At 41.2% G+C, this 44,626-nt stretch carries 39 protein-coding genes (1 of these 39 running past the window's edge); 22 read left to right on the forward strand and 17 right to left on the reverse strand.

Annotated elements, in window-relative coordinates; all coding sequences use genetic code 11:
* Nucleotides 1–594: the start of a DEAD/DEAH box helicase gene (locus CWC16_RS13380; RefSeq protein WP_138541876.1), read on the reverse strand. It extends 732 nt beyond the left edge of the window; 594 of the gene's 1,326 nt are visible here — the first part of the coding sequence; it begins with the start codon at nt 592–594; its stop codon lies beyond the left edge, outside the window.
* Nucleotides 595–792: 198 nt separating this feature from the next.
* On the opposite strand from CWC16_RS13380, the gene trhO reads away from it, so the two are divergent.
* From trhO to CWC16_RS13405, 5 genes are all read left to right on the forward strand, one after another.
* Nucleotides 793–1,800: an oxygen-dependent tRNA uridine(34) hydroxylase TrhO gene (gene trhO, locus CWC16_RS13385; protein WP_138541877.1), complete on the forward strand. Its 1,008-nt coding sequence runs from the start codon at nt 793–795 to the stop codon at nt 1,798–1,800.
* A gap of 252 nt (nt 1,801–2,052) precedes the next feature.
* Nucleotides 2,053–3,069, forward strand: a complete 1,017-nt coding sequence (locus CWC16_RS13390; protein WP_171037661.1) for an efflux RND transporter periplasmic adaptor subunit — start codon at nt 2,053–2,055, stop codon at nt 3,067–3,069.
* 2 nt (nt 3,070–3,071) lie between these two features.
* Nucleotides 3,072–6,146, forward strand: coding sequence for an efflux RND transporter permease subunit (locus tag CWC16_RS13395; protein WP_138541878.1), 3,075 nt, complete (start codon nt 3,072–3,074; stop codon nt 6,144–6,146).
* A 140-nt stretch (nt 6,147–6,286) separates the two neighbouring features.
* Nucleotides 6,287–8,182 (forward strand): DUF294 nucleotidyltransferase-like domain-containing protein, encoded by a 1,896-nt coding sequence (locus CWC16_RS13400; protein WP_138541879.1) that lies wholly within the window; start codon nt 6,287–6,289, stop codon nt 8,180–8,182.
* 3 nt (nt 8,183–8,185) lie between these two features.
* Nucleotides 8,186–8,890: a 3'-5' exonuclease gene (locus CWC16_RS13405; RefSeq protein ID WP_138541880.1), complete on the forward strand. Its 705-nt coding sequence runs from the start codon at nt 8,186–8,188 to the stop codon at nt 8,888–8,890.
* 94 nt (nt 8,891–8,984) lie between these two features.
* Here CWC16_RS13405 and CWC16_RS13410 read toward each other — a convergent pair whose 3' ends face one another.
* Nucleotides 8,985–10,565: a BCCT family transporter gene (locus tag CWC16_RS13410; RefSeq protein WP_138541881.1), complete on the reverse strand. Its 1,581-nt coding sequence runs from the start codon at nt 10,563–10,565 to the stop codon at nt 8,985–8,987.
* 436 nt (nt 10,566–11,001) lie between these two features.
* Between CWC16_RS13410 and egtB the strand changes: the two genes are divergently transcribed.
* Complete coding sequence (egtB, locus tag CWC16_RS13415) at nt 11,002–12,276, forward strand: ergothioneine biosynthesis protein EgtB (protein WP_138541882.1); 1,275 nt, start codon at nt 11,002–11,004, stop codon at nt 12,274–12,276.
* Complete coding sequence (gene egtD / locus CWC16_RS13420; protein ID WP_138541883.1) at nt 12,273–13,247, forward strand: L-histidine N(alpha)-methyltransferase; 975 nt, start codon at nt 12,273–12,275, stop codon at nt 13,245–13,247. Before egtB ends, egtD begins: the two co-directional genes overlap by 4 nt.
* Before the next feature lie 4 nt (nt 13,248–13,251).
* Here the strand turns inward: egtD and CWC16_RS13425 are convergent, their stop codons facing one another.
* The 4 genes from CWC16_RS13425 to pxpB all read right to left on the reverse strand — a co-directional run bounded on the left by CWC16_RS13425 (nt 13,252) and on the right by pxpB (nt 17,767).
* Nucleotides 13,252–14,091: a PhzF family phenazine biosynthesis protein gene (locus CWC16_RS13425; protein WP_138541884.1), complete on the reverse strand. Its 840-nt coding sequence runs from the start codon at nt 14,089–14,091 to the stop codon at nt 13,252–13,254.
* Entirely contained in the window at nt 14,075–15,748 is a 1,674-nt protein-coding gene (gene asnB, locus CWC16_RS13430) for an asparagine synthase B (RefSeq protein ID WP_138541885.1), read from the reverse strand. The genes CWC16_RS13425 and asnB overlap by 17 nt, the downstream gene beginning before the upstream one ends.
* A 425-nt stretch (nt 15,749–16,173) precedes the next feature.
* Nucleotides 16,174–17,106, reverse strand: a complete 933-nt coding sequence (locus tag CWC16_RS13435) for a 5-oxoprolinase subunit C family protein (RefSeq protein WP_138541886.1) — start codon at nt 17,104–17,106, stop codon at nt 16,174–16,176.
* A gap of 1 nt (nt 17,107) precedes the next feature.
* Nucleotides 17,108–17,767 (reverse strand): 5-oxoprolinase subunit PxpB, encoded by a 660-nt coding sequence (pxpB, locus tag CWC16_RS13440; protein WP_138541887.1) that lies wholly within the window; start codon nt 17,765–17,767, stop codon nt 17,108–17,110.
* 195 nt (nt 17,768–17,962) lie between these two features.
* Here pxpB and msrA point away from each other — a divergent pair, with 195 nt between their 5' ends.
* Both msrA and CWC16_RS13450 read left to right on the forward strand, forming a co-directional pair.
* Nucleotides 17,963–19,252: a peptide-methionine (S)-S-oxide reductase MsrA gene (gene msrA, locus CWC16_RS13445; protein ID WP_138541888.1), complete on the forward strand. Its 1,290-nt coding sequence runs from the start codon at nt 17,963–17,965 to the stop codon at nt 19,250–19,252.
* Between the two features lie 134 nt (nt 19,253–19,386).
* Complete coding sequence (locus tag CWC16_RS13450; protein ID WP_249929249.1) at nt 19,387–20,121, forward strand: substrate-binding periplasmic protein; 735 nt, start codon at nt 19,387–19,389, stop codon at nt 20,119–20,121.
* A 995-nt stretch (nt 20,122–21,116) separates the two neighbouring features.
* On the opposite strand, the gene CWC16_RS13455 is transcribed toward CWC16_RS13450, so the two are convergent.
* From CWC16_RS13455 to CWC16_RS13495, 9 genes are all read right to left on the reverse strand, one after another.
* On the reverse strand, nt 21,117–21,998 hold the full coding sequence (locus CWC16_RS13455) for a LysR family transcriptional regulator (RefSeq protein ID WP_055016037.1): 882 nt from the start codon (nt 21,996–21,998) through the stop codon (nt 21,117–21,119).
* Between the two features lie 315 nt (nt 21,999–22,313).
* Complete coding sequence (locus CWC16_RS13460; protein WP_055016036.1) at nt 22,314–22,970, reverse strand: CoA transferase subunit B; 657 nt, start codon at nt 22,968–22,970, stop codon at nt 22,314–22,316.
* A gap of 15 nt (nt 22,971–22,985) precedes the next feature.
* Nucleotides 22,986–23,684, reverse strand: a complete 699-nt coding sequence (locus tag CWC16_RS13465; protein ID WP_055016035.1) for a CoA transferase subunit A — start codon at nt 23,682–23,684, stop codon at nt 22,986–22,988.
* A 45-nt stretch (nt 23,685–23,729) separates the two neighbouring features.
* On the reverse strand, nt 23,730–24,632 hold the full coding sequence (locus CWC16_RS13470; RefSeq protein ID WP_138541890.1) for a hydroxymethylglutaryl-CoA lyase: 903 nt from the start codon (nt 24,630–24,632) through the stop codon (nt 23,730–23,732).
* Nucleotides 24,632–26,623, reverse strand: coding sequence for an acetyl/propionyl/methylcrotonyl-CoA carboxylase subunit alpha (locus CWC16_RS13475; protein ID WP_138541891.1), 1,992 nt, complete (start codon nt 26,621–26,623; stop codon nt 24,632–24,634). Before CWC16_RS13475 ends, CWC16_RS13470 begins: the two co-directional genes overlap by 1 nt.
* A gap of 8 nt (nt 26,624–26,631) precedes the next feature.
* Nucleotides 26,632–27,402, reverse strand: a complete 771-nt coding sequence (locus CWC16_RS13480; protein ID WP_138541892.1) for an enoyl-CoA hydratase/isomerase family protein — start codon at nt 27,400–27,402, stop codon at nt 26,632–26,634.
* 12 nt (nt 27,403–27,414) lie between these two features.
* The gene (locus tag CWC16_RS13485; protein ID WP_138541893.1) at nt 27,415–29,034 is read right to left on the reverse strand and encodes a carboxyl transferase domain-containing protein; all 1,620 of its coding nucleotides are present in this window, start codon (nt 29,032–29,034) and stop codon (nt 27,415–27,417) included.
* 10 nt (nt 29,035–29,044) lie between these two features.
* Complete coding sequence (locus CWC16_RS13490) at nt 29,045–30,220, reverse strand: isovaleryl-CoA dehydrogenase (RefSeq protein WP_055016030.1); 1,176 nt, start codon at nt 30,218–30,220, stop codon at nt 29,045–29,047.
* Nucleotides 30,221–30,270: 50 nt separating this feature from the next.
* Nucleotides 30,271–30,705 carry a MerR family transcriptional regulator gene (locus tag CWC16_RS13495; protein WP_055016029.1) on the reverse strand — a complete coding sequence of 145 codons (435 nt, stop codon included), beginning with the start codon at nt 30,703–30,705 and terminating at the stop codon, nt 30,271–30,273.
* Nucleotides 30,706–31,035: 330 nt separating this feature from the next.
* On the opposite strand from CWC16_RS13495, the gene CWC16_RS13500 reads away from it, so the two are divergent.
* The 7 genes from CWC16_RS13500 (at nt 31,036) to CWC16_RS13530 (ending at nt 38,750) form a co-directional block, all read left to right on the forward strand.
* On the forward strand, nt 31,036–32,217 hold the full coding sequence (locus CWC16_RS13500) for a thiolase family protein (protein ID WP_138541894.1): 1,182 nt from the start codon (nt 31,036–31,038) through the stop codon (nt 32,215–32,217).
* Between the two features lie 103 nt (nt 32,218–32,320).
* On the forward strand, nt 32,321–33,811 hold the full coding sequence (locus tag CWC16_RS13505; RefSeq protein WP_138541895.1) for a CoA-acylating methylmalonate-semialdehyde dehydrogenase: 1,491 nt from the start codon (nt 32,321–32,323) through the stop codon (nt 33,809–33,811).
* A gap of 138 nt (nt 33,812–33,949) precedes the next feature.
* Nucleotides 33,950–35,107: an acyl-CoA dehydrogenase family protein gene (locus CWC16_RS13510; RefSeq protein WP_138541896.1), complete on the forward strand. Its 1,158-nt coding sequence runs from the start codon at nt 33,950–33,952 to the stop codon at nt 35,105–35,107.
* Nucleotides 35,108–35,117: 10 nt separating this feature from the next.
* Complete coding sequence (locus tag CWC16_RS13515; protein WP_138541897.1) at nt 35,118–35,909, forward strand: enoyl-CoA hydratase; 792 nt, start codon at nt 35,118–35,120, stop codon at nt 35,907–35,909.
* Complete coding sequence (locus CWC16_RS13520; RefSeq protein WP_138541898.1) at nt 35,909–37,060, forward strand: enoyl-CoA hydratase/isomerase family protein; 1,152 nt, start codon at nt 35,909–35,911, stop codon at nt 37,058–37,060. The genes CWC16_RS13515 and CWC16_RS13520 overlap by 1 nt, the downstream gene beginning before the upstream one ends.
* Before the next feature lie 10 nt (nt 37,061–37,070).
* Nucleotides 37,071–37,970 carry a 3-hydroxyisobutyrate dehydrogenase gene (gene mmsB / locus CWC16_RS13525; RefSeq protein ID WP_171037662.1) on the forward strand — a complete coding sequence of 300 codons (900 nt, stop codon included), beginning with the start codon at nt 37,071–37,073 and terminating at the stop codon, nt 37,968–37,970.
* Between the two features lie 9 nt (nt 37,971–37,979).
* Nucleotides 37,980–38,750, forward strand: a complete 771-nt coding sequence (locus tag CWC16_RS13530) for an SDR family oxidoreductase (RefSeq protein ID WP_138541900.1) — start codon at nt 37,980–37,982, stop codon at nt 38,748–38,750.
* A gap of 275 nt (nt 38,751–39,025) precedes the next feature.
* On the opposite strand, the gene CWC16_RS13535 is transcribed toward CWC16_RS13530, so the two are convergent.
* Nucleotides 39,026–39,955: an integron integrase gene (locus tag CWC16_RS13535; protein ID WP_138541901.1), complete on the reverse strand. Its 930-nt coding sequence runs from the start codon at nt 39,953–39,955 to the stop codon at nt 39,026–39,028.
* Nucleotides 39,956–40,196: 241 nt separating this feature from the next.
* Here CWC16_RS13535 and CWC16_RS13540 point away from each other — a divergent pair, with 241 nt between their 5' ends.
* The 4 genes from CWC16_RS13540 to CWC16_RS13555 all read left to right on the forward strand — a co-directional run bounded on the left by CWC16_RS13540 (nt 40,197) and on the right by CWC16_RS13555 (nt 41,965).
* Nucleotides 40,197–40,547: an Imm8 family immunity protein gene (locus tag CWC16_RS13540; RefSeq protein ID WP_138541902.1), complete on the forward strand. Its 351-nt coding sequence runs from the start codon at nt 40,197–40,199 to the stop codon at nt 40,545–40,547.
* A gap of 150 nt (nt 40,548–40,697) precedes the next feature.
* Nucleotides 40,698–40,901 (forward strand): hypothetical protein, encoded by a 204-nt coding sequence (locus tag CWC16_RS13545; RefSeq protein WP_138541903.1) that lies wholly within the window; start codon nt 40,698–40,700, stop codon nt 40,899–40,901.
* Complete coding sequence (locus CWC16_RS13550) at nt 40,898–41,425, forward strand: hypothetical protein (RefSeq protein WP_138541904.1); 528 nt, start codon at nt 40,898–40,900, stop codon at nt 41,423–41,425. The genes CWC16_RS13545 and CWC16_RS13550 overlap by 4 nt, the downstream gene beginning before the upstream one ends.
* Nucleotides 41,426–41,575: 150 nt before the next feature.
* Nucleotides 41,576–41,965: a ribose-5-phosphate isomerase gene (locus CWC16_RS13555; RefSeq protein ID WP_138541905.1), complete on the forward strand. Its 390-nt coding sequence runs from the start codon at nt 41,576–41,578 to the stop codon at nt 41,963–41,965.
* A gap of 516 nt (nt 41,966–42,481) precedes the next feature.
* On the opposite strand, the gene CWC16_RS13560 is transcribed toward CWC16_RS13555, so the two are convergent.
* The gene (locus CWC16_RS13560; protein ID WP_138541906.1) at nt 42,482–43,525 is read right to left on the reverse strand and encodes an IS110 family RNA-guided transposase; all 1,044 of its coding nucleotides are present in this window, start codon (nt 43,523–43,525) and stop codon (nt 42,482–42,484) included.
* Between the two features lie 107 nt (nt 43,526–43,632).
* Here CWC16_RS13560 and CWC16_RS13565 point away from each other — a divergent pair, with 107 nt between their 5' ends.
* Together CWC16_RS13565 and CWC16_RS13570 are read left to right on the forward strand one after the other, a co-directional pair.
* Nucleotides 43,633–44,109 (forward strand): hypothetical protein, encoded by a 477-nt coding sequence (locus tag CWC16_RS13565; protein WP_138541907.1) that lies wholly within the window; start codon nt 43,633–43,635, stop codon nt 44,107–44,109.
* 127 nt (nt 44,110–44,236) lie between these two features.
* Nucleotides 44,237–44,626 (forward strand): hypothetical protein (locus CWC16_RS13570; protein ID WP_138541908.1); only part of this gene is annotated, 390 nt, incomplete at its 3' end.

The raw sequence follows: 44,626 nt of genomic DNA on the forward strand, positions 1-44,626 counted from the left end.
CGATAAGGCATCGACTTGAGCGTGATCTAGTGTTGCTGAAAAAAGTAATGTTTGGCGCAAGCGGTGATTCGCTTGCTCGTTAATCATCTTAAGTTGTTCAGTAAAACCTAAGTCTAAAATACGGTCAGCTTCATCAAAAATTAATAGCTCTAACCCGCTTAATTGTAATGAGCGTTTTGTAATGTGATCGGCCAAACGCCCTGGGGTTGCCACAACAAAGTGCGGGTCGTTACGAAGCGCTTTAATTTGATCGTTAAAGTTCTCGCCACCGAGTATTTTTACAGCTTTAATGCTTGTGCCCGCAATTAATAAACGCAATTGCGTAAATACTTGCGTTGCAAGCTCACGGGTTGGTGCAACGATGAGGACACGTGGATCGCGTTTACTGAGCGCTTTTTGTTTCATAACTCGCTGAACAGCAGGTAATAAAAACGCTAATGTTTTGCCCGACCCAGTTTTAGACTGGGCAAAAATGTCATGCCCTGCAAGTGCGGTAGGCACTGCATGTGCTTGAATATCTGTGGGCTGGGTGATCCCTTGATGTGCTAATTGTTTTTCAAGGCGAGTATCAATCCCAAGATCAGTAAAGTGCAAAGTCGTGTTCTCCAATGTGCAACTTAAAATTATGGCCGCATTATAGCTTACACAAGGGTTATGCCGACAGTAAAAACCATTCTAACGCGCTATTTTTTGCAATTAATTATAAAAAGCGTAAAATACGCGCCCCATATGCGCCGGATTTACGATTCGGTAAATGCCACTAAAGGCTATCAAAGCAAAATAGGAAGTAAAATGACTGCTGTTCATAAAGATGATGTAACAAACGAGCACTTTGTAGTGTGTGCAATGTACAAATTTGTAGGTTTGCCAAATTTTGAAGCACTACGTAAACCCCTTTTAGAAGTAATGGAAGCAAACGAAGTACGCGGTACTTTATTGCTTGCTGCTGAAGGTATTAACGGTACTGTATCGGCTAAGCGCGAAGGAATAGATAACTTACTTGCGTGGTTAGACACACAAGAAAACCTAAAAGACATAGTAACTAAAGAATCATACGATGACGAATGCCCGTTTTACCGTACTAAAGTAAAACTAAAAAACGAAATTGTTACTATGGGCGTTGAAGGGATTGATCCACTTAAAGTAGTGGGTAGCTATGTTAAACCTAAAGAGTGGAATGCATTAATATCTGACCCTGATGTAATTTTGATTGATACACGTAACGATTACGAAATTGAAATTGGTACTTTTCAAAATGCAGTCGATCCTAATACCAAAACTTTCCGTGAGTTCCCTCAGTGGGCTAAAGAAAATTTAGACCCAGAAAAACACAAAAAAGTAGCCATGTTTTGTACCGGCGGTATTCGCTGCGAAAAATCAACGGCTTACATGAAAGAGCAAGGGTTTGATGAAGTTTACCACCTTGAAGGCGGTATTTTAAAATACCTAGAAGAAGTGCCAAAAGAAGAAACAATGTGGGAAGGTGAGTGCTTTGTTTTTGATAATCGTGTAGCAGTAAATCATGATTTACAAAAAGGCTCTTACGATCAGTGCCATGCCTGTCGTATGCCGATTACAGAAGAAGAAAAGCAAAAGCCAGAATACATGGAAGGTGTTTCGTGCCATCACTGTATTGACAATGTAACCGATGAGCAGCGTGCTCGTTTTGCTGAGCGTCAAAAGCAAATAGAATTAGCACAAGCTCGTGGTGAAGGGCATATTGGTAATGAAGCGCAAGCGGTTTTACAACAACGTAAAGAAGCTAAAAAAGCTCAAAAAGATGCGCAGCGCGGTAAATAATCTCTAACTCCTTATTATTTGCATAGCCCAGTTTATACTGGGCTTTTTTATTTAAATAGCCACTTTTTAGTTTAATCCTGCCTGTATTTGTATAAATGATCAGCCTTTAGGGGCCTTTTAAAATCAAATTGGTATTACCAACTTTAATTTCATCTTATAGTTTTGCTAATTTATCTCTCTATTCTACTTATTGATCAATGAGGTGTTAGACTTCGTAAGGTAATGGGAATAATAATTAATTAAGGTGCTGTGTTGAAATCACATAATTTTATAATCGGTGTGCTCAGTACATTGATATTTATCTGTACCCCTGCAATGAGCGCAAACGTTGTAGTGCAAAAAATTACATTAGAAAACGCCAAACAACAGGTTCAAGCAGTTGGAAATACAGAGGCAATACATTCGGTTGTCATGTATCCGGCAGTAGGCGATAGAGTAACAGGCGTTTTTTTTAAGCCAGGTGATAAAGTAAATAAAGGTGATATTTTACTAGAACTTGATTCTCGTAGGCAAAAAGCTGCGCTTGATGAGGCTAAAATTAGACTTGCCGACACCCGGCGAATATTAAAACGATTAGAAAAAAGTCAGGCCAAAGGGGCTGTACCCAAAAGCGATGTTGATGATGCTAAAACCGTTGTAGAGCTTGCCAAAGTAACGTTAGTACAGGCGCAAACTGAGCTTGAAGACAGAAAAGTAATTGCGCCGATAGATGGCATAATGGGGCTTACAGATGTAGAGGAAGGCGATAGAATAACCGAGCAAACCGCTATTGCTACAATCGATGATACAACAAGCCTGTATATAAATTTTAATGCGCCTGAGTCGGCCATTACTATGTTGCGTAATAAAAGCAGCTTAACGGTATTTCCTTGGCAATCAGGGACTGCCATCAACGCTGATATTGCCTATTTAGATTCACGCGTAGACCCACAAACCCGCACTTTACGCGTTAAAGCAAAGCTAAATAATGAAAAACAACGATTTTTACCCGGCATGAGCTTTAGGGTACATATTGAAGTGCTAGGCGAGCGTTTTGCTGCAATCCCTGAGGCTGCATTACTGTGGGGGGCAACTGGTCCATACGTATGGACTAGTGTAGATAAAAAAGCAACCCGTGTTGATATAAAAATAGAGCAGCGTTTGGCGGGGCGATTATTGGTTTCTGGGCCGTTAACTAAAGGCGATATTTTAGTCATTGAAGGGGTACAACGCTTACGTGCAGGCCAAAAACTAAGCTTTAATTTATCTGCACAAGATACGCAGGAGTAGGTATGAAACAGCAACCTATGATGCACGATTTACCCTCGATGGCGATTCGCCGCCCAGTCCTTATTGTGGTGCTTAACTTATTAATTATTATTGCAGGTATTGCGGCTATAGCGGGAGTTGAAGTAAGAGAGCTTCCTGATGTGGATAGACCACGTATTACGGTTTCGGCCCCGTTTCCTGGTGGCTCGCCTGAGACCGTTGATACCGAAGTAACCAGTAAATTAGAAGGCGCAGTGGCACGTGTAAGTGGCGTTAAATCAATACGCGCACAAAGTGAAGAGGGAAATGCACGTATTGTGGTCGAATTTAGACCAGGAATAAACTTAGATGACGCTGCAAATGAGACGCGTGAGTCTGTTGCACGTGTAGAGCGAGACCTTCCAGAGGAAGTGGAACGTGTGTCTATTATTAAAGCCGACAACGACGCCGAAGCGGTTGTATCGCTAACTGTATCCAGTGAAAGTTTATCGCTTGAAGCACTTACCGAGCGCGTAAATGTTGACTTAGCGCCACAATTTTTAACCATTCAGGGTGTCGCAGATGTACGCTTAAACGGTGATAGAGAACGAGTATTAAGAGTACGCATAGACCCATTAAAACTAAGTAGCTTTAATTTAACTGTGCCCGATGTAGCACAAGTGCTTAGCCAAGCCCCATTTGACGTACCTGCAGGGAGTTTAAAGGCAAACGATCAGCAAATTATTGTCCGTGCTGATGCTACATCAATCACCCCTGAGCAAGTGGGCGATATAATAATTCAAGGCGACACCCGTATTAGCGATATTGCAGCCGTTTATTTTGGGCCTGCCGATCCGCGCTCTATGGTAAGGCTAAACGGTAAACCTGTTATTGGTATGGAAATTATTCGCCAAGCACAATCAAATACAATTGAAATATCAGATGAAGTCCTCAAGCTTATAAAAAATATGCAAACGCGCTTTCCAGAAATGGAATTTACGCTTACCTCTGATGATGCACAATTTATAAGAAGCTCAGTCGATGAAGTAATTTACTCTTTGTTACTCACTGTACTGTTAGTGGTAATCACTTTATGGGTATTTATTGGTTCTTGGCGTGCTACTTTAGTACCTGCTTTTGCTATTCCTGTTGCTTTAATTGGTTCTTTAGCGCTTATATGGGCATTGGGTTTTTCAATAAATATTTTAACCTTGTTGGCGCTTGTATTAGCCACTGGCCTAATTGTTGATGATGCCATAGTAGTAAGTGAAAATATTCAGCGCCAGCGAGGGCTTGGTTTAGGACGCCGAGCAGCTGCTGTAATAGGCACGCGAGAGGTGTTTTTTGCTGTTGTGGCAACCACCGCAGTACTGGCTGCTGTATTTATACCCATTGCATTTTTGCCCTCTACGGCGGGTCGCTTATTTAGAGAGTTTGGCGGTGTTCTTGCAGGCGCCGTGATTATATCAAGCTTTGTTGCACTTTCATTAGTGCCTGCGCTTACCTCTAAATTAAAGTTAAAGCAGGGGGGCTTTCACCCGTTTGCAAAGCTAGGCCACTGGCTTGGCGCAATTTATACAAAATCAATTCATAAGGTGCTTAACCACGCGTGGCTTACGTTTTCGGCGTGTTTATTGGTTGCCGCTGGCTCAGGGGCATTGTACGCCAGTTTAGATAGTGAGCTTTTGCCCACAGAAGACCGAGGTAAAATTCGTATATTTGCACGAGGCCCAGATGGTGTAGGGCTTAACTTTATGGATAGGCAAGCGATAAAAATGGAAGATATTTTACTTCCGTTTGTCGATAGTGGCGAAATCGAGTCTATTTATACTGTTGTAGGCCAATGGGACCCTAATATTGTGTTTATCACTGTGCCATTAAAGCATTGGGATGAGCGCCATTTTAGTCAACAAGAAATTATTAACAAAATACGACAACCGCTTGGCGATATTCCAGGAGCACCGGCATACCCAGGTGGTGCAAATAGTTTAAATTTACGCGGCCAAGGGGGAGGCGTTGAAATAGCGTTACTTGGTCAAGATTATTTGCAAATATTTAAAGCGGCACAGCAGTTTTCTGCGGCCTTAGAAAAAGCCGTTCCTGAGGTGGCACCTGTGCGTATTTCGTATCAACCATCGCAACCACAACTTCGTGTAAATATAGACAGACGACGTGCACAAGAGCTAGGAGTAGCACTAAACGACATTGCCATTACCTTGCGCGCAGCAATAAATGGCGACGACGTAGAAGATTTAAACATTGGCGATCAGTCTGTGCCAATTATGCTACAAGCGCAAAACCAAACCATAAACAGTCCAAGTGACTTGGCAAATTTATACATCAGAGCGGGTAATGGCAGTTTAGTGCCGTTAAGTAGTGTGGCGAATATTTCTGAAGAAGGCGTGGCTGCAGAGCTTGAGCGACATGCTCAGCGTCGTTCAATAGAGCTCAGCATGGAACTGCCAGAGTCGTTAACCATAGCTGCTTTAGTAGAGCAAATAAAAACCGTGTCTGAACAATCGTTAGAACCAGGTATTGCTCTTGCGTTTAAAGGTGAAGCGCTAACGTATGAAGAAACATCCAGCGAAGTACTCATAACCTATGTACTTGCTTTTTTAATCGTATTTTTAGTGTTGGCCGCGCAATTTGAAAATGTAAATAGTGCCATTGTGGTAATGATAACTGTTCCCTTTGGTATTACCTCGGCCATATTAGCGCTTTATTTAACCGGTACGTCGTTAAATATTTACTCTCAAATAGGTTTAGTGATGCTGATAGGCTTAATCGCTAAAAATGCGATTTTGCTTGTTGAATTTGCAGATCAGTTACGCGATCAAGGCTTAACGGTCAGAAAAGCTGTCGAGCAAGCTGCAATGGTGCGTTTGCGTCCAATTACAATGACCCTTATATCGACACTGCTTGGTGCGTTGCCGCTAATCCTCTCTACAGGCGCAGGGGCTGAGGCCCGAAATGCCATAGGCTGGGTGGTGTTTGGCGGCTTAGCATTGGCGGTATTGTTTACGCTTTATCTTACTCCAGTAATTTACTTAGGCTTAGCACGTTTTACTACACCAAGAGGGGATGAATCTAAGCAACTCGCACAAGAGCTTGAAAAATAGACTAACCTTAATGCCATGCCCAGCCATGTTATTAAATTAAAATGTGCTGGGCATGCTTATGGGTTGATTGGCAGACCTTGTTTGTTAAGATAGCTTCTTAAGCATATTCATGCCTTTTGTCTGGCCACAAGGAATCCTCAATGCAAGCCGAACAAGTTGAAATTGCGCAATTTTTAGCGCAGCACCCGCCATTTGATGACTTACCCACAAACGCGTTAAACGAGCTTGCGCAACAAGTTGAGGTTGCTTACTACCGCTCGCAAACTGATATATTAACGCTGGGCCAAGATATCGCTGATTTATTTATTATTCGCAGTGGCTCTGTGGAAATATATCGTCGTAATAACGAGCTCTATAATCGTTTAGATGTAGGGGGAATTTTTGGCCAAATGGGCCTATTGATGAACCGTAAAGTACGTTTTCCTGCTAAAGCATTGGAAGATACGCTGGTTTATTGTATTAACTTTGAATTGTTTAATCGTTATTGCGATGAGTTTGATAGTTTTGCTGATTATTTTGAAGCTGATGGCAATGTACGTCTTCGCCAAGCGTTAGTTGAACAAGCCGACAGTAACGACTTAACAACCGCCAAAGTTAAATCACTCATTCACCGGGATGTAGTAACGCTAAGTACTCAAACAACCATTCAAGATGTTGCTAAAGTAATGACAGAAGAAGCGGTATCTTCTGTTTTAGTTACCGATTTAGACAAACCCATTAGTGACGATCCTGAAGAGGACGATGGGCAAATTGTCGGTATTATCACCGACCGCGATATACGCACAAAAGTGGTAGCACAAGGGCTAGGCCTTGACGTTACCGCAGATAAAATTATGTCGACGAACCTTGTACTACTTGATTCAAATGCGTATGTATTTGAAGCGGTGCTTGCGATGCTGCGTGATAACTTGCACCACTTACCTGTTGTACAAAAGCGCCGTCCCATTGGGGTTATTTCATTATCCGATATTTTAAGGTACGAGTCGCAAAGTAGCTTACTTTTAGTACGCGGTATTTTAGCGCAGCAAACGATTGAAGATTTGGCACATTATGCTCGCCAATTACCGAGTGTATTTGTGCGTATGGTAAATGAAGACGCTAATTCACATATGATAGGTACGGCAATGGCCGTAATAGGGCGTACTTTTAAACAGCGCTTATTGGTATTAGCTGAAGAAAAGTATGGTCCGCCGCCAGTACCTTACTGTTTTATAGCGTTAGGCTCTATGGCGCGAGATGAGCAGCTTATTGTAACAGATCAAGATAACGCGCTTATTTTAGATGACAATTATGATGATGCAAAACATAACGAGTACTTTCAAAATATTTCTGATTTTGTGTGCGATGGCTTAGCGCAATGTGGTTATACCTATTGCAGTGGCGAGATTATGGCCTCGTTTAAAAAGTGGCGCAAAACACGCTCGCAATGGTTTGATCAATTCTCACAATGGATAGCCTTACCCAAACCACAAGCACTGCTTAACAGCTCTATATTTTTTGATTTAGATGGGGTGTGGGGTAAAACAAAGTGGGCCGATGAGCTAAAAATTTTTATTGCCAAACAAAGTAAACAAAACCGCGTATTTTTAGCGAATATGGCTGCTAATGCCCGAAACCGCACACCGCCACTTGGGTTTTTTAAAGGCTTTGTGCTGGAGCATAACGGCCAGCATAAGCGCTCAATGAACTTAAAACGACGAGGCACCGCGCCGCTTTCTGATGTGATAAGAGTGCATGCACTGGCAATAGGCTCTCGTAAGCAAAATTCGTTTGAACGCCTTGAAGATATTATAGAGTCACGCCTGTTACCTGAGGGCAAAGCGCAAGATTTACGTGACGCGTTAGAATACATTGCCATGATGCGAATACGCCATCAAGCATGGCAAATAGAGCAAGAAGAAGAGCCCGATAACGACATAGACCCGCATTTACTTTCGCCGTTTGAGCAACGTAATTTAAAAGAAGCATTTGCCATACTCGAAAAAGCACAAAGCTACTTAAAGTTTAGCTACTCAGCCAATGCGGGTGTTAAGTAACGAATGGCTAAACAATCGTATTTTGACTGGCAGGCCCATTATAAAACGTTGGCTAAAAACGCTAAAAATGAGCATTTAAAAGCGTTTTATCAGCACGCTTATGGTGATACGCACACGCCAATAAAAGACATTTCGTTTGTAGCTCTTGATTTTGAGACAACCGGTCTAAATAGTGAGGTAGACGATATAGTTAGTATTGGCTTAGTCCCTTTTACATTGCAAAGAGTGTATTGCACAGATGCTAAACATTGGGTGGTACAACCGCGTAAAAGCTTAAGTGAGGAGTCGATTGTTATTCATGGTATTACTCACTCAGAAGTAGATGATGCCCCTGATTTAACCTCTCGGCTAAGACCGCTACTTAATGCACTTAGTGGTAAAGTCGTGGTGGTACATTATGCAGCGATAGAGCGGCACTTTTTGAATAATGCATTACTTGCGCGAATTAACGAAGGGATCCAGTTTGCGTTAGTCGACACTATGGAACTTGAGCAACGAGCATTGCGCGCCCGACAAGGGTTAATAGGGCGGTTGTTTAATCAAAAAGTAGGTTCACTGAGGCTAACTGACTGTCGAAGTCGCTACTCTTTGCCTGCGTACCAAAACCATAATGCACTAACTGATGCATTAGCTACAGCAGAGTTGCTGATTGCACAGGTGCAATATCATTACCGTGATGATACACCATTGGGTGGGTTACTAAGCTAAATCTATTTTTAAATTTATTAAACAACGTTTATTTTAGTCAATAAAAACGCCGCAAATAATGCGGCGTTTTTTATAGTTATTTTATTAAAGCTAACTACTTAGCAGCACGAGGCTCAGTACGTAGCCCTAACAATAGGCTTACACACATAAGTAGTAACACTAAAGTAAACGGAAGGCCCGTTGAAACAGCCCCCGCTTGCAGCGCTTGAATTGCTTCTGTACCGCCAATCCATAAAAGTGCAGCGGCAATAGAGCCCTCAACCGTAGCCCAAAAAATACGTTGTGGTACAGGTGCATCTACTTTACCGCCTGCTGTAATAGAGTCGATAACTAATGAACCCGAGTCAGAAGAGGTAATGAAAAACACTAATACTAAAACCACAGCAAGGAACGAAAGCACGCTCGACATTGGCAATTCGTCTAGCATTTGGAACATTGCCATAGGTACATCGGTTAAACCGTTTACGCCTAAGCTGCCTACACCTTGCACAACTTGGTCGATGGCTATACCGCCGTAAATAGACATCCATAAAATAGTAACCGCAGTAGGAATTAATAATACAGCGATTAAAAACTCTCTAATTGTACGACCACGAGAGACACGCGCAATAAACATACCTACAAACGGTGACCACGAAATCCACCATGCCCAGTAAAAAACTGTCCACCCGTGCATCCATGTTTCGTCTTCACGACCATGTGGGTTGCTCAGCGGGATAATATTTTCGATGTAGCCCATTACCGTGTTTGGTACATTACCAATTGCCACTGCAAAGCCAACTAAACCAACAAATAAGAGTAAGGCAAATGCGATAAGCATGTTTATATTACTAAGTACTTTTACGCCGCCATCAATACCGCGCACAACTGAAATAATAGCCAGTAAAGTAACGCCTATAATAACTAATAATTGCGCGCCTACACCACCTTCAGTACCAAATACATGATTAATACCTGCAGAAGCTTGTTGCGCCCCCAAACCTAACGAGGTTGCAAGGCCAAACAAAGTAGCAAGCACAGCAAGAATATCAATAATATGACCAGGCCAGCCCCATGCTTTGTCGCCTAATAGTGGATAAAAAATTGAGCGGATTGATAAAGGAAGACCTTTATTATAAGTAAAAAACGCAAGGGAGAGTGCTACAACAGCATAAATTGCCCATGGATGAAGCCCCCAGTGAAACATAGTTGCTCCCATCGCTACTTTTGCAGCTTCTGGTGTATTAGCGGTTACATTTAGCGGGGTCTCGTACCAGCCTGTAAAGTAAGCTACTGGCTCTGCAACACCCCAAAACATTAACCCAATACCCATACCTGCAGCAAATAACATTGCAAGCCATGACATACGCGAGTGCGTTGGTTTGGCTCCTTCTCCACCTAAACGGACATTACCGTATGGCGATACAATCAGCGCCAAGCAAAAAATAACAAAGAAGTTTGCTGCCCACATAAAAAACGCATCAAAGTTATTTATTATATCGAGTTTAATTCCATCAAGTGTTGATTTTGCTGTTTGCGCATCAGTAACAAGAATGGCGACTAAAAAGATGACAATCAAACCGGCACTAATACCAAAAACAGGATTATGTATATCAAACCCCCATTTTTGTACGTTATCTTGACCTACGGTGTAGTCCGTATTATCAATACTATACTTGTCATGATTTTCGCTCATGAATACCTCTTATGTTGTCCTAACAAGCCAGAGAGCTCCGGCGTAATACTAAGTTAATTACCTCTAAAGTAAGTTGCAATATTTACAATAAAACTTATTTGAGAACTAATTAATTTAATCATAGATCATACCCTTAATAATGTATGAGTTAAATCGTAAATGCAAAACTATTTGGTTATAAATCACTGATTACTTAGTGCTAAATGCTATTTATAGATAGAAATATAAGCTATTGTTAATTCAGTGAGTGTTAAAAATTAGTTTGTTATTAAACTAAAATTAATGCTGCCTCATAAAATTCGTTTATTAGTAAATGAATTTCCCTTCAATATGAACGGGTTTATTACCAGTTTAATCATTATGTAACATGCATAAAGGTAAAATCTGAGGTAGGCTATATTTTAATCATAAAAGAGTGAAAGGGACGAACTTAAATATGCTAAACACGCAATCGAACGAAGTGTACAGCTCTGAGAAAACACAGGCACAATTTCAGCTAGTTCGCCAACATAGCCTTACACTTATAAAAGATTTAAGTGCAGAAGACTGCCAATTACAAGCAATGGATGATGTCAGCCCAATAAAATGGCATTTAGCACACACCACCTGGTTTTTTGAAACATTTTTACTTGCAAAGTACCTGCCTAACTACACACTCTTTGATGAACAATTTAAGGTATTGTTTAACTCCTACTACAATGGCATAGGTGAGCAATTTAAGCGTGCGAATAGAGGATGTTTATCTCGCCCTAGTTTAGAGGTGGTGATGCGCTACAGATCCTATGTTGATAATGCCGTCAATGAGCTACTTCAATCAGGCACTGACCAAACACTGTGTAATATAATAGAACTTGGGCTGAATCATGAGCAACAACATCAAGAGCTCATGCTGATGGATATTAAATATAATTTTTCGGTTAATCCTAGTTTTCCTGTCTACCGCCAAGCCCCGAGTAACCTAATCGAGGGTAGTTATTCGTTAGGCACTTTAAAATATACCGAATTTAGCCAAAGCATAACCAATATAGGGGCTGATGCCAAAAATGGCTTTTCGTACGATAACGAGCAACCTAAACATCAAGCTCTTATTCATCCGTTTAGGTTTGCAAACCGACTAGTGACAAATAGAGAGTATTTAGAATTTATAGAGGCGGGGGGATATAAAACTCCCTCATTTTGGTTAAGTGATGGCTGGGCTAATGTAAACGCTCAGCAAGTTAGTCACCCTTTATACTGGCAGTGTATTGAGGGGCAGTGGTTTGAATTTACCCTCTACGGATTGCAGCCCTTAAATTTAGATGCCCCAGTGAGCCATGTAAATTATTTTGAAGCGGCAGCTTACGCTAATTTTGTGAGTGCGCGTCTACCTACTGAATTTGAATGGGAGTATGTAGCCCAGCAGCAAGTACTTGAACAACCGCAAAACAATTTGCTCACGCCAACTGTGTGTAAACAGCCAGATACCATCTCACAATTAAGTGATACATGCTGGCAGTGGACTAATAGCGCTTATTTACCTTACCCAGGCTTTAAACCCTTTAGCGGAGATGCAGGGGAGTACAATGGTAAATTTATGAATAACCAAATGGTTTTACGTGGCGGGTGTGTGTTTACCCCAAAAAACCATTTAAGGCAGACCTACCGTAACTTTTTTTATCCACACCAAGCGTGGATGTGCAGCGGCATAAGACTAGCAAAGGACTTACTATGAGCAAATTAACAGCAATTAATCAGCAATCAATAACCGATCTAGACTTTTTAAATGATGTATTACATGGACTTGCTCAACAGCAAAAGTCGTTGCCGTGTAAGTATTTTTACGATGATAAAGGGGCGGCATTATTCGAGCAAATAACCTCTTTGCAAGAGTACTATGTTACCCGTACTGAACTTGCCATCTTAGAGAATTACTCAAAAGCTATCGCTAATATATTGCCAGAAAACCTATCAATTATTGAGCCTGGCTGTGGCTCAGGTAAAAAGGTCGCTTATTTACTTGCCCATATGAGCAACGTAAAAACCTTTGTCCCCTTTGAAATATCTTCAGAAATGCTTAATTACTCATTAGCGCATTTATCGCCGTTATTCCCGGAGCTGGCCATTACGCCACTGTTAGGTGATTTTACCCATAGCCAAATGGTTAAGCAGCTAACAAAAGACACTGCTTTAGATAGCCAAACAAATTTAGTTTATTTTCCAGGTTCTACACTAGGTAACTTTGCGCCAGTAAAAGCCATAGAAATCATGAATAATTTTTACCGTTTGTGCGGCGTTGATGGTTATGTATTAATAGGAATTGATTTAGTAAAAAAACGACAAGTGTTACTAGATGCCTACGATGATAAAGCCGGCATTACCGCCGCCTTTAATAAAAACTTACTACAACGTATAAATAACGAATTAAATGGCACGTTTATTTTAGGTAATTTTAAACACGAATCGCGATTTAACGAAGTGCACAGCCGCATTGAAATGCATTTAGTGAGCAAGTGTAATCAAAGTGTGGTTATTAACGATAAGCAAATAGACTTTGTAGCGGGAGAGAGCATTCACACTGAGAACTCGCACAAATATACGCTTGAGTCGTTTAAAAACCTTGCTGCCCAAGCTAATTTATCGCTTGAACAAACATGGCAGGACGAGAAAAGCTATTTTGCACTTTGCCTACTAAGGCCAATGTAACAGCTTAATTTACAACGACCTGATTGCTGTTAAATGTATAGTTTAGCAGCGCACCTTTTGATGACTGCTGAATAAGAGTTGCTTCATTTAAACCATGTAGTCTAAAAATAAGTGGCGCTATAACCGACACAGCGGAGCCTGTAGCCGAATCTTCATTTACCCCAAATTGCGGCGCAAAATACCTAAAATGCGCGCAGGCATTGCTTTTATCAATACTATGTATTTGCAATGCAATTACCGCATTGTTATGCACTTTTGCTAGGCGCGTAAAATCAACCTTTAATTGCTTTAAATCAACTATGTGTTTAAACAGTACAACGGTATAACCGCTCTTATGAGCTGTTGAGTAAGTTGCTTTTATAGAATGTGAAAATACACCTCTAAGACTATTAACCTCATCAACCTTTTTTAAATTAATAGCCGCTAGCTGAAGTTGCACACGGCCTTTATCACGCTTTATTTTAAACCGCTCTTTATCGTTCGAAATAAAGTATAAAGGGCAAAAGCCAAAGTGGGCTAATAAACAGTTTGCAGCAGCAAGGGTGCCATGGCCACAGCGCTTAATTTCTGATGTTTGGTTAAACCAGCGAATGTTACATACATGGCGAGAAATTTCGCTTTCATTTAAAAAAACGGTCGCAGGGTGCTGCGAATTTGCGGCAATATTTTGCATTACGCGCGTACTTAACCCTTGTTTATAAATAACAATTAACGCACGTGAACCAGCTAAGTTAAAACGTGAACTAGAAAATACAGGAACTGAATAGAGATGCTTTATATACCGCAACATAGGCTGCTTGAGCCTACATTGCGATAAAAAGGTGCGTTTAGCCTTTGCTTGCATACGCGTCGTTGTGGACGCCTGCAGCACGGCCTGATGGGTCAGCATTATTTTGAAATGATGCATCCCATGCAAGTGCTTCAGGGGTTGAGCACGCAACCGACTTACCATGTGGTACACATTTAGCTGATGCATCACCTGGGAAATGTGATTCAAAGATAGAGCGATAGTAATACGCTTCTTTTGAATCTGGCGTATTAATTGGGTATTTAAACTTAGCATTAGCAAGGTCTTGGTCGCTTACTTGCTCGTTTACAAACTCTTTTAACGTGTCTATCCAGCTGTAGCCAACACCGTCTGAGAATTGCTCTTTTTGGCGCCACAGTACTTCTTCAGGCAGGTAGCCATCGAAACCTTCGCGCAAAATGTGCTTTTCAATTTTGCCATCTTTACACATTTTAGCTTCAGGGTTGATACGCATAGCCACATCAACAAACTCTTTATCAAGAAACGGTACACGTGCTTCTACGCCCCATGCAGCCATTGACTTATTAGCACGTAAACAGTCAAACATATGCAGCTTTGACACTTTACGGTTTAGCTCTTCATGGAATTCTTGTGCGTTTGGTGCTTTATGGAAGTATAAATAGCCACCAAATAGTTCATCAGCGCCTTCGCCCGATAACACCATTTTAATACCCATAGCTTTAATTTGGCGCGCCATTAGGTACATTGGCGTTGAAGCACGTATGGTAGTTACATCGTACGTTTCAATGTGGTAAATAACCTCACGAAGCGCATCAATACCTTCTTGAATGGTAAAGTGAATAGGGTGATGCACTGTGCCAATCATATCCGCTACTTTTTGCGCAGCGGCTAAATCAGGTGACCCCTCAAGGCCAACAGAAAATGAATGTAGCTTAGGCCACCATGCGTCACTTTCATCGTTATCTTCAATACGTTTAGCAGCAAAACGTTGCGTAATAGCCGAAATAACAGACGAGTCTAAACCACCAGATAGCAATACGCCATAAGGTACATCACACATTAGCTGGCGTTTTACAGCGCCCTCTAACGCTTCTTTTACGTCTTGCGCTTGTGCACTGTTATCTTTAACTGCATCGAAAGTTTCCCAATCGCGTTTGTAATAAGGCTTAAGCTCTCCATCTTTGCTATAAAGGTAATGACCTGGAGGAAACTCTTCAATATGCTTACAAATTGGCGAGAGCGCTTTAAGCTCAGAAGCAACATAAAAATTACCATGCTCATCGTGGCCAGTATAAAGTGGGATAATACCAATGTGATCTCGGCCAATTAAGTACGCATCGTTTTCTTCATCGTATAAACAAAACGCAAAAATACCATTTAGGTCATCTAAAAACTCAGGCCCTTTTTGTTTGTATAACGCTAGAATAACTTCACAGTCTGATTGAGTTTGAAATTCAAAATCAACTTCTAACTCTGCTGCCAGCTCTTTATGATTATAAATTTCGCCGTTAACCGCTAATATATTTGTTTTTTCAGGGTTATATAATGGTTGTGCGCCACTTGAAACACCTACAATAGCTAGGCGTTCATGCACTAAAATCGCTTTTTCAGATGAATATACACCAGACCAATCTGGGCCGCGGTGCCTTAGTAACTTTGACATTTCAATTGCTTGGGTACGCAACTGAGTGGCGTTAGATTTAATATCTAATACACCAAAAATTGAACACATAGTAACTCCTCATTCCTATTATGTGTGCAGCAAAGCAACGTTGCTGTACTGCGAAACCTTGTTTTATCAGAAATAATTACTCAAGTCACACTGCTTTTGCAATTAATTAAGAATAATTTATGCACCAAGTGCAATGCTTGCGCACCATGTTGGTGCTTTGTGCGAAGGTGCGTTTATATTTACACCAAATTTATTATTAAAAGTGGCGTTAGTAAGGCTGTTAGCGCATTGTTTTAAAAAATTCACTTCACACAAATGCACCAAAGCTGTGCGAAATTTAAAGTAAAACTTAATTGTCTTACTGTATATTTTTTGTGTTTAAAGCTATTAACTACCTAAACTCAGCTTATTATTGCCTCTAAGCAAAGCGCAGTTAGCTATTTTAAATAGCCGCCAAATAGAGGCTTAATTGCCCACTTTTATAATTAACTGTATTTAAGCGCCAAGCTGAGCTGGTGTAAGTGACCTTCAAGCTTTTGTTTTGCCAATTTAGCTTGCTCATGGCTTACCTGCTTAAATTCAATAGAGTCACCGGGTCTAAATTGGGCAAATTGATGTAAATCAGCCTCTATTACCGTACCAAGTAATGGGTAGCCACCGGTTGTTTGAGCATCGTTAAGTAATACAATAGGCTCGCCACTGGGCGGTAATTGAATCGAGCCTGGGCCTGTGCCCAATGAGGGCAGTGAATGACTATGAGTTAAGGGGCTTTCGTTTGTTAGTCTAAGTCCCATTCTGTTACTGTTATGGCTGACTTTAAAGGGTTTGGAGAAAAACTGTTTAAGAAGCGTATCACCTAATAGCTGTGCGTGCGGACTCGCGTGAACCCGAATCACTTTCAATTTAGGCGGGGTAATAGCACCGCGCTGTCTAAAGCGCGTTATTGTCACGGGCGATGTTTTTATCGCGATAATGTCGCCCTCACTAAGCGCTTTACCTGCTAAACCACCAAAGAGCGCGTTTAAATCGGTTGATTTTGAGCCCATCACATCTTTAACATCAATACCACCTTGTACGGCTACATAGGCACGCAAACCAGCGCGACCCGTATCAAAACTTAAAGTTTGTTTCGCTCTTACTTGGTAGCTCCAGCCTGGGTACAAGGGTGTTTCATCAAGCGCAGCGTTTAAATCAGCGCCTTGTAATGCGATAACTGTATCGGTTTCAAACTGTAACTCGCACAGGCCTAATGTCACCTCAAGCACAGCTTCATTATCTTTGTTACCCACTAATTTATTGGCAATTATTTGTGCGTAAGGGTCTAAACAACCCGCTTGGCTAACACCTAAATGTCGATAACCGTAGCGTCCGCTATCTTGAATTGTAAGTTGTACGCCGGGTTTAAGAACTTTTATCACGTTATGCTCCTTGCACTGTGTTTATTGAAACAAACGATAGCGTATCGCCGGGTTTGAGTAAGCAAGGTTCTGCGTGTGTGCTATCAAATAGAGGCGTATTAGTGTGGCCAATAATATGCCAACCGCCAGGTGTTTCTGCAGGGTAAATGGCAGTTTGATCTGAACCTAAAGCAACCGCACCTTTAGGCACTTTAGTACGCGGCGTATCTCTGCGTGGGATATGCAAGCGTGAGTCTAATCCATGAAGGTAGGCAAAACCGGGCTGAAACCCTAAAAATAAAACGTGGTAAGTGGTTTGACTGTGTATTTGAATAATTTGCTGGGGTGTTAAGTTAGTTTGTTTGGCAACAAAATCTAAATCTTCTCCTTCATAAGTAGTGTGTATTTTATGATGAGTGCCTGTAAATGTTGATGCGTGAACTTTGTCCCATAAATCTGGGAGAGCGTTTTTCCATTTTTCTAAATTATGAGCCGATTTTAAATAAAGCGATAAAGAGTTCATGCCTGGGACTAAATCGATAAATTCGTTACTTTGCTTTAGATTCTTAGTGAGCGCCCAAATTTTTTTTTGAGTGTCTAACACATTGTTTTGTTTATGCTGTGTGGCATCTAATAGCAAACTGTTATTTGTTAAAGTAAATACCTGTGATAATGCAGTCATAACTTAATCTTTTTATACAACGTGAAGCAAAGCTAACATAGTTTTGTCAATTTAATCAGTACCTAGCCATAAGAAAACCGGCGAAAATAAAATGTAGACTCAAACTGAATACAAATTTAGTACGTATTTATTTGCTGAAATTAAAACATGGTTGGTTAGGTCTTAATTAAAACACGCAGGTATTAAGAGGTATTTATGACATTTTCTCGAACAGTTTATTTATTGGGCGCTGCTATTACCTTTAGCGCTGGCTGTTTTGCTTTATCAACAGAAAAAATAGAGCACAGTAACGTAGCGGCCACCATGCACATAAAAACCATAGTGCTAGGCTCTGGGTGTTTTTGGGGAGCCGAAAAACGTTACGAAGCACTAGAGGGGGTAATAGATGCAGAGTCGGGCTATGCTGATGGACACGGTTTTAAAGCAACCTATAAAAATATTACCGACCAATCTCGCCGTTTTGACGAAAATAACTACGCTGAAGTAGTGCAAGTTATGTACAACAGCAATGTGATTTCTTCTAAAGCATTGATAAAAAATTACTTTGAAAGCCATGATCCTACACAATTGAACCGCCAAGGTAATGATATTGGCACGCAGTACCGATCAATTATTCTTACTACCACAAAAGAGCAAGCGCAGCTTGCAGATCAAGTTAAAGCCGAGTATCAGCCGTTATTAACAGAAGCAGGCTATGGCCAAATAAAAACAGTAATAAAACCGCTTGAGGGGTTTGTATCTGCTGAGGAGTACCATCAAAATTATTTACAAAAGAACCCAAATGGCTATTGCCCAGATCACGCCACAGGTGTGGTTTTTAATAAAACTAAAAAAGCAGATGTAGACAATAACTTTTTACTAAGCGGCAAGCATATTGTGGTACTCGATTCGCGGGAGTATTGCCCTTACTGCGAAAAATTTAAAAAATTAGTAGTAAATGATTATAAAGGCTCAATTCCTTTAACCTTTCGCCATGCAGATGAACTCAAAGGGTTAACTATAAAATCGGCAACGTGGGCAACCCCTACAATTTTATTTTTAGAAAATGGTAAGGAGGTGTATGCACATCAAGGCTACGCGTCCCCCGCTGAATTTTATAAAGCGCTGGGTGCATTTAAGTTAGGTGATAGTGATGCATACGAGGTGGCATTTCATGAGCGCACAGACAGACCGTATTGCAAAGAGTATAAGGAATTTAAAAATACCCCCGATGGCGTATTTGTAGATAAGTTAAGTGGTGAACCCTTGTTTGATACTCGAGATAGATTTAATTCGGGCACAGGTTGGCTGTCGTTTAAGCATCCAGTAAAAAATAGTGTGACTAAACACAAGGATACAAGCTGGGGTATGACACGAATTGAGCTTAAATCTAAAAGTTCAGGTATTCATTTAGGGCACTTATTTATAGGTGAAGGGCCTAGAGGTACGGATAGGTATTGCATTAATGCCACAGTGTTAGAATTTAAACCCCGCGACAAAAGCTAATTTTTAAGGGCGATTCGTTCGCTCTTCTTTAAATAAATATAAACTTTAATTAACTGCAATTATGTTATATAAGTTTAGGTATCAACCAATAAAAGTGACGTTAAACTATCAAACTGATTAACACTTTAGCACTTGTGTATGGGCTTATAGCAATAAGCCCAACCCAAGCACAACCAAATGAAAAATATGTAATAGGCGTAGAAAATATCGAGTATATGCCTTATTACGATGGTAGTGGTACTTACAAACGTGATTATTTTGGTTTTAGCAAAGAGCTGCTGGAGTTATTTGCAAAACAGCAAAATATCAAGTTTGAGTTTTATACTTTACCAATTCCTCGCCTATATAAAGAGTTTATAGAGCATCACCATGTTGATTTTAAATATCCAGATAACCCTAATTGGCAAGTAAGCTACAAACGTCAGCACCAGCAAAACATTAATTATTCTGTGCCTTCATTAGTTACACATACAGGTATAGCAAGTTTAAAAGACAATATTAAACTTGAAGACTGCAAATCACTTGCAAAAGTGCGTGGTTTTACATTACAAGGGCTTAATAAATTAACTTCAATGCCTAACTTAAAAGTAATCGAAAATGATAATGTTATTGAGATGATTTACTTGCTGCATAAAGAGCGAGTTGATTGTATATATATTTCACACGATGTACTTAAGTACAATATTGAGGAGTTTTTCGATACCCCTGTACCTGTGTTTTTTCAGCATCAGCTGCCAGTTGATCATCAAGCGTTTATGCTATCGAGCATTAAGCACCCACATCTTATTAGAAAGTTTAATGTATTTTTAAAAGAGAATGAAAATACCATTAAACAGCTAAAACAAAAAAATAACTTTATAATTGAATAATTCCAATCCGCAATAAATAGTAAATCATTTGGTGGGGGTGATGTGTGGCTGTGTATGTTTAAAACGCGCATTTAAAACAATTGAATAGCGAATTTTTACTCAGCTATTAATATGGTTCTTAGCCTCAAAATAGATCATTTAATTAAGCGTATTAACGTACAAGGGCAGGGGCAAAAAATAGTGCTTATAAAATAAAAACGGCCCATATAAGGTCACCACCTCACATGAACCGCTTTTCACACTGACAACATCTTACACACACAATATAAGATTCGGTTTGCTACACAGTAGCTAATTTAGTTATTGCTGCGTGCTGCTGGTGGAATAAAAAACAGTTCAAACCAAGTCACCACCTAACTTGAACTGCCTTTTCACACTGACAACATCTTACACACACAATATAAGATTCGGTTTGCTACTCAGTAGCTAATTTAGTTATTGCTGCGTGCTGCTGGTGGAATAAAAAACAGTTCAAACCAAGTCACCACCTAACTTGAACTGCTTTTTCACACTGACAACATCTTACACACACAATATAAGATTCTTTTCTTACCTTGTTAGAGCTATCACATCTAAAAAGGTTGCATTTATTTGGTGCAAAACAGTAAATACTATCTAATTAGTAAACATGTTTAGCTGTTTGCTTTTGATGGGTTAACTTTAAAATAATCGTATTTGTCAGACAAACGATAAAAATAAAACCAATAAGTGAAAAAAATTAAGCTATAGACTTTAGTCTAAGTTTACTCCCTATATTATTGATTTTTAATAAGTTAATTTTCAATGACTCGCTTGCAGTAAAAAGTAAGAGTTTAAATAAAAAAATATAATTAATAATTAATAATTAATAATAAATGATTAAACGCTATGGGTAAGCGTAAAAAATAATGAAGGACTAAAGTTTACTATGTGCAGCCTTAGGACATGCTAAGTGCTGCACACTAAAAGTAGGGGAGTATCCAAACAAAAATACCATGGCGTATATTATTTCAACACTAACCTTGAATGTTGCTAAATGTAGATACCACCCACTTAGCAAATAAATCCAGTGCTGGGTTGGGCGTATTAGCTTCGTGCTGCACTAAGTAGTATTTATCTTTCGTTGTAAGGGGCTGCTGAAATAATTTATAAAGCCATTTTTCATCAAACCAGCTTTGGCTAATTGGTAGCGGTATAAGTGAAATACCTATACCTTGCTGGGCAGCACGAGCGACCCCAAACATACTATCAATTTGGATAATTTGTGTAGGAGAAAAGTCATCTATGCCCGCTTTTTCAGCCCATTGGTGCCATGCCCATGGTCTTGCTTTATGCAGAATTAGGGGGACTTGATTTAATGCTTGGCAATGATCGTCTTTCCACTGTTTTAACAGTGCTTCGTTACACGCAGGAATATATTCAAGATTAAATAATTCTGTAGTCAGGCCTTCTGTAGGCTTACTAGATGATAAAACAATCGATAAATCACTGTGACGGGTTAGCTCTTTACGGGTTTTAAGCGTATCCATTTGCAGGTTTATATTTGGATGCTCTGAGGTCCACTCACTAAGCTTAGGCATGAGTAGTTCACTGGCAAAAAACTCAGGCAGCGTAATGGTTATATTAGTATTTTGCTGTAACTGACTAAATTCGTTGATGGTGTTTTCAAGTGTATAAATAATGGGTGAAATAGCATCAAAAAAGTTTTTACCTGCAGCGGTTAAACTAATGGAACGAGTTTGTCGCTGAAATAGCTCAATACCAAGCTGTTCTTCAAGCTGTTTAATCTGATGGCTTACCGCAGAGGGGGTAAGGTACAGCTCTTTAGCTGCATGTTTAAAACTTAAGCTTTTTGCTGCAAAGCAAAAAGAGCGGAGGCCTCGAATAGGAGTTTGCATGTTTTCCAAAAATCGTTTAATTAATTAAAGACGCCTTTAACAGGCAATAATCGAACCAATAATTTAATTTAATAATATCAATAGTTTAAATTTAAATATAGCACTAGTTCACAAAAAAGGTGCAGACTATCCACAAATTAGTGCAAATAATTTAAGCGCTTACATTTAAAGTTATTTGTATTATAGATAATATTTACTACAACTGTATTAAAAGTGAAAAAAATTTATAGTGGGCAAAAAAAATCCCTCTAACGAGGGATTTTGGGTAACTCAGCGCCATTGGCACTGGGAATGAGGTCGGTACATGGTGAAGCGTTAAAAAACCATTTCTGGCACTTCACCGTCAACAAGTAATTTACCTGCTGTTTTACTAATAATTTCATCTACCGATACGCCTGGTGCGCGCTCAAGTAAATGAAAAGCGCCGTCTTTAACTTCAAGTACGGCTAAATCCGTTACTATTTTTTTTACGCAGTTAACGCCTGTTAGCGGTAAAGCGCATTTCTCAAGCAGTTTAGACTCACCATGTTTACTGGCATGGGTCATAGTAACAATAATATTCTTTGCCCCTGCAACTAAATCCATCGCGCCGCCCATACCTTTAATTAGCTTTTTTGGGATCATCCACGAGGCAATGTTGCCACTTTGGTCAACTTCAAATGCACCCAGAACTGTTAAGTCTACATGACCACCCCGTATCATGGCAAAACTATCTGCACTATTAAATATGGCTGCGCCTGTTGCAGCTGTCACGGTTTCTTTACCCGCGTTGATCATATCGGCGTCTAGTTCGGCTTCAGTGGGATATGGTCCCATCCCTAAAAGCCCATTTTCGGACTGTAACATAACTTCTATACCTTCTGGTACAAAGTTTGCGACGAGTGTCGGAATTCCTATGCCTAAATTAACGTAGTAACCGTCTTGTAGTTCTTGTGCAACACGCATTGCAACTTGTTCACGTGATAATGCCATAACGTCTGCTCCTGCTTAATCTCGTGTTGTTACACGTTCAATGCGTTTTTCAAAGTTACCTTTAATAACGCGGTTTACAAAAATACCAGGGGTATGAATTTGACTTGGTTCTAGTTCGCCTGGCTCTACAATTTCCTCTACTTCAGCAACGGTAATTTTACCTGCTGTTGCCGCCATAGGGTTAAAGTTCATGGCAGTGTGCCTAAATACTAAATTACCATATCGGTCTGCTTTCCATGCTTTTACAATAGCAAATTCACCCGTGATGGACTCTTCTAAAATATAAGGGCGGCCGTTAAACTCTTTAACATCTTTACCCTCAGCAACAGGCGTACCGTAACCTGTTGCAGTATAAAATGCAGGGATACCGGCACCACCGGCGCGCATTTTTTCTGCAAGTGTACCTTGCGGGGTAAGCTCTACATCTATTTCACCATTTAATAATTGCTGCTCAAACAAGGCATTTTCACCTACATATGAGGCGATTACTTTTTTAATTTGTTTATCTTTTAGTAAAATTCCTAATCCAAAGTCATCCACACCGCAATTGTTAGAAACCACGGTTAGCTCTTTGGTATTCATTTGCTTAATTTGTTTAATTAAGCCCTCAGGGATACCACATAAGCCAAAACCGCCAGCAATTATGGTATCGCCATCTTTTAAACCTGCCATTGCAGCTTCGTAACTAGAAACCACTTTATCAAAACCGGCCATGAGTCTCTCCTCATTGTATTAACTGCCAATTGGCGAGTTAAGCTATTATTTTTGTGTGTTGCCTAATGCAATTGAAACTTTGCTTACAGGCGTTTTGCCAAGTGCTTGCGTAATTTTCCAACCAGCGCTACTTAACCTTTGTAAATCAATTCCATGCTCGATGCCAAGCCCGTTGAGTAAGTAAACCACATCTTCGGTGGCAACATTTCCTGACGCGCCCTTGGCATAAGGGCAGCCGCCAAGGCCAGCAACAGCTGCATCAACCGTTGCTATACCTAAGCTTAACGCTGCGTAAATATTTGTGAGCGCTTGCCCGTACGTGTCATGAAAATGCACCGCCAGTTTCGATTTTTCAATATGATCAAGTAAAAGTGTTAAAAGCGTAGTAACTTTGTTTGCAGTGCCAACACCTATGGTATCGCCAAGGCTTATTTCGTAGCAGCCTAAATCTAAAAGCTTTTGCGAAACGCTAAGTACTTTATGCGGGTCTATTTTCCCCTCATAAGGGCAACCGAGCACGCAACTCACATAACCGCGTACACGTATGTTATTGGCTTTTGCAAAGGCCATAACCTCGCTAAAGCGCTCAATACTTTGTTCAATACTGCAATTTATATTTTTTTGGCAAAACGATTCGCTTGCGGCGGTAAATATGGCAAATTCTTTTATGCCAACGGCATGGGCCGCTTGGGCACCTTTTAAGTTGGGTGTAAGCGCACTTAAATTTGCATGGGGTAAATTAAGCGCCGTTATTACTTCGGCTGAATCGGCCATTTGTGGCACCCACTTAGGCGATACAAAGGCGCCGGCTTCGATATTTTTTAAGCCAGCATCACTAAGTGCATTTATTAATGAAATTTTATCAGATGCAGTAACCGATTTTTCGTTTTGTAGGCCATCACGCGCACCTACTTCAACAATTTTAACTTCGCTGGGGAAGGCCGCCATTACGATGCCTCCTGCGCCGTGGTGTCTTCTACAATTGCTAATAAAGCGCCGTGCGAAACTAATTCACCTTCATCAAAGCAGTAGCTTTGTAAAATACCATCGTGCGGTGCGTTGAGTGTATATTCCATTTTCATGGCTTCAATAATCACTACGGCATCGCCTTTGATAATGGTGCTGCCTACATCAACTAAATGCTTAACCACAGTACCATTAAGTGGCGCCGCAAGGGGCAGGGCGTCGTTTTCATGGCTACTAATGTAATGTTTAGTGTTTAAAGCTAGCTTAATTTGTAGCGAAGCAAACATCACGCTAATACTATTATCAAAGTGGCTAACATGGGCGGTAAATTTTTCCCCATCAATAAACACATTACATACGTTTTGGTTTACAGAGCCTGCTATATCGAACGACTTTTCATTATGCGTTACAACATAACCCGTTTTAGTTTTAACACCACTGATGGTTAAGTCTTTAAATGGAACATCTACTTTTTGTGGGGCGTTAAGCGTAAAGCCACTCAGTTGCTGCCACGGGCTTGCACTTTGAACAGCTTCGTTTTTAGCGCTAAGCGTTTCAAGGTAGGCAAAAGCTGCAATGAGTTGTGCTTTTTCAAGCGCGGCGCTATCAACACTTACCAGTGCATCACCTTGCTCGGCAATAAAGTGAGTACTTGGCGCACCTTCAGCAAACCTAGGGTGGCTTGCTAAATTATGTAAAAAGCCAATGTTCGTGCTAAAACCCGCTAAGTGAAATTGCTTAAGTGCTTGGCGTAAACGCCCTAATGCTTGCCCGCGATTATCATCATGCACAATAAGTTTTGCAATCATCGGGTCGTAATACGGGCTTATTTCATCACCTTGTGCAATGCCAGTATCTATACGTACAAACTCGTTGTTAAGCGGTGTATTTAATGATTCGATTACGCCAGAGCAAGGAATAAACTCGTTACTTGGGTCTTCTGCGTAAATTCGCGCTTCAAAGCTGTGGCCTTGTAGTTGTATGTCAGATTGCGTTAACGGCAGAGTTTGCCCAGCCGCAATATTAATTTGCCAATTAACTAAATCTACGCCGGTGACCATTTCTGTTACTGGGTGCTCTACTTGCAGACGCGTATTCATTTCCATAAAAAAGAATTCATCGCCACACAGTAAAAACTCAACCGTACCTGCACCTCGATAGTTTATTGCAAGGGCACAGCGTACTGCGGCTTTCCCCATTTCTTTGCGCAGTTCATCGCTTAAACCAGGCGCTGGGGCTTCTTCAATAACTTTTTGATGGCGGCGCTGCAGGGAACAATCCCGATCCCCCAAATACACACAGTTACCGTGGTTATCGGCAAAAACTTGTACTTCAACGTGGCGAGGCTGGTTAACATAGCGCTCAAGCAGTACTAAGTCGTTACCAAAACCAGCTATTGCTTCACGCTGTGCACCTTCTAGTGCACTTATAAAATCTTTCGCTTGCTCAACAACACGCATACCTTTACCGCCGCCGCCAAAGGCCGCTTTTATGAGTACGGGGTAGCCAATCTTTTCAGCTTCAGATTGTAAAAAAGCAGGGTCTTGATTATCACCATAGTAACCCGGCACTAATGGCACATTGGCTGCGGCCATAATTTCTTTAGCGCGAGTTTTAGAACCCATGGCTTCTATGCTGCTAGCCAATGGGCCAATAAATGCAATATTGTTGGCTTCACAGACTTTAGCAAACTCGCTGTTTTCAGATAAAAAACCATAGCCAGGGTGGATACAATCGGCCCCGCTTGTTTTCGCAATATGTATAATTTTATCTGTTACAAGGTATGAATCTTTGCTTGGCGCTGGGCCAACATGGTAGGCCTCATCCGCCATTTTTACATGTTGTGCGTGTTTATCGGCATCAGAATAAACGGCCACCGTTATTAGGCCCATTTGTTTTGCAGTGCGCATTATTCGGCACGCAATTTCACCGCGGTTGGCAATGAGTATCTTTTTTAATGTGTGTGTGTTCATAGTTAATCCTACAGTTGCCAAGCGGGAGGGCGTTTATCAAAAAAGGCACTGAGTCCTTCTTGGCCTTCGTCCGATACCCGAATGTTTGCAATACGTTCGGCCGTAAGCTCAATAAGTTCATCATTAATAGGCTTATTTGCTACATCATTAATTAACGATTTAGCGGCTTTTACAGCGACAGGGCCATTGTCGATTAATGTTTGCAGAAGGTTATCAAGCGCACAGTCTAAATTACCGGTAACCTGATGAACCAAACCAAGTTGCTTTGCTGTGTGGGCATCAAACACCTCGGCAGTTAAAAAGTAGCGCCGTGCCGCGCGCTCACCAATGGCTTTAATTACATACGGACTAATTACCGCAGGAATAAGGCCTAGTTTTACTTCGCTTAAGCAAAATTGGGCATCGTCTTTACTCAGAGCAATATCGCAACAGGCAATTAAGCCCAACGCGCCACCAAATGCCGCGCCTTGCACAGCACATACAGTAGGGTGAGGAGAGGTCGCTAATACCTGCATTAATTTAGCAAGCTGCATTGAATCAGCAAGGTTATCGGCGTAATTGTTATCAGCCATAGATTTCATCCAGGCTAAGTCGGCGCCTGCTGAAAAATGTTTACCCTCAGTTTTTAAAACCAAAGCGCGAATATCCAGCGTATTTGCATGCTCTATGCACTGAATTAGCTCATGTATTACTTCACTGTTAAAAGCATTACGCTTTTCAACTCGGCTTAAAACAAGTACAGCCACATTAGATTTTGTTATTTGTAGTGTTACTGACATTTTGCGCTCCGGTTACATTCTAAATACGCCAAACTTAGAGTCTTGCTGTGGTGCATTTTTAGCTGCACTTAAAGCAAGGCCTAATACATTACGGGTATCTGCAGGGTCAATAATACCGTCGTCCCACAAGCGCGCGCTTGCATAATACGGGTGGCCTTGCTCTTCGTATTGGTCAATAATTGGCTTTTTAAAATCGTTAACTTCTTGCTCGCTCATGCTATGGCCTTTACGTGCTAAGCCATCTTGCTTAACTTGTGCCATTACACCCGCGGCTTGCTCGCCACCCATTACAGAAATACGGGCATTAGGCCACATCCACATCATGGTAGGTTCAAATGCACGGCCACACATACCGTAGTTACCTGCGCCGTAAGAGCCACCAATTAATACTGTAAATTTAGGCACATCGGCACACGATACTGCCATCACCATTTTAGCGCCGTGTTTTGCTATGCCTTCGGATTCGTATTTTTTACCTACCATAAAGCCGGTAATATTTTGTAAAAACACTAAAGGAATATTGCGCTGTGCACATAGTTGAATAAAATGCGCGCCTTTTTGCGCCGACTCACTAAATAAAATGCCGTTATTAGCCACTATGCCTACAGGGTTACCATAAATACTGGCAAAACCTGTTACTAGTGTTTCACCAAAGTAGCGTTTAAATTCATCAAACGATGAATCATCAACCGTACGGGCAATAACTTCACGCACATCAAATGGTTTTTTGAGGTCGGTGCCTACAATGCCGTAAAGCTCGTTTATATCGTACCTTGGTGGTTTAACATCCTCTACCTCTTGTTTAAGTAACGGCGCTGTAGGGCGGGTGTAATTAATACGCTCAATACATTGGCGAGCGATAGAAAGCGCGTGCTCGTCATTTTCTGCATAGTGATCGGCCACCCCAGATGTTTTACAGTGCACATCTGCGCCGCCTAATTCTTCGGCGCTGACAACTTCACCTGTGGCAGCTTTAACAAGCGGCGGGCCGGCTAAAAATATTGTGCCTTGCTCTTTTACAATTATGCTTTCATCAGCCATAGCGGGTACGTAGGCGCCACCAGCAGTACATAAACCCATTACCACAGCAATTTGAGGAATGCCTTTACCCGACATTCTGGCTTGATTGTAAAAAATACGGCCAAAATGTAATTTATCGGGGAATACATCGTCTTGCTCAGGCAGGTTAGCACCGCCAGAGTCTACCAAGTAAATACAAGGTAAGTGGCAGCGCTCGGCTATATCTTGTGCGCGTAGGTGCTTTTTAACAGTCAGCGGAAAATACGTACCGCCTTTTACTGTGGCATCGTTTGCAATGATCATGCATTCAATACCTTTAACACGGCCAATACCGGCAACTACACCTGCACAGGCAATTTCTTGCTCATACACACCAAAGGCTGCAAATTGCGAGATTTCTAAAAACGGTGAGCCTTCATCTAATAAAGTGCTGATGCGGTCGCGTACAAATAATTTACCGCGGCCTTCGTGGCGCTCTTTGAGTGCAGCTCCACCGCCCAAACTAATTGTTGCAACTTTACTGTGTAAATCATCAACTAAAGCCGCCATGTTTTTATGATTTTGCACGAAAGTAGGATCGTGAGGATTAACGCTCGATTTTAATATCGTCATAATTTAATCCTTAGCGGCTTTCAGTGAATAGTTCGCGACCAATAAGCATACGGCGTATTTCTGATGTACCTGCGCCAATTTCGTATAATTTGGCATCACGGAGTAAGCGTCCGGTAGCGTATTCATTTATGTAGCCGTTACCACCTAATATTTGAATGGCATCAAGGGCCATTTTAGTGGCAAGTTCAGCAGCGTATAAAATAGCGCCGGCGGCATCTTTACGGGTGGTTTCGCCGCGGTCGCAGGCTTTTGCAACGGTATAAACGTATGAGCGTGCTGCGTTCATCTGCGTATACATGTCAGCTACTTTGCCTTGAATTAACTGAAATTGGCCAATAGGGGTGTCAAACTGTTTACGCTCATGAATATAAGGTACAACTATATCCATACAGGCTTGCATAATACCAAGCGGGCCTGCAGCAAGTACTACACGTTCGTAATCAAGGCCGCTCATAAGTACCTTAACGCCTTCGTTTAGGTTACCTAAAATGTTTTCTTCGGGTACTTCGCAGTTTTCAAACACCAGTTCACAGGTGTTTGAACCACGCATACCTAGCTTGTCGAGCTTTTGCGCAGTAGAAAAACCAGCAAACCCTTTTTCTACAATAAATGCGGTGATGCCTTTAGCGCCGGCTTCTAAATCTGTTTTTGCGTAAATAACAAACGTGTGTGCGTCGGGGCCGTTGGTGATCCACATTTTATTGCCATTTAAAATGTACTTATCACCTTTTTTCTCGGCTTTTAGTTTCATCGACACCACGTCAGAGCCTGCATTAGGTTCACTCATGGCAAGGGCACCAATGTGTTCGCCGCTAATCAGTTTAGGTAGGTATTTTTCTTTTTGTGCTTGGTTACCATTACGGTTAATTTGGTTTACACACAAGTTAGAATGTGCACCATAGCTTAAACCAATTGAAGCACTCGCACGGCTAATTTCTTCCATGGCGATTACATGCTCTAAATACCCCAAGCCAGCCCCGCCAAACTCTTCAGGAACGGTCATGCCCAGTACACCCATTTCGCCCATTTGTGGCCAAAGCTGATTAGGAAACGCGTTTTCCATATCGGTTTGTTCTGCAAGCGGTGCTATTTCTTGGCTCGCAAAGCTATTGACGTGGTCGCGGATCATATCGGCGGTTTCGCCTAGGCCAAAGTTCATCTCTTTATAAAGTGAAATAGTGCTCATGATTCATTCCTGTTTGTGTGTTATCAGTGTGTTTTTATTTTTAAAATAGGCTACTCGTCTATTTTATTAAGCGTGTCTCTACAGCGACGCTCCGCTGTAACTAATTCCATAAGCACAACTTTTATGTCGTCCATTTGCTGAGAAAGGTCAGCTTTTTTTTCTGCAATTAAATCGAGCATTGTAACCAGCTGTTTAGCGCTTGATTTGTCAGCGTCGTACAGTTCAAACAAACGGCCTGTTTCGGCCAGCGTAAAACCTAGGCGTTTGCCACGTAAAATAAGTTTTAAGCGAACTTTGTCGCGTTTTGAATAAATACGGGTTTGGCCATTACGCTCGGGGGTAATTAAACCTTGGTCTTCGTAAAAACGAATCGAGCGGGTAGTAATGTCAAACTCTTTAGCTAAATCACTAATGCTAAAAGTTTGATCGTTACTGCTTGGTGCTTTAGCAGAGCTTGCAAAGTTTGTTTGATTATCTGGTTTCATAGTTGTGTTTACCTCATTCGAATAACTCCAATATAAGTGAAGTTTACGTAAAGGTAAAGCTCGATATGTTGTGAAACAGTTTATAATGGAGTGATAGGGTGAAATGTTAAATTAAGTTATTAGTATTCAATCAGTTATTTTTGTTCTTGTAACTTATCTTCGCAATTGGAAAATAAACCTTACACTTTTAAAACTAAAAAATAAGCTGTTTTTAGTTGACGTTAGCGTAAACGTTAGTATTGTGTATGGGTATTAAATAATAAATGAATATCAAATTAATAGAGCAAATATTCTAACAACTATTTGCATAAAAATACAACGGAGTTAATTATGACTTTAGAATCAGTGGTAATTGTAGCTGCAAAGCGTACGCCTATGGGTGGCTTTATGGGCGCATTAACCGATGCACAATCTACCGAGCTTGGCGCTACTGCCATTGCAAGTGCCCTTGCACAAACTGGTTTAGCTAATGATGCAATAGATGAAGTAATTATGGGCTGTGTATTGCCAGCGGGCCTTGGCCAAGCGCCAGCTCGCCAAGCGATGTTAAAGGCAGGCCTAGCTCTTGGCACGGGTGCCACAACCATAAATAAAGTATGTGGCTCTGGTTTAAAAGCGGCCATGCTTGCACACGATTTAATTAAAGCAGGCTCTATAAACTGTGCTATTGCAGGGGGTATGGAAAGCATGAGTAACGCACCGTATTTCATCCCTAAAGCGCGTGGCGGTATGCGAATGGGCCACGGTGAAATTAAAGATCACATGATGAGCGACGGCCTAGAAGATGCTTACGATAACAAAGCAATGGGCTGTTTTGCACAAGACACCGCCGATGAATATGGCATTGGCCGTGAGCAAATGGACGCGTTTGCACTGGGTTCGTTAAGTAAAGCTAATACTGCAATTGAAAATGGCAGCTTTGAGAACGAAATTGCCCCGCACACCATCAAAACCCGTAAAGGCGATGTAACCGTATCGATTGACGAGCAGCCGGGTAATGCACGCCCAGAAAAAATTCCTAGTCTTCGTGCAGCCTTTAAAAAAGACGGCACAATTACGGCGGCTAATTCATCGTCAATTTCTGATGGCGGTGCAGCACTTATATTAATGAGCGAATCAAAAGCTAAAGCGCAAGGCTTAACACCACTTTGTAAAATTGTAGCGCACAGTACGCACTCTCAAAAACCTAGTGAATTTACGGTAGCACCTGTGGGCGCAATGAACAGCGTGCTTGAAAAAGCAGGCTGGGCAACTACTGATGTTGACCTTTGGGAAATTAACGAAGCGTTTGCCATGGTCACTATGCTTGCCATTAACGAATTAAAGCTTGATGAGAGCAAAGTAAACGTAAATGGTGGCGCGTGTGCACTTGGACACCCAATTGGTGCCAGCGGCGCGCGAATTTTAGTCACGCTTATTCACGCACTTAAAAACCGTGGCCTTAAAAAAGGAATTGCGTCTTTATGTATTGGTGGCGGCGAAGCCGTAGCCATGGCTGTAGAGGCTTACTAACAAAGCAGTTAATTAACTAACAGCAACTAAAATGCACCGTACTCATACTAATAACAAAACGGTGCCATTTTTTAAAAGAACACACTAACAACAGGATTTACCCATGCACCAAGTTCCACTACTTATAAATGGCGAATTTGTTCAATCGGCTTCAAACGAGCTTATTGATGTAATTAACCCAGCAAACCAAGAAGTGCTTGCACAAGTTCCATGCACTACCGACTCAGAAATGGATGCAGCCATTGCCTCGGCCTCAGATACATTTAAAACGTGGAAAGACGTGCCCATTACCGAGCGTGCCCGCATTATGATGAAATATGCGGCGCTATTAAAAGAGCACCACGATGAGCTGGCAACCATTATTTGCCACGAACTAGGTAAAACGTTTGAAGATGCAAAAGGCGATGTATGGCGCGGTATTGAAGTAGTAGAACAAGCAGCTAACGCACCGTCATTAATGATGGGCGAAACAATGGAAAACGTTGCCCGTAAAATAGATACCTATTCTTACATGCAGCCCCTAGGCGTATGTGCTGGCATTACGCCATTTAACTTTCCGGCGATGATCCCACTTTGGATGTTTCCGCTAGCTATTGTGTGTGGTAACACCTTTATTTTAAAACCCTCTGAGCAAGACCCGCTCACTCCTATGCGCTTAGCTGAACTATTTATAGAAGCCGGCGCACCAAAAGGCGTATTACAAATTGTTCATGGTACAAAACCACAAGTAGACCGCCTACTAGAAGATAAAGCCGTACGTGCAATTTCGTTTGTGGGTTCGTGTGGCGTAGGTGCCTATATTTATTCTAAAGGCACGCAAAACCTTAAGCGCGTACAAGCGTGTGTAGGTGCTAAAAACCACATGGTTATTATGCCAGATGCGAGCAAATCACACGTAGTTAATAATTTGGTTGGTGCATCGGTTGGGGCCGCTGGACAGCGCTGCATGGGTATTTCGGTTGCTGTGTTTGTAGGCCAAGCAAGTGAGTGGGTAGATGAAATAAAAGCAGGCTTTGAAAACGTACGCCCAGGCGTGTGGGACGATAAAGACGCTGCCTACGGCCCACAAACATCAAAAGCTGCAAAAGCGCGTATTTTATCGCTTATTGCAAGCGGTAAAGAGCAAGGCGCTACTTGTTTAATTGACGGGTCAAACTTCACAGTAGAGGGCTTTGAGCAAGGTAACTGGGTTGGCCCAACCTTATTTACCGATGTAACAAAAGAAATGGATTTATACAAAGAAGAAATCTTTGGCCCAGTGCTAGCGTGTATGTTTGTAGATACGCTAGAAGAGGCAATTGCCCTTATTAACGAAAGCCCATACGGTAACGGTACATCACTATTTACCTCAAGTGGTGCTGCGGCGCGTAAATTCCAACACGAAATTGAAGTAGGGCAAGTGGGTATTAATGTGCCTATTCCGGTTCCGCTGCCGTTTTTCTCGTTTACGGGTTGGAAAGGCTCGTTTTATGGCGATACGCACACTTATGGTAAGCAAGGTATACGTTTTTACACAGAAACCAAAACCATTACCTCACGTTGGTTTGAAGACGACATCGCTTCGGGTCCAAACATGAGCATTAATTTAAAATAAACACACTTAAAAATAATAAAGAAGGGCGCAAAGGCTAAACTCGCTGACAAGCAACTAGAACACACACATCAGCTTTTGCCGCTCTTCACACCTATCCCAATAGGGCACACTAACAACACACAATTAAAGAGGTCTAACATGGACTTTAACTTATCAGAAGATCAACACGCCTTTGCAGAAACAGCACGCCAATTTGCCGAATCAGAACTTGCCCCAAATGCAGCAAAGTGGGATCGCGAGCATATTTTTCCAAAAGATACGATTAAAGCCGCAGGCGAGCTTGGTTTTTGTGGTTTATACACGCCAGAGGAAGCCGGCGGCCTTGGGTTATCACGTTTAGATTCAAGCATTATATTTGAGCAGCTTGCTATGGGCTGTACTGCTACAACGGCCATGTTAACTATTCATAATATGGCGACCTGGATGGTAGCAAGTTTTGGTACCGACGCAGTTAAAGACACATACGTAGAACAATTAGTAATGGGCGAGCTACTTGCCTCTTATTGTTTAACAGAGCCAGGCTCGGGCTCAGATGCGGCATCACTAAAAACAAAAGCCGTACTTGAGGGTGATGAGTACGTTATTAACGGCTCAAAAATGTTTATATCGGGCGCAGGCGAAACTGAAGTATTAGTGGTCATGGCGCGCACCGGTGGCGAAGGCGCTGCGGGTATTTCGGCATTTGTAGTCCCAGCCGATGCACAAGGTGTTGAGTACGGCAAAGCAGAAGAAAAAATGGGTTGGAACGCACAACCAACTCGCTTAATTAGTTTTGAAAATGTGCGTATACCGGCACATAACTTATTAGGTAAAGAAGGCGAAGGCTTTAAATTTGCAATGCAAGGTTTAGATGGCGGGCGCATTAATATTGCAACGTGCTCAATTGGTACTGCACAAGCTGCACTTAATACAGCAAAAGAGTACCTAAAAGAGCGCACTCAATTTGGTAAGCCACTGGCTGCGTTTCAGGCTTTGCAATTTAAGATTGCAGATATGAATACCGAGCTTGTAGCTGCACGGCAAATGGTAAGGCTTGCGGCATTTAAACTTGATACCGGGGATAGTGAAAAAACCACCTACTGCGCCATGGCTAAACGTTTTGCGACGGATATTGGCTTTACCGTGTGTAACGAGGCACTGCAAGTACATGGTGGTTACGGTTACATAAAAGAATACCCGCTTGAGCGCCATGTACGTGATGTGCGCGTCCATCAAATTTTAGAAGGCACAAACGAAATTATGCGCGTAATTATAGCGCGCCGTATTTTAGCTGAATCTGCAAGCGACGTTTTATAAGGAGCAAGTTATGTCAGAATCTAAATCTAATCCGAGTATTGAGCTAACAACCGAAGGCCATGTTGCTATTTTAACTATGTCTAACCCGCCAGCTAATACCTGGACAAAAGACACCTTAATTGACTTAAAAAACAAAGTTAACGAGCTTAATAACAACAAAAATATTTATGCTTTAGTGCTTACTGGCGAAGGCGAAAAGTTTTTTAGCGCCGGTGCCGATTTAAACGTATTTGCCAGTGGCGATAAAGGCGTTGCTGCTGATATGTCGCGTGTATTTGGTGAAGCATTTGAAGCACTGACTAATTTTACCGGGGTGTCGGTTGCAGCCATTAATGGTTATGCCATGGGCGGCGGATTAGAAGTGGCCCTTGCGTGTGATATACGCATAGCAGAAGAGCAAGCACTAATGGCACTGCCAGAGGCAAAAGTGGGCTTATTACCATGCGCGGGCGGGACACAAAATTTAGCATGGCTTGTAGGTGAAGGCTGGGCAAAACGCATGATTTTATGTGGCGAGCGCTTAAAAGCCGATAAAGCCTTACAAATTGGCTTAGTAGAAGAAGTTGTACCCCAAGGCGAAAGCTTTGCAGCGTCGTTAAAACTTGCCAATCAAGTAAGCGAACAAAGCCCAAGCTCGGTAGCTGCTTGTAAAACGCTTATACAAAAAGGCCGCCATCAACCTATGGCGAGTGTATTACCACTTGAGCGTGAACTGTTTGTTGGTTTGTTTGATACACAAGATCAACAAGAAGGTGTAAATGCCTTTTTAGAAAAACGCCGCGCTAATTGGGTAAATGGCTAATGAGTAATTTAACGTTATTAAATAATGCCGACGACCCCGTGCTATTTGAAACGGCAATCGCAGAGAACGGCAGCTTAATTGGGCTTATTACACTCAACGTACCTAAAGCATTAAACGCCCTTAATTTTGAAATGATCAAATTACTAGAGCCGCAGCTGCGCGCTTGGCAAGACGATGATGCAATCGCAATAGTTATTTTAAAAGGCGCAGGCGATAAAGCCTTTTGCGCCGGCGGCGATGTAGTAAGCCTGCATCATGCAATGGCGCAAGGTAAACCTACGAGTTTAGTTGAAGAGTTTTTTACCCTTGAGTACAAACTTGATTACCTTATCCATACCTTTGATAAACCAATTCTAGTGTGGGGTAACGGCATAGTAATGGGGGGGGGGTTAGGCTTAATGGCTGGTGCTAGCCACCGCGTAGTAACCGAAACATCGCGCATTGCCATGCCAGAGCAAACCATAGGCTTATACCCAGATGTAGGCGGCAGTTACTTTTTGCATAAAATGCCACAAGGTGTGGGCCTATTTTTAGGGTTAACATCGGCCTCTATTAATTGTGAAGATGCACGCTTTGTATCGCTTGCCGATCACTTTATCGACAGCACAAAGTACGATGCCATGCTAGCGCAAATTTTAGCTGCTAAGTGGGGCAAAACTCCAAGTTTAAATCATGAGCGTTTAACAAAATTATTAACCGATTTAGATAACCAATCTGCGCGAATGCCCAAAGGTAATATTAAAGCTAACTTAGCAACCATTCAAAAATTAGCTGAATTTAATACGCTACAAGAACAAGTTGATTTTATTTTAGGCCTAACTACTGACGATAAATGGCTGCAACGCGCCCAAAAGTCACTTAAGCATGGTTGCCCACTAAGTTGTGCTCTGGTTAGTGAGCAATTAAAAGCCAGTAAAGGCAAAAGCTTATTAGCGTGTTTTAAAATGGAGCTGGGTATGTCGGTACGCGCTGGCGAAGTTGGTGAATTTCAAGAAGGTGTAAGGGCGCTATTAATAGATAAAGACGGCGCGCCTAATTGGCAGTACAAAACACTGAGCGATGTACCACAAACAATAATAGACAGCTTTTTTGCTAATCGCTTTGGCGAAAACCACCCACTCAATGGCTTACACACGCCATCACACACATAAAGGAAAGACGATGACTAAACTCAATATTGGTTTTATCGGCTTAGGTAATATGGGCGGCCCTATGGCGGCTAACTTAATTAAAGCCGGTCACACTGTTACGGCGTTCGATTTAAACCAGTCGGTCTTAAATGAACTTGCAAGTAAAAGTGCACACGCAGCTGATAATGCAAAAGCATGTGCAAGCAATGCCGATATACTCATTAGTATGTTGCCCGCAGGCAAACATGTTAAATCACTTTATTTAGGCAATAACGACGATAGCGGCTTAATTAATGTGCTGAGCAAAAACACCTTAGTGATAGATTGCTCAACAATAGATGCAGAGTCGGCGCGTGTGGTTGGCAGCGCACTTGGCGAGCAGGGTATTAGCTTTGTAGATGCACCGGTATCGGGCGGCGTTGCAGGCGCAGCGGCTGGCACGCTTACGTTTATTGTAGGGGGTAGTAAAGCTGCGTTTAATACCGCACAACCTGTGCTTAATGATATGGGTAAAAACATATTCCATGCAGGTGATATTGGCGCAGGGCAAGTTGCAAAAATATGTAACAACATGCTACTAAGCATTTTAATGGCAGGCACCAGCGAAGCACTGCAAATGGGTATAAATAACGGCCTCGATCCTAAAGTACTTAGCGACATAATGACCGCAAGTTCTGGCCGTAACTGGACGCTTGAACTTTACAACCCGTGCCCAGGTGTAATGGATACAGCCCCTGCAAGTAACGATTACAAACCTGGCTTTATGGTCGATTTAATGGCTAAAGATTTAGGCCTTGCCATGGAAGCCGCGCAGCAAAGTAATTCTTCAACCCCAATGGGGTCAATGGCTAAAAATTTATACACTATGCTACAGCACCAAGGTACAGGCAGTGATGATTTTAGTGCCATTTTTAAACTGTTTTCTAAGTAGGAGCTAGGCGTGGAAATTAAAAATAACACGGTAGTAATAACCGGTGGTGCACAAGGTTTAGGTTTTGCAATGGCGCAAAAATTTGCCCTTATGGGCGCTAACATTGCACTTATAGATATGGCGCAAGAGTTACTAAACACAGCATGCGAGCAACTAACACAGCTGGAAGGTGTATCAGGCACTATTAAAGGTTACGCTGCAAACGTAACCGCTGAGAGCGAAGTAGAAAACGTATTTAATACCATTAATAGTGATTTTGGCCACATTGGTGTGCTTATAAACAACGCCGGCATTTTACGCGACGGCATGTTTATTAAAGCTAAAGACGGCAAAGTGGTTAAAAAAATGTCCCTTGAGCAATTTCAATCGGTGATTGATGTAAACCTTACTGGCGTATTTTTAGCAGGGCGAGAAGCTGCAAGCCACATGATTGAATCAAGCAAAGGCGGTGTAATTGTTAATATGTCGAGCGTAGCGCGCGCAGGTAACATAGGCCAAACAAACTACGCAGCATCAAAAGCTGGCGTAGTGGCACTTACCACCACATGGGCTAAAGAGCTTGGCCGTTTTGGTATACGAGTAGGCGCTATTGCACCAGGTGTAATAAGCACCGCGATGACCGACGCCATGAAACCCGAAGCCAAACAACGTATGCTTGCAGTAACGCCAGTAGGGCGCTTAGGCGAAAGCGACGAAATTGCCCACACTGCACAATACATAATTGAAAACGACTTTTTTACCGGCCGCGTGGTTGAAATAGACGGCGGTATTCGTTTGTAATTTGTCAGCTCTCATTTAATTATTGGAAGCACAGCTCAAACGAGTTGTGCTTTTTTGTTTTAAATAGGGGAGGTTTATAATCTTGAAAAAGGGCTAACAACCCCGTTAGCACCTTGTTGTAGTACATGGGTAGGATACCCGCTGAATTAAAACGTTGATCATTTTAGCGTTCTAAATAACTCATTAACTGCGTTAAAAACTTCTCATATAGATAAACTATATAACTAAGTTTTTGCCTTGTTACTGAGCTATTTATCTGTCGCTATAATTGCTCACTAATTCAATGCAGCGGGTATTATGTGCGTAGTACGTATGTCACTGTGGCCTAACTGTGTTTGTACTGTGCGGATATCAGCGCCGCTTTGCAGCAAATGAGTAGCGAAAGAGTGACGTAAAGTATGTGGGGTAACGTGTTTATTAATTTCAGCTTTTGTTGAAGACAGTTTAACTGCCTTTCTTACCCCTGAACGATCTAAGTGATGGCGTCTTATTTCTCCTGTTTCAGGGTCTGTACTTAATTTATGAGATGGGAACAGAAACTGCCATTGTAATGACTTATTAGCACTTGGGTATTTTTTACTAAGTCGATGAGGCATCCATACACCGGCGTACGCATCATTTTTTAAATCTAACTGTAAATATTCATCAACTTGAATTATTTGATTTCTTAGCATTGGTATTAATTCTTCAGCAAGTGTCACAATACGATTTTTATTACCCTTACCATTCCATACACGTATATTTTTATAGTCGAAGTCAATATCTTGAACTCTTATTTTTACTGCTTCCATCAGCCGTAAACCACTTCCATATAGCAGGCTTGCTATCAAATAATGTCGCTTACTTATATTTCTAAAAAGTAGCGATACCTCAGTTTGTGTAAGTACGACAGGAAGTTTCTGTTGGCGGCTACTTTTAATGAAATTTAAATCTAATGAAAGCTCATTCTTGATAATATGTTTATATAAAAAAGCAAGTGCATTTAAAGCGGTTGCTTGTGTTCTCGCTGCCACTTTTTTAGTAACTGTTAAGTGATTTAAAAATACTTCTACTTCATTATTGCCCATACTGGTAGGGTGTCGCTTATTATGAAAATGGATATAGGCAGCAATCCAAAAGACATAAGTTTCAATAGATTTTTTAGCATAATGATGGCTATACATATAGTTGATAATACTATTAAGGAAAGGGGACTTAGTTTTCATTTTAAATCCTATTTAACTGTATTTATATACAGTATTAATGTTTTTCCTCCTAAGTCAAGAAATGAGGACGTTTTCCTCTTTTCTTCATTTTAATAAAAGAACAGCCTGACTTAAAGTTTAAAGCTGGCAATGTGTTACAGGATTTGTTATTAGTATTAAAAATAATTAAGGGGACATATATTACTCATAAAAAGAGGAAAGTGTCCTCTGATAAAGTTGTTAGCTGTACAGGGAGATTAAGGTGGCTGTAACTCTTGAACTAAAAGGTATCTTTAGTATGGAGCTGGAATATGGAAAGCTGCCATTAGAACCAGAATGCTGTGCGATACTCATTGAACTTAGCATTGGCATCAAAGGCCAAGAGGGAGGTGATATTTTTTCTTTTACTGCAATTACGCCAGAATTTCTGATTAAAAAACCTGAGCTTAGATGGGGGCGAGGCTATCTTTTACTGGAATATTTTTCATGGCAGCAAGTTGAGAAAATGGCCCACAACCTTTTAAGGCATGTTGTAGCGGATAGCTGGGAAGAAGCTACTCAAAGTTTAACTAAAGAGTTGCATTGGGAGTACGAAAACTACCAAGGGTGCTAATGTACAGCTAACAAACGCATCAACGCATGGACTAATAAAGCTTGGCTTGGTTCGTGCCTCACCAATTATAGCCAAGCTTTATTAGCCCGTTATGCGAGGCGTTAGCTGTACTCAGGAGAGTATATGGAATCAAACTCAGTGGAGACAATAATGAGTGGTGTAGAACTTGTAGGACTAATCGCTTCAATAGCATCGCTTATATTGGCTGTTGGCGCTATATGGCTATCTGTTGTTTTTTTTAAAATGTCTAACGAAGCTTCAAAGGCAACTACCGAAGCCGCGAAAGGAATTGATGCAAGTGTGCAACGATTAGAAATTTATTTGATAAATTATATTCAGATACTTTCTCTATGATGAAAGATACCGTTACTGATATGAGAAAGCATATTTGGAATGGCGACGATAACTTACGTGATAGTGAGGGAAATATTAAGTCGGATATTCTTGAAGAGGCAGACAAGAAAGCTGATGAAAAAGTCGCAGAAATTAAATCCGCAATGGATAAGCAATTATCTGAAATTTTAGCAAAGCAAAAAGCTGCTGACGGTAAATTTTCGGACATTGGTGTTGAAATTGAGAGGTTGTTAGATAATGCAATCCAAACTTCGAGACTTGTTGAAAGTGAAGCAAGAGAAGAGACAGTTAGAAATCATATTTTAATGGCTTTAAAAAGATTTAGTAGGAATAAAAGGGCTGTAACAGCTGAAGACCTCGTTGAGATGATTGCGGAATATATACCTCCTCATCGTGTAGTTCGTGAATTAGATAATATGAGAGATGAAGGGATTATTCATTTCGAGGGTCAAGGTATAACACCAGACACAAAAATTAGACTTCTCAATATAAGAGAAAGAAATGAAGCAATCCGTACGAGCTAACAAGGGTTTTCAAATCGGACAAATTTCAGTTGGCTATTGTTCGTGCCTCACACATTTTAGCCAACTAAAATTTGCCGCTTAAAACAGCGTTAGTTTTATCCAAGCTACAGCGCTAAAAATAATTAAAGTAGATCAATATAAGGAAGTTAAATGAAATATGGGTTAATTATGCTGGCATTACTGTCCAGCAGTGTATTTGCTAAAAGTGAACTATCAGTCTGCGAATCGCATAAATCAAAATATAAAGTAGAAGCATGCATAAATCAGGCTATTGCAGAAAAAAAACGAGATCTAAGAGTTGCCATGGCTGATATCAATGCAGTTGTTGTTGGGCAAGAAGAATACGGAGTCTCTCCTGGTCTCAGTAAAGAATTCTCTGTAAACAACAAAAACTATAAAGCTTACTTAGACTCGTTTTGTTCGCTTTATTTGGGTGCTACGGGTGCTAATATGGGCACGGGCTCTGTCATCGCAAGTATGAAATGCGAGTACATAATGTTAGACCATAGGATAAAAGCCCTGAACTTTATTAAGCAATAAAACTAACACATATGAGCCTTAACTCTGTCAATAGGCACATATGAGCCTTAACTCTGTCAATAGGCAATAGTGTTCTTTTTGACCGTTTTTAAAAATTGACGGTCAATTCTAAACCAATAAACAAATTCGTTTACTTCGTCTGTCGATGCGGCTGTTAAGCAAGTTGCTTACGGCAAACACATATAGAGGCTCTCTTATTGCGATCTCATCGCAGCCAGGTTTTTCCCATATCCTTTTGGGGTTGCTGGGGCACTAGACATTCATCGGTTAACCTAATCATGGCACTATTCAAGGCGGCTGGCTTCATCATTGTGATCCAGTTAGTTTCAGGCTCAAGTCAGGTGTAAGCGACTTTGTTTATTGTATTAATGCACGCGTACTGAGCGTCTAATCAAGGCAGGTGGCTTAGGTCTGTAGGCATATAATCAGGTTAAACCTTGTTGGTTATTAACTCACCCAATTGATTGATGCTCAGCCTTATATCCAGTTAGATGTTCAGCTCACTCAGTACCGTGACTAACTCTTTAAGAATTTTGCTTCATCGAATACCGTCTCTTTTTTAAGCATGTAATAAACACAGCGGCCCAGCTTATGTGCAAGTGCTGACAGTGCTTTGGCTTTGCTCATTCGCTTTTGTAGTTTTTCAAGGTATTTGTTGGCGTTGTGACTGTGACGCAGCAGTAGTACAGCGGCTTCGGAAAACGCCCATTTGAGATGTGCATTGCCAATTTTGTTACCTTGGGTGCCATAGGTTTTGCCTGCAGACTCCGCTTTGCATTTGACTAACCGACTGTATGAAGCGAACTTTTGTACGCTTGAAAAGCGATTGATGTCACCAATTTCGTAAATAATAGTTAGTGCTAGAATGCGGCCTATACCATTAATTGTTTGCAAGATATTAAGGTGCACAGGATTATGCTGCTTAGCCATTTGTTCAATATAGTGCTCTAAAGGCTTAAGCTCCTTGTGATAGCAATCGAGTATGGCCATATTTAAATTAATGGATCGTTGCACAACGGGATCAGGGAAGTAATAGCGCATCTTTTCTCTATCGCAGACGTTCTTTAAATTCACGTTGTGGGCAGGTAAATTGTACTGGCTGGCGGTATTGGCGACATGGGCTTTTAAATCAGCCCCGTGGCGAACAATTTTAGTTCTTCGGCGTAATAAGTCGCGTGTAGCACGCATATCTTTGTTATACACATAAGCAAGTGGGAAATTTCCTCCACGGATGAGTTTGGCAATTTTATATGAATCTATTTTATCGTTTTTGGCTTTACCGCCATGAATCGCCTTCATATATAACGCATGACCGAGAATAAAGTCGATAGTGTGTTCTTTGCAAAAGTCAGCGACCCAATACCAGCAATGCATGCATTCCACACCAACCACAATATCACCGATATACGGTTTAAGTAGTTTTAGTAGCGCTTCAGGGTCATCTTTAATTTTCTTGTGAACAAGGATAAGTCCTGTATTATCAATGATACAGACGTAAAGTAATCGGGCGTGTAAATCGATTCCACAATAATATGGATGCATGTTATTGTAAAAGTTCATTGAGCTTTCTCCTGTAAGGTTGGTTGCCTTTTCAGCGTAGCGAATAATCGCGATGCTGGGGAGGAGGCTCAATGAGTATCAAGCCACTCAAGCAGGACAAATAACAGTTGGCTGTTGCTCCTGCGTCGCTTATTTTAGCCAACTATTATTTGCCCCTTAGTGGGGCGTTATATGCCAGTAAGCATCTCATGATTTTAAATAAAGAATTAAAACAACTAGAAGAAAAACTAACTCTTCAAAGTTCTTCAGATATAAATCAGGAAGCCAATGAAAATCTGGTTTCATTCGGTTTTAGTAAGCAGGATGCTACTCTAACCACTAAAAGGGATATTGAGTTGTTTTTATCTCGTGCTTTGTCGATATACAGTTCAAGTAATAATGGTAACGAAAAATTGTTTTACTCATGGCTCGATGAAATGTCGTCACAAATTCGCGTAAGTGCGGTCTCAACAAATCACAATACATTGCCATTTAGAACTGAACTAGAGTGTTGTACTTTGGAGGAGCTTGCTACTTGTATAAAACGATACGACAGTGGTGCGTTTACTAGTGGTAGTATTAGGATTTTTAAGAGTAGCATATAACAAAACACTAAAGGCGCTCGCGCTGCTCGCTGGGACGCTAACACATAGGCTGCGTCACTTCGTTCCTAATTTTAGCCTATGTGTTATCGCCCCTTAGTGGGGTGTTAGCTTTTTATCAGGAGTGGAGATGAAGAAGAATCTAAAAATTTTAATCTGTATATTTATATTAGTAGTTTTGAGTGGTTGTAAAACTACAACTAATAATAAATTTTTAATCCACTCTCCAAACTATGTATTCAAAGAAGCTGAAATTGAAATCATTAAACATAATGTGGTTAGCGTGAACACAGAAATTGCAACTATTAGTACTGAATTTAAGTATGTAATTAATGAACTTGATCTAGAAAATTATGAATATCAGTGTCTTATAAGTGATAGATTAGTTTATGATAAACAACGTGATATTTATTATGGGGGGCTCAATCACTCAGTAAGTTGTGAAATATCAGCTTCCTCGGATGTAAAGACTGTGCTGTGGGAAACTAAGTTAACTAGTTATCATAGGTTGGATCTTAAG

Source organism: Pseudoalteromonas sp. S3776 (genome assembly GCF_005886915.1).
Lineage (GTDB): Bacteria > Pseudomonadota > Gammaproteobacteria > Enterobacterales > Alteromonadaceae > Pseudoalteromonas.

Bases quoted from the DNA above. Each gene is read 5' to 3' on its own strand.
- CWC16_RS13545 (WP_138541903.1), top strand. From the start codon at position 40,698: ATGAGTGGTGTAGAACTTGTAGGACTAATCGCTTCAATAGCATCGCTT.
- egtB (WP_138541882.1), top strand. From the start codon at position 11,002: ATGCTAAACACGCAATCGAACGAAGTGTACAGCTCTGAGAAAACACAG.
- asnB (WP_138541885.1), bottom strand. From the start codon at position 15,748: ATGTGTTCAATTTTTGGTGTATTAGATATTAAATCTAACGCCACTCAG.
- trhO (WP_138541877.1), top strand. From the start codon at position 793: ATGACTGCTGTTCATAAAGATGATGTAACAAACGAGCACTTTGTAGTG.
- CWC16_RS13535 (WP_138541901.1), bottom strand. From the start codon at position 39,955: ATGAAAACTAAGTCCCCTTTCCTTAATAGTATTATCAACTATATGTAT.
- CWC16_RS13505 (WP_138541895.1), top strand. From the start codon at position 32,321: ATGCACCAAGTTCCACTACTTATAAATGGCGAATTTGTTCAATCGGCT.
- mmsB (WP_171037662.1), top strand. From the start codon at position 37,071: ATGACTAAACTCAATATTGGTTTTATCGGCTTAGGTAATATGGGCGGC.
- CWC16_RS13455 (WP_055016037.1), bottom strand. From the start codon at position 21,998: ATGCAAACTCCTATTCGAGGCCTCCGCTCTTTTTGCTTTGCAGCAAAA.
- CWC16_RS13515 (WP_138541897.1), top strand. From the start codon at position 35,118: ATGTCAGAATCTAAATCTAATCCGAGTATTGAGCTAACAACCGAAGGC.
- CWC16_RS13550 (WP_138541904.1), top strand. From the start codon at position 40,898: ATGATGAAAGATACCGTTACTGATATGAGAAAGCATATTTGGAATGGC.
- CWC16_RS13495 (WP_055016029.1), bottom strand. From the start codon at position 30,705: ATGAAACCAGATAATCAAACAAACTTTGCAAGCTCTGCTAAAGCACCA.
- CWC16_RS13480 (WP_138541892.1), bottom strand. From the start codon at position 27,402: ATGTCAGTAACACTACAAATAACAAAATCTAATGTGGCTGTACTTGTT.
- CWC16_RS13470 (WP_138541890.1), bottom strand. From the start codon at position 24,632: ATGGCGGCCTTCCCCAGCGAAGTTAAAATTGTTGAAGTAGGTGCGCGT.
- CWC16_RS13460 (WP_055016036.1), bottom strand. From the start codon at position 22,970: ATGGCATTATCACGTGAACAAGTTGCAATGCGTGTTGCACAAGAACTA.
- CWC16_RS13510 (WP_138541896.1), top strand. From the start codon at position 33,950: ATGGACTTTAACTTATCAGAAGATCAACACGCCTTTGCAGAAACAGCA.
- CWC16_RS13485 (WP_138541893.1), bottom strand. From the start codon at position 29,034: ATGACGATATTAAAATCGAGCGTTAATCCTCACGATCCTACTTTCGTG.
- CWC16_RS13555 (WP_138541905.1), top strand. From the start codon at position 41,576: ATGAAATATGGGTTAATTATGCTGGCATTACTGTCCAGCAGTGTATTT.
- CWC16_RS13425 (WP_138541884.1), bottom strand. From the start codon at position 14,091: ATGCAAGCAAAGGCTAAACGCACCTTTTTATCGCAATGTAGGCTCAAG.
- CWC16_RS13560 (WP_138541906.1), bottom strand. From the start codon at position 43,525: ATGAACTTTTACAATAACATGCATCCATATTATTGTGGAATCGATTTA.
- pxpB (WP_138541887.1), bottom strand. From the start codon at position 17,767: ATGACTGCATTATCACAGGTATTTACTTTAACAAATAACAGTTTGCTA.
- CWC16_RS13405 (WP_138541880.1), top strand. From the start codon at position 8,186: ATGGCTAAACAATCGTATTTTGACTGGCAGGCCCATTATAAAACGTTG.
- CWC16_RS13520 (WP_138541898.1), top strand. From the start codon at position 35,909: ATGAGTAATTTAACGTTATTAAATAATGCCGACGACCCCGTGCTATTT.
- CWC16_RS13400 (WP_138541879.1), top strand. From the start codon at position 6,287: ATGCAAGCCGAACAAGTTGAAATTGCGCAATTTTTAGCGCAGCACCCG.
- CWC16_RS13395 (WP_138541878.1), top strand. From the start codon at position 3,072: ATGAAACAGCAACCTATGATGCACGATTTACCCTCGATGGCGATTCGC.
- CWC16_RS13500 (WP_138541894.1), top strand. From the start codon at position 31,036: ATGACTTTAGAATCAGTGGTAATTGTAGCTGCAAAGCGTACGCCTATG.
- CWC16_RS13465 (WP_055016035.1), bottom strand. From the start codon at position 23,684: ATGGCCGGTTTTGATAAAGTGGTTTCTAGTTACGAAGCTGCAATGGCA.
- msrA (WP_138541888.1), top strand. From the start codon at position 17,963: ATGACATTTTCTCGAACAGTTTATTTATTGGGCGCTGCTATTACCTTT.
- CWC16_RS13410 (WP_138541881.1), bottom strand. From the start codon at position 10,565: ATGAGCGAAAATCATGACAAGTATAGTATTGATAATACGGACTACACC.
- CWC16_RS13475 (WP_138541891.1), bottom strand. From the start codon at position 26,623: ATGAACACACACACATTAAAAAAGATACTCATTGCCAACCGCGGTGAA.
- CWC16_RS13490 (WP_055016030.1), bottom strand. From the start codon at position 30,220: ATGAGCACTATTTCACTTTATAAAGAGATGAACTTTGGCCTAGGCGAA.
- egtD (WP_138541883.1), top strand. From the start codon at position 12,273: ATGAGCAAATTAACAGCAATTAATCAGCAATCAATAACCGATCTAGAC.